This window comes from Modicisalibacter xianhensis (genome assembly GCF_900113605.1).
Taxonomy (GTDB): domain Bacteria; phylum Pseudomonadota; class Gammaproteobacteria; order Pseudomonadales; family Halomonadaceae; genus Modicisalibacter; species Modicisalibacter xianhensis.
Window position 1 is genome coordinate 171,264 of the sequence record NZ_FOPY01000007.1, and the last position, 56,769, is coordinate 228,032.

Annotated in this window: 53 protein-coding genes (2 of these 53 running past the window's edge); 34 read left to right on the forward strand and 19 right to left on the reverse strand. The window is 62.3% G+C overall.

All coding sequences use genetic code 11. The features are described 5' to 3' along the window. On the reverse strand, positions 1–1,666 hold the 5' portion of the coding sequence (locus BM194_RS10140; RefSeq protein ID WP_092846329.1) for a tetratricopeptide repeat protein. The gene continues 47 nt to the left of window position 1, outside the view; the window shows 1,666 of its 1,713 coding nt (coding positions 1–1,666); the start codon lies at positions 1,664–1,666; its stop codon lies beyond the left edge, outside the window. A gap of 239 nt (positions 1,667–1,905) precedes the next feature. On the opposite strand from BM194_RS10140, the gene hemA reads away from it, so the two are divergent. The 14 genes from hemA (at position 1,906) to BM194_RS10210 (ending at position 17,040) form a co-directional block, all read left to right on the forward strand. Next, positions 1,906–3,180 carry a glutamyl-tRNA reductase gene (gene hemA, locus BM194_RS10145; RefSeq protein ID WP_092846331.1) on the forward strand — a complete coding sequence of 425 codons (1,275 nt, stop codon included), beginning with the start codon at positions 1,906–1,908 and terminating at the stop codon, positions 3,178–3,180. Positions 3,181–3,188: 8 nt separating this feature from the next. Next, the gene (gene prfA, locus BM194_RS10150; RefSeq protein WP_092846333.1) at positions 3,189–4,274 is read left to right on the forward strand and encodes a peptide chain release factor 1; all 1,086 of its coding nucleotides are present in this window, start codon (positions 3,189–3,191) and stop codon (positions 4,272–4,274) included. After that, entirely contained in the window at positions 4,274–5,113 is an 840-nt protein-coding gene (prmC, locus tag BM194_RS10155; protein WP_092846335.1) for a peptide chain release factor N(5)-glutamine methyltransferase, read from the forward strand. The genes prfA and prmC overlap by 1 nt, the downstream gene beginning before the upstream one ends. Before the next feature lie 179 nt (positions 5,114–5,292). Beyond that, complete coding sequence (locus tag BM194_RS10160) at positions 5,293–5,793, forward strand: Lrp/AsnC ligand binding domain-containing protein (RefSeq protein WP_092846337.1); 501 nt, start codon at positions 5,293–5,295, stop codon at positions 5,791–5,793. Positions 5,794–5,837: 44 nt separating this feature from the next. Further along, positions 5,838–6,608, forward strand: a complete 771-nt coding sequence (locus BM194_RS10165; protein WP_092846339.1) for a HesA/MoeB/ThiF family protein — start codon at positions 5,838–5,840, stop codon at positions 6,606–6,608. A 205-nt stretch (positions 6,609–6,813) separates the two neighbouring features. Next, a complete protein-coding gene (locus tag BM194_RS10170; RefSeq protein WP_092846341.1) occupies positions 6,814–8,106 on the forward strand; it encodes an NAD(P)/FAD-dependent oxidoreductase in 1,293 nt (430 codons plus the stop codon). Between the two features lie 58 nt (positions 8,107–8,164). Beyond that, positions 8,165–9,304: an ABC transporter ATP-binding protein gene (locus BM194_RS10175; protein WP_243836110.1), complete on the forward strand. Its 1,140-nt coding sequence runs from the start codon at positions 8,165–8,167 to the stop codon at positions 9,302–9,304. Positions 9,305–9,314: 10 nt separating this feature from the next. Further along, positions 9,315–10,232 (forward strand): ABC transporter permease, encoded by a 918-nt coding sequence (locus tag BM194_RS10180; protein ID WP_092846345.1) that lies wholly within the window; start codon positions 9,315–9,317, stop codon positions 10,230–10,232. Further along, on the forward strand, positions 10,229–11,026 hold the full coding sequence (locus tag BM194_RS10185) for an ABC transporter permease (RefSeq protein ID WP_092846347.1): 798 nt from the start codon (positions 10,229–10,231) through the stop codon (positions 11,024–11,026). Before BM194_RS10180 ends, BM194_RS10185 begins: the two co-directional genes overlap by 4 nt. Before the next feature lie 45 nt (positions 11,027–11,071). Beyond that, positions 11,072–12,136, forward strand: coding sequence for an ABC transporter substrate-binding protein (locus BM194_RS10190; RefSeq protein ID WP_092846349.1), 1,065 nt, complete (start codon positions 11,072–11,074; stop codon positions 12,134–12,136). 132 nt (positions 12,137–12,268) lie between these two features. Beyond that, the gene (locus tag BM194_RS10195) at positions 12,269–13,630 is read left to right on the forward strand and encodes a glutamine synthetase family protein (RefSeq protein WP_092846351.1); all 1,362 of its coding nucleotides are present in this window, start codon (positions 12,269–12,271) and stop codon (positions 13,628–13,630) included. A 39-nt stretch (positions 13,631–13,669) separates the two neighbouring features. Further along, the gene (locus BM194_RS10200) at positions 13,670–14,743 is read left to right on the forward strand and encodes a polyamine ABC transporter substrate-binding protein (protein WP_092846353.1); all 1,074 of its coding nucleotides are present in this window, start codon (positions 13,670–13,672) and stop codon (positions 14,741–14,743) included. Positions 14,744–14,915: 172 nt separating this feature from the next. Next, entirely contained in the window at positions 14,916–16,205 is a 1,290-nt protein-coding gene (locus tag BM194_RS10205; protein WP_092846355.1) for an NAD(P)/FAD-dependent oxidoreductase, read from the forward strand. 268 nt (positions 16,206–16,473) lie between these two features. Next, entirely contained in the window at positions 16,474–17,040 is a 567-nt protein-coding gene (locus BM194_RS10210) for a glycine zipper 2TM domain-containing protein (protein ID WP_092846357.1), read from the forward strand. A 61-nt stretch (positions 17,041–17,101) separates the two neighbouring features. Here the strand turns inward: BM194_RS10210 and BM194_RS10215 are convergent, their stop codons facing one another. Then, positions 17,102–18,583, reverse strand: coding sequence for a Na+/H+ antiporter NhaC family protein (locus BM194_RS10215; RefSeq protein ID WP_092846359.1), 1,482 nt, complete (start codon positions 18,581–18,583; stop codon positions 17,102–17,104). 231 nt (positions 18,584–18,814) lie between these two features. After that, the gene (locus BM194_RS10220; protein WP_092846361.1) at positions 18,815–20,194 is read right to left on the reverse strand and encodes a glutamine synthetase family protein; all 1,380 of its coding nucleotides are present in this window, start codon (positions 20,192–20,194) and stop codon (positions 18,815–18,817) included. A gap of 254 nt (positions 20,195–20,448) precedes the next feature. Here BM194_RS10220 and BM194_RS10225 point away from each other — a divergent pair, with 254 nt between their 5' ends. The 4 genes from BM194_RS10225 (at position 20,449) to BM194_RS10240 (ending at position 26,006) form a co-directional block, all read left to right on the forward strand. Further along, positions 20,449–21,189: a gamma-glutamyl-gamma-aminobutyrate hydrolase family protein gene (locus BM194_RS10225; protein WP_092846363.1), complete on the forward strand. Its 741-nt coding sequence runs from the start codon at positions 20,449–20,451 to the stop codon at positions 21,187–21,189. Positions 21,190–21,213: 24 nt separating this feature from the next. Further along, positions 21,214–22,626: an aspartate aminotransferase family protein gene (locus BM194_RS10230; protein WP_092846365.1), complete on the forward strand. Its 1,413-nt coding sequence runs from the start codon at positions 21,214–21,216 to the stop codon at positions 22,624–22,626. Continuing rightward, the gene (locus BM194_RS10235; RefSeq protein WP_092846367.1) at positions 22,623–24,122 is read left to right on the forward strand and encodes an aldehyde dehydrogenase; all 1,500 of its coding nucleotides are present in this window, start codon (positions 22,623–22,625) and stop codon (positions 24,120–24,122) included. Before BM194_RS10230 ends, BM194_RS10235 begins: the two co-directional genes overlap by 4 nt. Before the next feature lie 156 nt (positions 24,123–24,278). Next, a complete protein-coding gene (locus BM194_RS10240; protein WP_092846369.1) occupies positions 24,279–26,006 on the forward strand; it encodes an endo-1,4-beta-xylanase in 1,728 nt (575 codons plus the stop codon). Positions 26,007–26,010: 4 nt separating this feature from the next. On the opposite strand, the gene BM194_RS10245 is transcribed toward BM194_RS10240, so the two are convergent. From BM194_RS10245 to gatC, 4 genes are all read right to left on the reverse strand, one after another. Beyond that, positions 26,011–26,562: a cupin domain-containing protein gene (locus BM194_RS10245; protein ID WP_092846371.1), complete on the reverse strand. Its 552-nt coding sequence runs from the start codon at positions 26,560–26,562 to the stop codon at positions 26,011–26,013. Positions 26,563–26,629: 67 nt separating this feature from the next. Beyond that, positions 26,630–28,081, reverse strand: a complete 1,452-nt coding sequence (gene gatB / locus BM194_RS10250) for an Asp-tRNA(Asn)/Glu-tRNA(Gln) amidotransferase subunit GatB (RefSeq protein ID WP_092846373.1) — start codon at positions 28,079–28,081, stop codon at positions 26,630–26,632. After that, positions 28,081–29,541 (reverse strand): Asp-tRNA(Asn)/Glu-tRNA(Gln) amidotransferase subunit GatA, encoded by a 1,461-nt coding sequence (gene gatA, locus BM194_RS10255; protein ID WP_092846375.1) that lies wholly within the window; start codon positions 29,539–29,541, stop codon positions 28,081–28,083. Before gatA ends, gatB begins: the two co-directional genes overlap by 1 nt. Before the next feature lie 50 nt (positions 29,542–29,591). Further along, positions 29,592–29,879 (reverse strand): Asp-tRNA(Asn)/Glu-tRNA(Gln) amidotransferase subunit GatC, encoded by a 288-nt coding sequence (gene gatC, locus BM194_RS10260; RefSeq protein ID WP_092846377.1) that lies wholly within the window; start codon positions 29,877–29,879, stop codon positions 29,592–29,594. 387 nt (positions 29,880–30,266) lie between these two features. Here gatC and BM194_RS10265 point away from each other — a divergent pair, with 387 nt between their 5' ends. From BM194_RS10265 to tldD, 7 genes are all read left to right on the forward strand, one after another. After that, positions 30,267–31,304 (forward strand): rod shape-determining protein, encoded by a 1,038-nt coding sequence (locus BM194_RS10265; protein ID WP_092846379.1) that lies wholly within the window; start codon positions 30,267–30,269, stop codon positions 31,302–31,304. A 68-nt stretch (positions 31,305–31,372) separates the two neighbouring features. Then, positions 31,373–32,278 (forward strand): rod shape-determining protein MreC, encoded by a 906-nt coding sequence (gene mreC, locus BM194_RS10270; protein ID WP_279586971.1) that lies wholly within the window; start codon positions 31,373–31,375, stop codon positions 32,276–32,278. Beyond that, positions 32,278–32,766 carry a rod shape-determining protein MreD gene (gene mreD / locus BM194_RS10275; RefSeq protein WP_092846383.1) on the forward strand — a complete coding sequence of 163 codons (489 nt, stop codon included), beginning with the start codon at positions 32,278–32,280 and terminating at the stop codon, positions 32,764–32,766. Before mreC ends, mreD begins: the two co-directional genes overlap by 1 nt. A gap of 54 nt (positions 32,767–32,820) precedes the next feature. Next, positions 32,821–33,420, forward strand: coding sequence for a Maf family protein (locus BM194_RS10280; protein WP_092846385.1), 600 nt, complete (start codon positions 32,821–32,823; stop codon positions 33,418–33,420). 72 nt (positions 33,421–33,492) lie between these two features. Then, entirely contained in the window at positions 33,493–34,956 is a 1,464-nt protein-coding gene (gene rng / locus BM194_RS10285; RefSeq protein WP_092846387.1) for a ribonuclease G, read from the forward strand. Positions 34,957–34,990: 34 nt separating this feature from the next. Further along, a complete protein-coding gene (locus BM194_RS10290; RefSeq protein WP_092846389.1) occupies positions 34,991–38,848 on the forward strand; it encodes a YhdP family protein in 3,858 nt (1,285 codons plus the stop codon). Continuing rightward, a complete protein-coding gene (tldD, locus tag BM194_RS10295; RefSeq protein ID WP_092846391.1) occupies positions 38,845–40,299 on the forward strand; it encodes a metalloprotease TldD in 1,455 nt (484 codons plus the stop codon). Before BM194_RS10290 ends, tldD begins: the two co-directional genes overlap by 4 nt. A gap of 200 nt (positions 40,300–40,499) precedes the next feature. Here tldD and yjgA read toward each other — a convergent pair whose 3' ends face one another. After that, on the reverse strand, positions 40,500–41,003 hold the full coding sequence (gene yjgA / locus BM194_RS10300; RefSeq protein ID WP_092846393.1) for a ribosome biogenesis factor YjgA: 504 nt from the start codon (positions 41,001–41,003) through the stop codon (positions 40,500–40,502). A gap of 66 nt (positions 41,004–41,069) precedes the next feature. On the opposite strand from yjgA, the gene pmbA reads away from it, so the two are divergent. Then, positions 41,070–42,410, forward strand: coding sequence for a metalloprotease PmbA (gene pmbA / locus BM194_RS10305; RefSeq protein ID WP_092846395.1), 1,341 nt, complete (start codon positions 41,070–41,072; stop codon positions 42,408–42,410). Between the two features lie 90 nt (positions 42,411–42,500). Here pmbA and mgtE read toward each other — a convergent pair whose 3' ends face one another. From mgtE to BM194_RS10360, 11 genes are all read right to left on the reverse strand, one after another. Continuing rightward, a complete protein-coding gene (gene mgtE, locus BM194_RS10310; protein ID WP_092846397.1) occupies positions 42,501–43,856 on the reverse strand; it encodes a magnesium transporter in 1,356 nt (451 codons plus the stop codon). Positions 43,857–43,980: 124 nt separating this feature from the next. Further along, complete coding sequence (locus BM194_RS10315; RefSeq protein ID WP_092846399.1) at positions 43,981–44,250, reverse strand: HPr family phosphocarrier protein; 270 nt, start codon at positions 44,248–44,250, stop codon at positions 43,981–43,983. Further along, positions 44,237–45,130: an RNase adapter RapZ gene (gene rapZ, locus BM194_RS10320; protein ID WP_092846401.1), complete on the reverse strand. Its 894-nt coding sequence runs from the start codon at positions 45,128–45,130 to the stop codon at positions 44,237–44,239. The genes BM194_RS10315 and rapZ overlap by 14 nt, the downstream gene beginning before the upstream one ends. A gap of 61 nt (positions 45,131–45,191) precedes the next feature. After that, positions 45,192–45,683: a PTS IIA-like nitrogen regulatory protein PtsN gene (gene ptsN, locus BM194_RS10325; protein ID WP_092846403.1), complete on the reverse strand. Its 492-nt coding sequence runs from the start codon at positions 45,681–45,683 to the stop codon at positions 45,192–45,194. Positions 45,684–45,690: 7 nt separating this feature from the next. Then, positions 45,691–45,999, reverse strand: a complete 309-nt coding sequence (gene hpf, locus BM194_RS10330) for a ribosome hibernation-promoting factor, HPF/YfiA family (RefSeq protein WP_092846405.1) — start codon at positions 45,997–45,999, stop codon at positions 45,691–45,693. A 142-nt stretch (positions 46,000–46,141) separates the two neighbouring features. After that, positions 46,142–47,557: an RNA polymerase factor sigma-54 gene (locus tag BM194_RS10335; RefSeq protein ID WP_092846407.1), complete on the reverse strand. Its 1,416-nt coding sequence runs from the start codon at positions 47,555–47,557 to the stop codon at positions 46,142–46,144. A gap of 164 nt (positions 47,558–47,721) precedes the next feature. Beyond that, complete coding sequence (gene lptB / locus BM194_RS10340) at positions 47,722–48,447, reverse strand: LPS export ABC transporter ATP-binding protein (RefSeq protein ID WP_092846409.1); 726 nt, start codon at positions 48,445–48,447, stop codon at positions 47,722–47,724. A 20-nt stretch (positions 48,448–48,467) separates the two neighbouring features. Beyond that, positions 48,468–49,001, reverse strand: coding sequence for a lipopolysaccharide transport periplasmic protein LptA (lptA, locus tag BM194_RS10345; protein ID WP_092846411.1), 534 nt, complete (start codon positions 48,999–49,001; stop codon positions 48,468–48,470). Then, complete coding sequence (gene lptC, locus BM194_RS10350; protein ID WP_092846413.1) at positions 48,998–49,585, reverse strand: LPS export ABC transporter periplasmic protein LptC; 588 nt, start codon at positions 49,583–49,585, stop codon at positions 48,998–49,000. The genes lptA and lptC overlap by 4 nt, the downstream gene beginning before the upstream one ends. 2 nt (positions 49,586–49,587) lie before the next feature. Beyond that, positions 49,588–50,145: a KdsC family phosphatase gene (locus BM194_RS10355; protein WP_092846415.1), complete on the reverse strand. Its 558-nt coding sequence runs from the start codon at positions 50,143–50,145 to the stop codon at positions 49,588–49,590. A 157-nt stretch (positions 50,146–50,302) separates the two neighbouring features. Further along, positions 50,303–51,283 carry a KpsF/GutQ family sugar-phosphate isomerase gene (locus tag BM194_RS10360; protein WP_092846417.1) on the reverse strand — a complete coding sequence of 327 codons (981 nt, stop codon included), beginning with the start codon at positions 51,281–51,283 and terminating at the stop codon, positions 50,303–50,305. Between the two features lie 213 nt (positions 51,284–51,496). On the opposite strand from BM194_RS10360, the gene BM194_RS10365 reads away from it, so the two are divergent. From BM194_RS10365 to hisG, 8 genes are all read left to right on the forward strand, one after another. Beyond that, on the forward strand, positions 51,497–52,309 hold the full coding sequence (locus tag BM194_RS10365; RefSeq protein WP_092846419.1) for an ATP-binding cassette domain-containing protein: 813 nt from the start codon (positions 51,497–51,499) through the stop codon (positions 52,307–52,309). Continuing rightward, positions 52,306–53,094, forward strand: a complete 789-nt coding sequence (mlaE, locus tag BM194_RS10370) for a lipid asymmetry maintenance ABC transporter permease subunit MlaE (protein WP_092846421.1) — start codon at positions 52,306–52,308, stop codon at positions 53,092–53,094. Before BM194_RS10365 ends, mlaE begins: the two co-directional genes overlap by 4 nt. Continuing rightward, positions 53,091–53,555, forward strand: coding sequence for an outer membrane lipid asymmetry maintenance protein MlaD (gene mlaD, locus BM194_RS10375; protein ID WP_092846423.1), 465 nt, complete (start codon positions 53,091–53,093; stop codon positions 53,553–53,555). Before mlaE ends, mlaD begins: the two co-directional genes overlap by 4 nt. Before the next feature lie 28 nt (positions 53,556–53,583). Then, a complete protein-coding gene (locus tag BM194_RS10380; RefSeq protein WP_092846425.1) occupies positions 53,584–54,237 on the forward strand; it encodes an MlaC/ttg2D family ABC transporter substrate-binding protein in 654 nt (217 codons plus the stop codon). Next, positions 54,234–54,572, forward strand: a complete 339-nt coding sequence (locus BM194_RS10385; RefSeq protein WP_092846427.1) for an STAS domain-containing protein — start codon at positions 54,234–54,236, stop codon at positions 54,570–54,572. Before BM194_RS10380 ends, BM194_RS10385 begins: the two co-directional genes overlap by 4 nt. Positions 54,573–54,695: 123 nt before the next feature. Next, positions 54,696–54,950 carry a BolA family protein gene (locus tag BM194_RS10390; RefSeq protein ID WP_092846429.1) on the forward strand — a complete coding sequence of 85 codons (255 nt, stop codon included), beginning with the start codon at positions 54,696–54,698 and terminating at the stop codon, positions 54,948–54,950. Positions 54,951–54,963: 13 nt separating this feature from the next. Then, a complete protein-coding gene (gene murA / locus BM194_RS10395; RefSeq protein ID WP_092846431.1) occupies positions 54,964–56,226 on the forward strand; it encodes a UDP-N-acetylglucosamine 1-carboxyvinyltransferase in 1,263 nt (420 codons plus the stop codon). 46 nt (positions 56,227–56,272) lie between these two features. Then, a protein-coding gene (hisG, locus tag BM194_RS10400) for an ATP phosphoribosyltransferase (protein ID WP_092846433.1) crosses the window boundary here: on the forward strand, positions 56,273–56,769 show its 5' portion. It continues 160 nt past the right edge of the window; only the first 497 of its 657 coding nucleotides appear in the window; its start codon is at positions 56,273–56,275; its stop codon lies off the right edge, out of view.

Here is a 56,769-nt window from a genome sequence, read left to right on the forward strand (position 1 = left end):
GATGGTCTGTCTGGCGCTGCATGGCCTCGGCAATCACGCGACGGGCTGCCTCTCGTTGCTCCATGCGCCAGAGAACCTCGGCAAGATGAGCGGCGATTTCCTGGTCCGGCTGACCCTGGTAGGCCTGGCGCAGCAGGGGCAGGGCGCGCTGGTCGTCACCGAGTTTGTGGTAGGCCCAGCCAAGGCTGTCGAGAATAGCCGGGCTGTCCGGCTCCAGCGCGTAGGCGCGCTGAATGAGCGCCACGCCTTCTTCGAGCCGTTCGGTCACGTCGACCAGCGTGTAGCCCAGTGCATTGAGAGCCATGGCGTTGTCGGGCTCGAGTTCGATGACATGCTGCAGGTCTTGCTCCATGGCGGCGATATCGCCTCGATCGTAATGACGCATGGCGCGCACGAGACGTAGCTGGGTATCGTCAGGGTGCGCCCGTAGCTGACGGTCGAGCAACTGCAGGGCGGCATCCTCCAGGCCCAGCTCGTCCAGCAGGTCGACTTCCAGCGCAGTCAATTGCGTGCGCATGGCGGGGTGGCGCAAGCGCTCGATGCGCAGGAAGTCGCGTGCATCGAGCAGCCGGTCGGCGTCGATCAGTGCGCGTGCGGCATGCAGGCGAGCCTCGAGGAAGCCGTCACCGGAAGGGACCTGGCGATAATAAAGAAGGGCGTTGTCGACTTCGCCTTCGCGCTGGGCAATATTGCCGAGCAGGATGTACGCCAGCGCGGGCGGAGCATCGCCATCGATCAGTGGTAGCACCAGGCGGCGTGCCGGGGCGGGATAGCCTTCGTCCAGATAGAGCTGGGCCAGGGCAAGACGCAGATCGGTAGCATTGGGGTGTTTATCCACGAGGGCGTCGATGCGCGCTTCCGCTGCATCGACATTGCCAAGTCGCAACTGGGACTGGGCCAGCAGCAACGCGAAGCGACTGTCCTCGGGAGAAATTTCCAGTCCACGCCGGGCGGCCTCTCGAGCCTCGCCCAGGCGGCCCGATTCCAGGGCCAGCCGGGCACGGGTCAGCCACAGGGCCGGCAGGTCGGGAGAGACGGTTTCCAAGGTATCCAGGCGACTGGCCGCCAGGCGGGGCTCCCCGGCCGCCGCTTCCAGCAGAGCCGTGGCCAGCAGGGCATCGCCCTGGCGAGGGTGAGCGTCTAGAAAGCGGCGCAAGGGAGCAAGCAGCGGGTCAATGGGAACACCGGCCTCCATGGCGGCTTCGGCAAAGCCTGCCAGCTCGCCCTGGCCACCCTGTTCGGCCAGCGCCAAGCGTTGCTCGAGGCTGGCCTGCCAGTCGCCGCGCTCCATGGCAATGGCCGCCAGTAATCGTGCCGGCGCTTCGGCATCGGGAGACAGCGCCTGCCAGCGCTGTGCGGCGTCGGCGAAAAGCTGGGGGTCGTTGCTGTAGCGCGCAGCAAGCACGGCGCGTTCGGCAAGCTCGGGGGCGTCGTAGCGCTCGGCGCTGTCGAGATAGCCCCGGGTGGCGCGCGCGAAATCGCCACGCTGGCCGGCAAGCTCGGCAGTCAGCAGGGTGGCGAGGCCCTGAGCATCGAGGCCGCGCTGGACGGGCGGTGCCGAGGCCATGGGGTCGGCGATGATGGTTTGTGAAGGACCGGTAGCGGGGCCCTGGCAACCGGTAAGCAGGGCAACGGCCAGGGCCGTCATAACCAAGCGTGCGCGCATGCCATCCTCGTTCGAGCTGAGAGCACCTGCCGGTCATCCCTGCCGGCATGTTTGCCGTTCAGCATACCGGCTTGCTTCCCTGCGGCAAAGCGGCGTGCGGTGCATGCCCATGCCTTCGACTGGTGTGGTAAACTGTGCCGCCCGAATCCCCATGGCGTGTTGCGCATGCGTTGCGCCACGCGCTAGCCGGGTTATCTTACGCCGCACGGACTCCACGGCCCGATGTTGACGATGCTCCAATGACGCTTCTCGCCCTGGGAATCAACCACAAGACCGCTGCTGTCGAGGTGCGCGAACAGGTCGCGTTCACCCCCAGCCAGCTCGAGTCGGCACTCACGGAACTCAAGCACCTGCCCAGCGTGCGCGAGGCGGCCGTGCTATCGACCTGCAATCGGACCGAGCTGTACTGCGTGACCGAGCCGGATGGCGAGAAGACGATTCTCGACTGGCTTGGGCGGTTTCATGGTCTGGCCGTCGAGCAGCTCACGCAGTGCGCCTATCACTATCTGGACGAGGCGGCTGCCAAGCATCTCATGCGGGTCGCGTCGGGCCTGGATTCGATGGTGCTCGGCGAGCCGCAGATCCTTGGCCAGATCAAGGACGCCTATCAGCAGGCACGCAGCCTCAAGGGGCTGGGCGGGGAGCTGGAGCGCCTGTTCCAGCACACCTTCGCGGTCGCCAAGCAGGTGCGTACCGAGACCGGTATCGGCGAAAACCCGGTCTCCGTGGCCTACGCCGCGGTCAGCCTGGCAAGCCGTATCTTTGCGAATTTCTCGCGCTCGCGGGCGCTGCTCATCGGTGCCGGTGAAACCATCGAACTGGTGGCTCGCCACCTGCGCGAGGCGGGTATCCAGGAACTGATCGTGGCCAATCGCACCATGGAGCGGGCGGAGCGACTGGCGGGCGACGTCGGTGGCAAGGCCATTACCCTCGGCGATATTCCGAAAGCTCTGGAGCGTGCCGACATCGTCATCGCCTCGACCGCCTCGCCGTTGCCGATCCTGGGCAAGGGGATGGTCGAGCGGGCGCTCAAGGTACGCCGTCATCGGCCCATGTTCATGGTCGACATCGCCGTGCCCCGGGATATCGAGCCTCAGGTCGGCAATCTCGACGATGTCTTCCTCTATACCGTCGACGACCTGCAGGAAGTGATCGAGGAAAACCGGCGGCATCGGCAGGTGGCGGCCAACCAGGCCGAAGAACTGATCGCGCTGGGCGTGGAGCACTGGCAGCACGAGCGCCGGGTGCGGGGTGCCGGCGACCTCATCCGCCGCTATCGCGAGCAGGGCGAGGCGCTGCGCAAGGCGTCCGAAGAACAGGCGATCGCTCAACTGGCGCGTGGCGAGGATCCCGAGAAAGTCATCCGCCGGCTGACCCAGCAGCTAACCAACAAGCTGCTGCATGGCCCGACCCTGCGGCTTCGCGAGGCATCTGGTGCCGAGCGTCACGATATCATCCAGGCGGCCGAGAGCCTGCTGCTCGATCCGGCTGCGCCGTCTCAGGACTCCAAATAGGACACTGAATGAAAGCGTCATTGCGTCAACGTCTGGAAAGCCTGCAGGAGCGCTTCGAGGAGCTTGCTGCCCTGCTGGCCGAGCCCGAGGTGATCTCCGATCAGTCACGCTTTCGCGACTACTCGCGGGAGTATGCCGAACTCGACGAACTCGTCGAGGCCTGGCGGGCCTATCGTGCCACCGAGGGTGACATCGAGGCGGCAGAGCAGATGTGCGATGACAGCGATGCCGACATGCGCGAGATGGCCGAGGCGGAGCTACATGAAGGGCGTGAGCGCCTCGAGACGCTGGAGGAACGGCTCAAGAAGCTGCTCGTTCCCAAGGATCCAGATGATCACCGTAACGTGTTCCTCGAGGTGCGTGCCGGCACCGGCGGTGATGAGGCCTCACTGTTCGCGGGCGATTTGTTCCGCATGTATTCGCGCTATGCCGAAAAGCTGGGCTGGAAGGTCGAGGTGGTCAGTGCCAGCCACGGCGAGCAGGGCGGCTACAAGGAAATCATCGCGCGGGTACGCGGCGAGGGCGTCTATGCGCGGCTCAAGTTCGAGTCCGGTGCTCATCGTGTGCAGCGTGTGCCGGCCACCGAGTCGCAGGGGCGCATCCATACATCCGCCTGTACCGTGGCCGTGATGCCGGAAGTCGACGAGGTCGGCGACATCGACATCAACCCCAGCGACCTGCGGGTCGATACCTTCCGCTCCAGCGGGGCGGGCGGTCAGCACGTCAATACCACCGACTCGGCGATTCGCATCACGCACTTGCCGACCGGCGTAGTCGTCGAGTGCCAGGAGGAGCGTAGCCAGCACAAGAACCGCGCCAAGGCGATGTCGCTGCTGGCGGCTCGCCTGAAGCAGTCTGCCGTCGACAGCCAGCGCCAGCAGCAGGCCGACACACGTCGCTCGCTGGTCGGCTCGGGCGATCGCAGCGAGCGCATCCGTACCTACAACTTCCCTCAGGGAAGGCTGACCGATCACCGTATCAACCTGACGCTCTACAAGCTTGGTGAAGTGATGGGTGGGGAACTGGACGAGGTAGTCGAGCCACTGATCAACGAATACCAGGCCGAGCGGCTGGCCGCCCTTCAGGAAAGCTGATGCGCATCGATCACCTGCTGGTCGAGGCCACGCAGCGGCTAGCCCGGGCGGGGTCTTCGTCTCCCCGGCTGGATGCCGAGATATTGCTCGGTCATGCGCTGGCACAGAGCCGCACCTGGCTTTACACGTGGAGCGATCGCGAAGTCGAAGACCTCGACCGTCAGTGCTTCGAGTCACTGCTGGTCATGCGCGAGGCCGGGCAGCCGGTAGCCTACCTGATCGGCGAGCGTGAATTCTGGGGACTTCCCTTGCAGGTTGCCAGGTCGACCCTGATACCACGTCCCGATACCGAAAGCCTGGTCGAGGCGGCGTTGGACAAGGCCACGGCGGAGCAAGGCCGTATGCTCGATCTGGGCACCGGGACAGGGGCGATTGCCCTGGCATTTGCCAGCGAGCGCCCGGGGTGGCAGGTCGTGGGTGTCGACCGGGTGCCCGACGCGGTAAGGCTGGCACGTCGCAATGGGGAGCGCTTGGGGCTTGCCAATGCCTCGTTCGTGGAAAGTGACTGGTTTGCCGCACTCGAGGGCGAGCGCTTCGACCTGGTGGTTTCCAATCCGCCTTACCTGGCGCCCGACGATCCTCACCTCGCGCAAGGCGACGTACGGTTCGAACCTGCTTCGGCGCTGATTGCCGATGATCAGGGCCTGGCCGATCTTCATTACCTGTGCCTGACCGCCAGGGAGCACCTTTTGCCGCACGGCTGGCTGGCGCTGGAGCATGGCATGACCCAGGATGGCGCCGTTCGTGACGTGCTGCAGCGGGCCGCTTACCGTGACGTGCAGACGCGCCTGGACCTGGGCGGTCGTCCTCGCGTTACCTTGGCCTGCATGATGCCATGACGGCAGCGTGGAAAGGCCTGGCTGGAGTCCGGTCGAGCGAATGTGGTAATACTAAAGCCACAATTGAAAAACTTGCTGTTACCTTGTGTTGAATCGCGTTTGCGGCACCACTTGTCGCTGGATCAGGCGTGATTCGCAGAGGATCATGCTGTCACCGCTCGGCCGGGAACACTATTATAATGAAAGCCAAGACTCGATCGCTGGACCGTATCGATCTCAAGATTCTGCGCTGCCTGCAGGACAATGCCCGCATCTCCTATGTAGACCTGGCCTCCCAGGTTGGTTTATCCACCACGCCTTGCCTGGAGCGCGTCAAGCGCCTGGAGCGGGCCGGCATCATCCGCGGTTACAAGGCCGTGCTCGATCCCACGGCGCTCAAGGCCAACCTGCTGGTGTTCGTCGAGATCAGTCTCGAAACCCAGTCGCCGGCCGTGTTCGACGAGTTCCGGCGTGCCGTGGCCAAGCTGCCCCAGATTCAGGAATGCCATCTGGTGTCGGGGCAGTTCGATTACATTCTCAAATGCCGTATTCCCGAGATGTCCGCTTACCGTCAGTTGTTGGGCGATGTCGTCCTGACCCTGCCGGGCGTCAAGGAGTCGAAGAGCTACGTGGTGATGGAAGAAGTCAAGGAAGAGTTTTCACTGCATGTCCCGGATATCGACGAGTTCGACGACAAGTGACGTCGCGGCGCGCCAAGCTGGGGATGCCATGGTAAAGGAAGGTTATGAACGACGATGCCCTGCTGCGCTATAGCCGGCAGATCATGCTCGACCAGATCGATATCGATGGACAGGAGCGCTTGCTGGCCAGTCATGCACTGATCATTGGCGCCGGTGGGCTGGGGTCGCCGGTGGCGCTCTATCTGGCGGCGGCCGGGGTGGGGCGGCTGACTCTGGTCGATGACGATGTCGTCGAGCTCTCCAACCTGCAGCGCCAGATCGCCCACGGCCAGGCTGACCTGGGGCGGTTCAAGGCCGAGTCCGCCGCCGAGTCATCGCGGGCGCTCAACCCGGATTGCCGAGTAACGGCACGGGTCGAACGCCTTGGCGCCGAGGCATTGGCGGCAGCGATGCAGGATGCCGATGTGGTCATCGATTGCACCGATCGTTTCTCCAGCCGTTACGCAATCAACCGAGCGAGCCTGGCAACCGGGACTCCCTTGGTATCGGGAGCGGCGATACGCTTCTCGGGGCAACTGGCCATTTTCGATCCACGTGATGAAGCCAGCCCGTGCTATGCCTGTCTCTATCCACCGGACGAGCGGGGCGAGCAGGCCGATGACGAGTTACGCTGTGCCGAGAACGGTGTCGTGGCGCCCCTGGTAGGGGTGATCGGTACGTTTCAGGCACTCGAGGCACTCAAGCTGCTGGCTGGCGCTGGTCAGCCGCATCGGGGTCTTTCGACATTCGACGGGTTGAGTGGCGAGTGGCGACGGTTCAATGTGCCTCGCGATCCTGCCTGCCCGGTCTGTTCCGCCATACGCCCCTCACCCTGAATGCCGCTTTGGTGAGCGCCGGTCATCCGATTGGCGCTTCCTTCCTTTCCTCGCATCACTACCGTTTTTGTTGTTATTGAATACTTGACAAGACGTGCCGGTTTGGTGTCAGACTTAGGGCATAAACCGTGGCTTGTCTCGTTGCCGTGGTGAAAGAATTCAACAATAAACTTGACCGTGAACGGTCCTCGATCGGGAAACCTGCATGACAGTCGCTGCCCAACTGCGCCGTCCCTCCTCATACTACAACGCCAGTGTCGCGGTCAGCCTCGAGCCGACGCCGCCGTTGTCCGGTGACGTACAGGCCGATGTCTGCGTGGTTGGCGGTGGCGTCACTGGCTGCTCGGCGGCGCTGCACCTGGCCGAACGGGGGTATCGGGTGGTGCTGCTGGAGGCGGGTGAGGTCGGTTTCGGCGCCTCGGGGCGCAGTGGCGGTCAGATTCTGCCCGGCCTGGGGACTGGGCTCGACGTTGTCGAGAAAGCCCTTGGCCGGGAGCGCACCCGCGATATCTGGGAGATGAGTCGTGAGTCGGTACGTCTGACCGCGGAACTGATTCGACGGTACGAGATTCCCTGCGACCTGGCCTGGGGCTACCTGCATGCGGCGGTCAAGCCACGTCACGTCAAAGAGTTGCGGGCGTTCCAGGACGAGATGGCCCGCAACTACGATTATCCCTCCCTGAGCTTTCTCCAGGGCGAGTCGCTGCGCGAGCATGTCGCGACCGATGCCTATCCGGCGGCACTCCATGATGCCGAGGGTGGACACCTGCATCCGCTCAATTACACGCTGGGGCTGGCGTTGGCGGCACAGCGTGCCGGGGTGACCATTTACGAGCACAGTGCGGTCGAGCATGTCGAACGTGGCCGGCCTGCCCGAGTCTCGACGGCGCACGGTTGGGTCAATGCGGAGTTCGTGGTCATGGCGACCAACGCCTACGTGGGTGGTCTCGTGCCTGAGCTTCGGGGCCGTATCATGCGCGCCGCCAACTATATCGTGGCAACGGCACCACTGAGCGAGGCGCAGGCCGCCCAGGTGCTACCCCGCAACGACGCCCTGTCCGATGCCAACTTCGTGCTCGACTATTACCGGCTCTCCGCTGACCGACGACTCATCTACGGTGGCGAAGTGAGCTACAACGGTCATGAGCCGCGTGCGCTGAAAGCGCGCATGGATGCCAAGATCGCCCATCTGTTTCCGGCCCTGCGCGGCGTTGCCATCGATTACCGGTGGGGAGGGGATGTCGCCATCACGTTGAATCGTGCACCGGATTTTGGCCGTCTGGATACCAATATCTTCTATGCCCAGGGGTATTCCGGTCATGGGATGTCCCTGGCCGGTCTGGCCGGCAAGCTGCTCAGTGATGCCATTGCCGGGCAGGCCGAACGTTTTGATGTGTTTGCTGCCATGCCGCACCGGTTGTTCCCGGGCGGCCGGTGGTTGCGCACGCCGCTGTTGGTGCTGGCAACGAATTTCTATAAATTACGCGACCGGTTGTAACCGCGACGGCACCGACTTCCGACACACCACGACAACACAAGAACGGGAGAATCGTGCGATGACTAACCCCATGCCGGCCCCCGAGGTCGAACATTCCGACCCGTTGGACGACACACGCGAGAAGGACGAATCAATGCCCCGAGAGGCCTCGTCAATCGAATTGAAGGGCCTGCGCAAGCAGTTTGGCAAGGACACGGTCGCACTGGATGGTGTCGACCTGACCATCGACGCGGGGGAGTTCTTTACCCTGCTGGGTCCGTCGGGATGCGGCAAGACGACATTGTTGAGAATACTTGCCGGGCTCGAGGAGCCTGATGCCGGCAAGTTATTGATCGGGGGCAAGGATGTCACCGATATCCCGCCCCACCGCCGTAGCGTCAATACCGTTTTCCAGTCCTACGCACTGTTTCCCCACCTGTCGGTACGCGACAATCTTGCCTTTGGCCTACGCATGCGGGGTGAGTCGTCGGCCGAGCGCGAACGCAAGGTGGCTCAGGTCGCGGATTTCATTCAACTGGGGTCGCTGGTGGAGCGGCGTGTCGACCAATTGTCAGGCGGGCAGCGCCAGCGTATCGCCCTGGCCCGGGCCCTGGTCTGCGAGCCCAACGTGCTGCTGCTGGACGAGCCGTTATCGGCACTGGACGCCGGTCTGCGAGGCCAGCTTCAGGTAGAGCTGCAGCGCATCCAAAAACGTCTCGGCATGACCTTCGTCTTCGTGACCCATGACCAGGACGAGGCCATGGTAATGTCGGACCGAATCGCAGTGCTCGATAGCGGTATCATCCAGCAGGTGGGTACGCCCAGCGAAGTCTACGAACATCCGGTCAATGCCTTCGTCGCGCGTTTCATGGGCCATGACAACCTGTTCGCCATTCAGCGCAGTGCCGACAACTGGGTGGATACGGAACTGGGGCGTCTGCAACTCGATCCTGCGCAACAGCGATCCGAACAGCAGGGCTGGTTGCTCATCCGCCCTGAAACGCTGGAACTTGGGGGTGAGGTACCTGCGGGCTACAACCGGCTCGAGGGGACCGTTAAGGAGCGCCTCTACCGTGGCAGCCGTATCGAATATCGCTTGGAAGTCAATGGCGTGACGCTGATGGCAGTAGCCAGCAACGTGGGGCAACGGCTGCATGCAGTCGGCGATCGGGTCACGGTCAGTTTCTGTCCTGAAGATCTGGTTCGGGTCGCTGCCTAGGAGATCACGCATGGCTGAGATAAGTATCGCGTTACGTGGTCGTGCCGTGGTCAGCGAGACGCGCCATTTGCTGTTCAGTGTGATGCCCGGTGCGGTATGGATCATCGTGTTCCTGGTGCTGCCCAGCGTCTACCTGATGGCCGTGGCCTTCATGACCAACGGACCCTATGGCCAGCCGCAGATGCCCCTGTCCCTGGAATCCTTCCGTCAGTTGGCGGGCTTTGGTTTCCTGGGCTGGAGCCCCGGCAATCTTTATACCTTGCTGCGCTCGCTGTGGCAGACATTGCTTTCCACCGTGCTGGTGGTGATCGTGGCCTATCCAATTGCCTACTACATCACCACCTGTCGCGAGAAATGGCGGCCGATCATGTTGCTGGCGGTGGTAGTGCCGTCATGGACCAACCAGGTCATCCGCACCTTCGGCTGGATGAACCTGCTGGCCCCGGGCACACCGCTGTCCGACGCCGCCCAGGCGCTGGGGCTGATCGCGCCCAACATGGGGCTCTACCCGTCCAACTTCGCGGTCACGCTGGGGCTGGTCTACAACTTCCTGCCATTCATGGTGTTACCGTTATATGCCGCCTTCGAGAAGCTCGATACAGCACAGGTCCAGGCCGCCCAGGATCTTTACGCCGCTCCGCTGCGAGCCTTCTGGCATGCGGTGTTTCCACAGACCTTGCCGGGTCTGTTGGCGGGCACGGTACTGGTAGCGATCCCAGCGTTCGGCATGTATGTCATTCCTGAGTTGCTGGGCGGGGGCAAGGGCATGATGCTCGGCAACCTGGTGGCCAACCAGTTCGCGGGCAGCGCCAATTGGCCGCTGGGTGCCGCGGGGGCAATCCTGATGCTGATTGCCACCTTTGCCGGCTTGTTCGCCATGCGCCGCATCGGCAAGCGCCTGGGCGGTGGTGAGGAGGTCGTGATATGAGAAAGCGTACACTGCAGCGAGGCTTGACCACGTTCTGGTGGGCAACGATCTTCTTTCTTTACCTGCCGCTCGTGGTGGTGATGCTGTTCTCGTTCAATGCGTCCAACAGTGCCGCCAATTTTACCGGCTTCTCGTTGCGCTGGTATACGCGACTGCTGGGCAACGAGCAGATCATTTCTGCGTTCTGGAACAGTCTGGTGCTGGCCAGCGTGTCCTCGGTGGTGGCTCTGGCAATCGGTAGTTTGATCGGCTATGGCATGTACCGTCACCGCCATCGCAAGCTGGGCTGGTTGATCGTGCTGATCTATCTGCCGATCGTGCTGCCGGATATCGTCTTCGGTATCTCGGAGATGGCATTCTTCGTGTCGATTCATCGTTATACCGGCCTGTTCCAGCCTGGACTGGGCACGATGATCATTGCCCATGTGACGTTCCAGATTCCATTTGTGGCACTGATCGTCTACTCGCGCCTGGTGGGGCTCGATGCCACCTTGTTCGAGGCGGCCAAGGACTTGTATGCCACTCCATTCAAGCGTGCCGTGCATTTCTTGATGCCGACCCTCAAGCCGGCGCTGATTTCGGCGTTCTTCCTGTCGTTCACGCTGTCGATCGATGACTTCGTGATCAGCTTCTTCACGGCGGGACCGGAAAGCGCCACCTTGCCTATCTACATCTGGGGTGCGATCAAGAAAGGGGTCTCGCCCGAAATCAACGCCATCGCCACGTTGATGATCGGCGCCGTGGCTATCGCCGCCGTGTTCAGTTTGATGTTCAATCGACAGGGGCGCCATTGAGGCGCCCTTATTCCTGAAAGAAAGGGACCGAAGGAGAGCGTTACGATGAAAACAATCACCACGCGAATCGCTGCCGCACTCGGTGGCCTGGTACTGGCCGGTGGGGTGCATGCCGAAGAGGGCAAGCTGTACCTGTTCAACTGGACCGAGTACATGGACCCGGAAATCATCGAGGCATTCGAACAGAAATACGACGTCGAGGTCGTGCAGAACTATTTCAATTCGTTGCCTGAAATGCTGGCCAAACTGAACGCTGGCGGTGTGTCGCAGTATGACATCATCGTGCCGTCGAACTACTATGTGCCGCGCCTTATCGAGACGGGACTGGTTCAGCCTCTCGATCACTCCAAGCTGGCGAACCTGGACAACCTCAAGAAGCAGTTCCGCGATCCTTCCTTCGATCCCGACAACAAGTACAGCGCGGCCTATCAGTGGGGCACTACCGGCATCATCTACAATGGCGAGACGTTTCCCGACGGTCCCAAAAGCTGGTCGCTGCTGTTCGATCCCAAGGTCAATGCCAGTTACCCATTCGCGTTGATGGGCGATGGTCAGGTCAGTATCGGTGCTGCCTGTGCCTATCTCGGTCACGGCTACGATTGCACCAGTGTCGATGCCTGGAAGGAAGCCGCCAAGCTGCTCATCGACACCAAGGGGCGTGACACCTTCAGTGGGTTCGTGGATGGTACGCCGGCCCTGCAACAGTTGGCGCGCGGCGTGACCCACGCCAGCCTGAGCTATAACGGGGATTACCTCTATTTCAAGGAAGAAGACCCCGAAGCCTTCAAGAACATCAAGTTCATGATTCCCGATGAAGGCACGGAAATGTGGGTGGATTCGATGATGATTCCTGCCGAGGCGCCCAATCCCGACCTGGCGCACAAGTTCATCGATTTCATTCTCGATGCCGAGATCGGGGCACAGTTGTCCAACTACAACTACTACTCCAGCCCCAACGCCGCTGCCGAACCCTACCTGGACGAGGTGCTGACCAAGCCGCCGGTGCAGCCCACCGAGGAAGACATGGCGCGTCTGAAGTTCACGCCCAGTCTCAAGGGGCAGGACCTGCAAACCTTCAACCAGCTGTGGAACGAAGTGCAGGCGCGTTGATCGCCCGGCGGGCCGGGAGCCGGCCCGCCTTGGCGTGAATGGGGCTAGCGGCTATCGTCGGGCACGCCTCCCTACGTGCCTGCGACAATGCAATCACGGTGGCCGCGCGATAAGCCTTCAAGGAAAAAAGGTATGAGTAACAGCACAAGCCATGAATTGAGCGATTGGTTCAAGCGCCATGGCATTACCGAAGTGGAATGCCTGGTCTCCGACCTGACCGGCATTCTCAAGGGCAAGATCATGCCCGCCAGCAAGTACCTCAACGGTGGGCGACCGCGACTGCCGGACTCGATCTTCATACAGACGGTCACCGGGGGCTATCCCGACGACGAGGACATCCGGTTCTGGAACCCGGCCGAGCTGGACATGCAGCTCATTCCCGACCCGAATGCGGTCTACCTGGTGCCTTGGGCAGAAGATCCCACCGCCCAGATCATCCATGATTGCTATTACCTGACCGGCGAGCCAGTCGAGCTGTCGCCGCGCAGTGTCCTCAAGCGGATACTCGAGCTCTACAGGGCGCGTGGCTGGAAGCCGGTCGTTGCGCCCGAGGTCGAATTCTACCTGGTCAAGACCAATACGGATTCCGACTACCCGCTGGAGCCCCCCATTGGCCGTACCGGACGCCAGGAAAGCAGCCGTCAGTCATTTTCCATCGATGCCGTCAACGAGTTCGACCCGTTGTTCGAGGAAATGTATGACTACTGCGAAGCCATGGATCTGGATATCGATACCCTGATCCATGAGGAGGGGGCCGGCCAGATGGAGGTCAACTTCCAGCATGGCGACCCGCTGATGCTGGCCGACCAGGTAGTGATGTTCAAGCGTACGCTACGAGAGACTGCGCTGCGTCATGGCATGTATGCGACCTTCATGGCCAAGCCGATGGCCAACGAGCCGGGTAGTTCGATGCATATCCACCAGAGCCTGGTCGATGACAGCGGCACGAACCTGTTCGCGGGTGAGGATGGTCAGGCCAGCCGGCTGTTCCACCATTACATTGGCGGACTGCAACAGTACCTGCCGGCAGCGATGCCGTTCTTTGCACCCAACGTGAACTCCTATCGCCGCCTGATGCGCAGCGAAACCAGTGGCTCGGCACCGGTGAATACGGAGTGGGGGTATGACAACCGGACGGTTGGACTGCGCGTACCGGTAGGTGCACCTGAAGCGACACGCGTCGAGAATCGCCTGGGCGGCGCCGATGCCAACCCCTATCTGGCGATGGCTGCCTCGTTGGCCTGCGGCTATCTGGGCATGATCAGTCAGCTCGATCCGCGTCCGCCCATGGTTGGCTCGGCCTGGTCGGCCGGCAACAAGTTACCTGACGATATCGGCCCGGCCCTGGATGCGCTACGCGAATGCCCGGCCTTGGCTGACCTGCTCGGCGAGCGCTTCACCAACAGCTATCTGGCAGTCAAGCGAGCCGAGCATACCGCTTACTTCCGGGTGATCAGCTCCTGGGAGCGAGAGCACCTGTTGCTGAGGGTATAAGCGAGTTTTTCTACCACTGACCAAAACAAGGAAACGTTCATGTCCCACCGCCCTCTCGTTGCGATTGTCGGGTTGTCCTTGTCGGTATTGGCCCTGCCGGCTGCTGCCCAGCAGCAACAACTCAATCTGTTCAACTGGTCGGATTACATGGATCCGGCGTTGATCGAAGCGTTCGAGGCCGAAACCGGCATCGATGTAGTGCTGAACTACTACAACTCGAATGCCGAGATGTTCTCCAAGCTCACCGCTGGGGGAGATGCTCAGTACGATGTCATCGTGCCTTCGGGGTACTTCATGCCACGTCTGATTGGGGCGGGGCTGGTACAGCCGCTGGCAGACGAGGGGGCATCCCTGGCAGGGCGCGAGGCAATCATGGAGGAGTTTCAGACCCCTGCTTACGATCCGGAAGGCCGCTACACGGTACCTTACCTGTGGGGCATGACGGGCATCGCCTACAACACCGAGACATGGCCGGATCCCGAGCCGAGCTGGGGTCTGCTCTACGATCCCGAGACCAATCAGGACCAGCCCTTCGCGCTGCTGAAGGGGGATGCCCAGTTCACCTTCGGTACGGCCTGCGCCTACCTGGGGCACGGTTTCGACTGTGTGGGCAAGGACCCCTGGATCGAGGCGGCCAAGCTGGTCAGCGAAACGCGCAAGCGTGACAACTTCGTGGGTTTTGTCGATGCCACGGCGACCATCGAGCAATTGGCGCGAGGCACCATTCAGGCGGGCGTGGCCTATAATGGCGACCTGGCCAACAAGCTGGCCGAATCGCCCGAAACCTATGGCAAGATCGGTTTCTTCATTCCCGAAGAAGGCTCCCAGCGTTGGGTCGACGTGATGGCAATTCCTGCCCGGGCGCCGCACCCCGAGGCAGCGCGAGCCTTTGTCGAATATATGCTGCGCCCCGAGGTGGCAGCGCAACTGGCCAACTACAACCGCTATACCACCCCTAACGAGGCCGCCTTGCCGCTGGTCGACCCCGCCCTGCGCGAGCCGCCGGTGATGCCCGACGCACAGACGCGCCAGCGCCTGGTCTCCACTCCGTCGGTCAGCGGCGATACCCTGCAACTGCTTCAGCAACTCTGGAACGAAGCTCTGAGCCGTTGACTTGTGGGTAGACTCTCGCAACGGCCGGGCATTGCCCGGCCGTTGCATTTCGAACTGGTCACATGGCTTTTAAGTGTTGCAAATAAAGTACCGTGTTTCTTGATTGGCATGGATCAAGTCGCGTAGTATCGAGTCTTGTTGTTGAATAAAATAAACATCTTTGGAGATAGACATGTCCAAGCCAGGCACCGCGCATGTCGCGTCCTATTACGCCGCTTCTGCCAACCCAAGCCCTGAGCGTCCCGCGCTGCAAGGCGAAGTCCAATGCGATGTCTGCGTGGTCGGCGCCGGGTTCACGGGGATGTCCGCGGCGTTGCACCTGGCAGAAAAAGGGCACCGCGTCGTGGTACTGGAAGCGGCTCGTATCGGTTTTGGGGCCTCTGGCCGCAATGGCGGCCAGATCGTCAATAGCTACAGCCGCGACATGGATGTGATCGAGTCCCGCTATGGCAGCGAGACAGCACGCGCATTGGGTGACATGGCGTTCGAGGGCAACCGTATCATTCGTGAGCGAATTGCCCGCTACGATATCGCCTGTGACCTCAAGGAAGGCAACCTGTTTGCCGCCTGCAATACCAAGCAGATGAAGGCGCTGAGCGAGCACAAGGCGCTGTGGGAACGTTTCGGCAACGACCAGCTCGAGCTGCTCGAAGGGCAAGCCTACCGCCGCGAGATCGGCAGCGAACGGTACGTCGGCGCGTTGCTCGATCATTCCGGCGGGCATCTTCATCCGCTCAACCTGGTGCTGGGCCAGGCGGCTGCCCTGGAATCGCTCGGTGGCAGGATCTATGAACAGACGCCGGTCACCTCGATCGAGCATGGCGAGCCGGTCCGCCTGCATACACCCGAGGGCTGGGTCGTGGCCGACCGCGTGGTGCTGGCCGGCAATGCCTACATGAAAGGGCTCATGCCGCAACTGGAGGGCAAGTCGATGCCTGCCAGTACGCAGGTCGTGACTACCGAGCCGCTGGATGCAGCCACGGCAAAGGATATCCTGCCGACCGACCGGGCTGTGGAAGACTGCAATTACCTGCTCGACTACTATCGCCTGTCCGGGGATCGACGGCTCATCTATGGTGGCGGGGTCAGCTATGGCGGTCAGGATCCGAACAGCATCGAGGGCGTGATTCGTCCCAAGCTGGAAACCACCTTTCCCCAGCTCAAGGGCGTCAAGATCGACTATGCATGGAGCGGGACCTTCCTGTTGACACTCAACCGCTTGCCGCAATTCGGGCGTATCAATGCCAATGTCTACTATGCCCAGGGCTATTCGGGCCATGGCGTGACCTGCTCGCATCTGGCCGGTCGCTTGATCGCCGAAGTGCTGGATGGACAGAGCGAGCGTTTCGATGCTTTCGCTGGCTTGCCGCATTTGCCGTTCCCGGGCGGGCGGACGTTAAGCGTGCCTCTTACCACGCTTGGGGCCTGGTATTACCGTGTGCGAGACGCGTTGGGAGTCTAGCCGCTCGTTACCGTATCCGTGAGTAACGGCGCTTTCGTCACCCTGCGCAATTGCGCAAAGAATATGGAAACGCTGTTTCGTAACTTTTCTTTGCGTGTTGCCTGCCGCATAGTTTCATTGTCTCACACGCCCGCGTTCCGCTTGAGCCGGCGGTACGCACTCACACATCGCCCGGAGCGTCCATGTCCGAGACATGGCGCCCCGCAGCTGCACCTTACAGCTGTGTCCTGACCATGACGTCAGTCAGCAAGAAGAACAGGAGGCGAACATGAGCAAGTCCATCATCATCGGTAGTACCCTCTCAGTGCTGGGCCTGGGCGGCCTGGCCTTCGGTGCCTATCAGATCCAGAACGTTGACCAAGGGGTGCAGTACGCCGATATCACCCATGTCGAGCGTATTACGCAAACTGTCGAAACGCCACGTGAAGTCTGTGAAGACGTGGCCGTGACACGACAGCGCCCGGTACAGGACACCAACCGTATTGCCGGCACCGCCATCGGGGCCATTGTCGGCGGTGTGCTGGGTAATCAGGTCGGGGGTGGTAGTGGCAAGAAGATTGCCACTGCGGCCGGTGCCGTGGCGGGGGGCTTCGCGGGTCGTGAAGTGCAGGGGAGGATGCAGCAAGGCGACACCTACACCGCGACCGAACAACGTTGCCACACGGTCACCGATTCCCAGGAAAAACTCCTCGGTTATGATGTCGAGTACCGTGTCGATGGCGAGGCTTACCGGATTCGGCTCGATGAGGCGCCGGAAAGCAATCGTGTACCATTGCTGAATGGTCAGCCTCAGTGGCATGTCGATGCGGGGCAGGCGGCTGCGCCTCAGGGCTGAGAGGCCATTTCCCTCAAGAAGGGCTCCTCTGAACGGGGAGCCCTTTTCGTTGCAACGTCGATCAGGCGAGCGTGAAGCCCAGGATCAGGAAGAGTCCTGTCGCCACGATGGCGCCCAGCACGGCATAAGGGATCTGGGTCAGCCCGTGCTGCATCGGCAGGCAGCCGCTGCCCTGGGAAGACAGTACCGAAGAGTCCGAGAAGAAGCAGGCATGACTGCCGAAGCTGGATGCCGACAACAGGGCCCCGACGACCAGCGGCATGGAAGCATCCATATGCTGCGCAATCGGGATCACGATGGGAATCGAGATGACGAATACGCCCCATGACGAACCGGTCGCGAACACCACGACGGCCATCGAGACGAACACGATGGCGGGGAGCAGGGCCACCGACAGATAAGGGGTCAGGGTATCGATCATGAACTCGGTCATGCCCAGTTGCTCGTTGATGTCGCGCAGCACGAACCCGGCAGCGACGATGGCGAGCGGCAGCATCATGGTACGAAAGCCGTCCATGATCGAGTCCATCAAGGCATCAAAGGTGCTCAGGCGCTGGATCAGGAAGAGGGCCAGGGTAAACAGGGTAGCGACAATCGTGCCCATCAGCAGGTCGATGTCATAGTAGGCGCTGGCGCCGATCAGTACCGCCATGGGGGCCAGGAAATTGAACAGGCCCAGCCAGGGATTGCCGCGCGGTGCCGAGTCGTCCTCGAGTGGTTCGTCAGGGGCGTCGTCGGGAATGGGCTGACCGGCGCGGGCGCGTTGCTCGGCCGCCTTCATGGGGCCGAAGTCGGGAACCAGGCCGGTAGCCACCAGCAGGACCAGGGCCAGTGCCACCCAGCCGTAGAGCATGTACGGGATGGACTGAATGTACAGCCACATGCCGTTTCCCTCGGTGGCGCCGTTGGTTTCCAGCAGTTCGGCAAAGTACACCGCCCACGTCGATACCGGGACCAGGATGCATACAGGGGCAGCGGTGGAATCGACGATATAGGCCAGCTTTTCGCGTGACACGTTGAACCGATCGGTGAGCCGCTTCATCGAAGAGGAAATGGCCAGGGCGTTCAGGTAGTCGTCGATGAAAATCAGCATGCCAAGCACCGAAGTCCACAGCAGCGATTGCCGGCGGCTCTTGACCAGGCGCTGCATGAAATGACTGAAGCTCAGTGTGCAGCCTGCCTTTTCCAGCATGCCGATGAAGCCACCCATCAAGCCGACCACGAGGATCAACCAGGCGATGGTCTCGTCCATCATCACGTTGAGCGAGATGTCGGCGAGTTCACCGATGTAATTGTCGGGCTGCAGCATGAACAGGCCGGCCAGGGCGCCTACGATCAATGCCTCGAGCGTGCGATGGGTAACGAGAGCGACCAGCAACACCAGTGCGGAGGGCATCAGGCTCATCCATCCGTAGGCTGCGCCCGGCTCATGCAGGTAGGTCAACCAGCCGACAAAGATAGCAATGGCTGGCGTCAACGTCAGTGCACGGCCACGGCCGCGCTGATTCGGCAGGGCGGGTGCGAAAGGGTGGGTGGAATTCATGCCTCACCTCCCGGTTGCCTGCAACCGCGCGTGGATAGGTGGGGGTGGCGATATGAGGTTGTGCTTGTCATTGATATCTCCCTCAAAATGAATGAAAGGAATGCCTCGCTGCCCGAATCCGGGCTGCAGAAAGCCATGCCGCCAGGCATGGCTGGCAGCCAGGTAACGTTTAGGTTCAATGGATGCGCCGGGGCCGCTTCATGCCCCGGTACAGCGGGCTGTCAGGCCCGGTCAGACATGGCGCAGGTACCAGTCGTATTCCAGGGTGCTGACGGTGCGCATGGCCTCGGCCCGCTCGGCGAGCCGGTTGGCGTGATAGACATGATGGAAGTCCCGCCCCAGTCGCTCGGCCATCACATCGCTTGCCGCGAACAGGTCGAGCGCCTGTAGCCAGCTGTTGGTCAGGCTTGGTGCGAGCTGCTCGTAGGCATTGCCCTCGATGGGCTCGGGTGGATTCAACTCGTTGTCGAGCCCATGCAGGACAGAGGCGAGCAGCGTGGCCAGCAGCAGGTAGGGGTTGGCGTCGGCACCGGCGACACGATGCTCGATACGCCGTGCCGCATTGGGCCCCGATGGGATGCGCACGGCGACTGAGCGGTTATCGTAGCCCCAGGAAGGTGCCATCGGCACGTACAGGCCGGGCTGAAAGCGACGGTAGGAGTTGAGGTTCGGCGCGAATATCGCCATCGAGGCCGGCATCAGCTCCAGCATGCCGGCAATGGCCTGGCGAAGTTGTGGCGTGCCGAGCGGATTCTCATCGTCACTGGCGAAGATGTTGCGTCCTGTGTCGTCGACGAGACTGATATGCACATGGGCGCCGCTACCGGCTTCATCGCCGTAGGGCTTGGCCATGAACGTGGCCTCGAAGCCGTGGTTGAGTGCCACGCCCTTGATCAGCCGCTTGAGCAGGACTGCGCTGTCCCCGGCGCGTAGGGCATCGTTGCAGTGGATCAGGTTGATCTCGAACTGCCCCGGAGCGCATTCCTTGAGTGCGGTATCCAGCGGCAGGTCCTGTTCCACTGCTGCCTGGTGAATTTCCTCGAGGAAATCGGCGTATTCATCCAGCTCGTTGATCGAGTAGAGCTGGCTCTGGGTCGCACGTTCGCCAGTACCAGGCGAGCAAGGGGGTTGTGCCAGTCCAAGATCGTCACGACGACGGTCGACGAGGTAAAACTCCAGTTCCAGTGCGACTACCGGCGTCAGACCCTTGGCCTTGAGCCCATCGAGAACCTTGCGCAACACCTGGCGCGGGTCGGCAAAGAACGGCTGGCCGTCGGTTTCTTCCATCGTCATCAACAGCTGTGCCTGGCGTCCTTCGCGCAACCATGGGGTCGGCTTGAGCGATCCGGCAATCGGACGGCATACACGGTCGCCATCGCCTGTGGCCAGCCCCAGGCCGGTCTCTTCGATGGTATTGCCATTGATATCCAGGGCGAACAGCGATGCGGGCAGGTTGATGCCGTTGCGGTAGGCCTTGATCAGGTTGTCCCTGGGGATACGCTTGCCCCGCAGTACGCCATTGAGGTCGCTGATCAGCAGATCGAAGCTTTCGATATCGGGATGCTGTTCGAGAAAGGCCCTGGCTTCGGTCTGGGCGGTTGCGGACGTCATGAGGTGAACCCTTTGTGCTGATGTTTGTTGTCCATGAATGCCATCTTTCCGTCGGTCGGGTTTGTTGTCAAATTTTTTACGCCATGGCTTTAGTCGAAAATAACCGCTGGGTCCCGCTGGAGTGGCTGATAATATCGCAAAGGTTCTAGTTGAAGAGCGGAAGGGAAATTTTTTCAGGCTGCCTTGGCAAGTGTTTTTAAGCACGTTATGTTGAGAATAATAGAACACTGACAACCTGCTTGAGGAGAAGGCACATGTCGCAGCGGCCCTTGGTGGGCGTCATCGCCTGCCGTCGCCAGATCGAGGGACATCCGGCCCACATGGTCACCGACAAGTATCTTGACGCTCTGCGCGCCTATGGACTGTCTCCGGTGCTGATCCCGGTATGGGAGGATGAGGTCGACCTGGCCTTGCTCGATCACATCGATGGCCTGCTGTTGACCGGCAGTTACACCAATGTGGATCCAGGTCGCTACGGGATGGCGCGAGCGCCGGAAAACACGCGCGATGACAGGGACCGGGACGCAGCCGCTCTGACATTGATACCTGCGACGCTCGAACGTGGCCTGCCGTTGTTCGCGATCTGTCGTGGTTTCCAGGAAATCAATGTGGCTTTTGGCGGCACGCTGCATCAGGCGGTGCAGAACGTTCCGGGGCTGCTCGATCATCGCGAGCCCGAAGGTGACCGGGCCGTTCAATACGCACCTTCCCATGACCTGATCATCGAGCCGGGCGGCATCCTCGCCGGGTTGTACGACCAACCTGCGGCGCGCGTCAACTCATTGCATCAACAAGGTATCGACCGGCTGGGAGAGGGGCTGCGTGTCGAGGCACGAGCGCCGGATGGCCTGGTCGAAGCGGTATCGGTGGACAGCGTCGAGCCCTTTGCCGTGGCAGTGCAATGGCATCCCGAGTGGCAGCCTCGCGAGCATCCGCTTTACGACGCCTTGTTCCGAGGTTTCGCCAAGGCCTGCCAAGCCCATGCATCGCACTGAAGCGCATCAACAGGAGAAACAACAATGAACCGGCCACTGACCGGCGAACTTCAGGCACTGGATCGTGCCCACCATTTGCATCCGTTCACCGATTTCAAGGCGCTCGGCGAAGAGGGCAGCCGCATCATCACCCATGCCGAGGGTGTCTATATACACGACAGTGAAGGTCGACGGATTCTCGACGGCATGGCTGGCCTGTGGTGTGTCAACCTGGGCTACGGTCGTCAGGAACTTGTCGACGCGGCGACCGAGCAGATGCGTCAGTTGCCGTACTACAACAACTTTTTCAAGACGACCCATGAACCCGCGGTTCGCCTGGCAGAGAAGCTTTGCCAGCTGGCGCCTGACTCTATCAACCGGGTGTTCTTCACCGGGTCGGGATCGGAAGCCAACGATACCGTGTTGCGCATGGTGAGGCGCTATTGGGCGCTCAAGGACAAGCCGCACAGGCAGATCGTGATTGCGCGCGAGAATGCCTATCATGGTTCTACCGTCGCAGGCATGAGTCTTGGCGGCATGGCGCCAATGCATGCCCAGGGTGGGCCCTGCGTACCGGGTATCGAGCATATCCGCCAGCCCTATTGGTTTGGGGAGGGGCGGTTCGGCGAAGGCCGCGGCCAGTCACCGGAGACGTTTGGCCAGGCTTGCGCTCAGGCGCTCGAGGACAAGATACGCGAGCTTGGCGAAGACAATGTGGCCGCGTTCATCGCCGAGCCGGTGCAGGGGGCCGGCGGAGCGATCATTCCCCCTGAGAGCTACTGGCCGGCTATCAAGGCGGTACTGGCCAAGTACGATATTCTGCTGGTCATCGACGAGGTGATCTGTGGCTTCGGCCGGCTGGGTGAATGGTTCGGTAGCCAGCACTACGCGCTCGAGCCCGACCTGATGCCCATCGCCAAGGGGCTGTCGTCGGGCTACCTGCCGATTGGCGGCGTGCTGGTAGGAGATCGGGTCGCCGAGACGCTGGTCGAGGAAGGCGGCGAGTTCTTCCACGGTTTCACCTACTCCGGGCACCCGACATGCGCTGCCGTGGCGCTGAAGAACCTCGAACTCATGGAACAGGAGGGCGTCGTCGCTCGTGTGCGCGACGAGCTGGGCCCCTACCTGGCCAGGCGCTGGGCCGAACTTGGCGATCACCCGCTGGTTGGCGAGGCACGCAGCCTGGGGTTGATCGGCGCGCTGGAACTGGTCGCCGACAAATCGAGCGGAGAGCGTTTCGACAAGGCGCTCGCCGCCGGCAACCTATGTCGCGACCTGAGCTTCGAGAAGGGTCTGGTCATGCGCTCGGTGGGCGATACCATGATCATCTCGCCGCCGCTGGTCATCACTCGTGAGCAGATCGACGAGCTGGTGGCACTGGCGCGTCAGGCACTCGACGACACGGCGCGTCGCCTGGGCAAACCCATCGATTCACCTTGCAACGGAGACAAACAATGACAGCCTCCATGACTCATGCCGACTGGCAGCGACTGGCCGGCGAACTGACCCATGAGACCCGCGCCTTTATTGGCCAGCGCTTCGTCGAGGCCGCCAGCGGCGAGCGCTTCGCCGTGGTCAATCCGGCCACCGGCGAAACGCTGGCCGAGGTGGCCAGCTGCGACGCCGCCGATGTCGAGCTCGCCGTGCGCCATGCCCGCGAGGCTTACAACCGGGGCGACTGGTCGCGCCTGGCGCCGGGCAAGCGCAAGCAGGCCATGCTGCGCCTGGCCGAGCTGATGGAGACTCACAAGCATGAGTTGGCGCTGCTCGATACCCTGGACATGGGTAAGCCGATCATGAGTTCGCTGGGTGACATGGCGGGGGCGATCGGCTGCATTCGCTACAATGCCGAGACCATCGACAAGGTCTATGGCGAGGTGGCGCCCACCGGCGAAGATAGCCTCGGGCTGGTGCTGCGCGAGCCGCTGGGTGTGGTGGGCTCGATCGTGCCGTGGAACTTCCCGATGATGATGACTGCCTGGAAGATCGGCCCGGCGCTGGCAGCCGGCAACAGTGTGATTCTCAAGCCATCCGAGAAATCGCCGCTGTCCGCGCTGCGTCTGGCCCAACTGGCTCTGGAAGCGGGACTGCCCGATGGAGTATTTCAGGTCGTGCCTGGTTTCGGCCATACCGCGGGCAAGGCGCTGGCCTTGTCGATGGACGTCGATTGCCTGTCGTTCACCGGCTCCACTGGCGTCGGCAAACAGCTCATGCAGTACGCCGGCCAGTCCAACCTCAAGCGTGTCTATCTGGAATGCGGTGGAAAGAGCCCCAACCTGGTATTTGCCGATTGCAAGGATCTCGATGCCGTGGCACGCAATGCTGCCGAAGCGATCTTTCACAATCAGGGCGAGGTGTGCATTGCCGGTTCACGGCTACTGGTCGAGAACAGCGTGCGAGATGAGTTCGTCGAGCGTGTGCTGGCCCATGCCGAGACCATGCAGCCCGGCGATCCGCTGGACCCGGCCAGTTTCATGGGCGCGATCGTCGACGAGGTACAGCACAAGCGCATCCTCGACTACATCTGTCAAGGCGTCGAGGAGGGCGCACGCCTGCGCACCGGTGGGCAGGCAGTCAACCCGGTGGCCGGCGGCTATTATGTGGCCCCGACAGTGTTCGACGGCGTGACGCCGCAGATGGCCATCGGTCGCGAGGAAATCTTCGGGCCGGTGCTGTCGGTGTTCGGCTTCGACAGTGAAGAAGAGGCCGTTGCGCTGGCCAATGACAGCGAGTACGGACTGGCGGCAGGCCTGTGGAGCCAGGACATCGACCGTATCATGCGCGTATCTCGGCGCCTGCACTCCGGACAGGTCTTCGTCAACAACTGGGCGGGTGGCGACATGACGGTACCTTTCGGTGGCGTGAAGCAGTCGGGCAATGGCCGCGACAAGTCGCATCACTCACTTGAGGAGTATTCAGAACTCAAGACGGTGTGGATGTCACTTTCCCCCTGAAGGCCAGGACTTGTGAGAGATAGAGAGTGAAGTGACTCATCATCGGCGGTCCCGTCAGTCAGCCTGGCGGGGCCGTTTTTTGAATGACACATTTCAGGCGTTGCAATCCCTGCAAATTGGCTAACATCGAGATGCCCTACCAATCTCGAGGCCACCATGCTGCTCGACACGTTGCGTCGTCTGTCTCTGCGCCTGACCGGAGTCATAGCCATTGCCGGTGCAGGCTTGTTTCCTTCGTTCCCGCTCGCTGCTGAAAGTGCAAAAACGGACTGGCGTACTTCCCTTGAACTGCTCGAGTACGATTGGTCCCACCTGGCCGGGGCCGAGGTGACCGCAGCGGGTGTCCGAATCGAGGGCTTGGGGCGAGCCATCATCCCGCCGGCGGATGCCGCTGACGAGCCAGTCACCCCCAACCCGCCCATTAACCTGCGCGGGCCCATATTGCAGGTCAAAGGGGAATTCTATCTGGGCGCGCATTTGCGTTTCGAGGGAGCGCCTGGTGGCTACGTGACTTTTTATGGCGATTTACCGCTCGTGCAGGATGAATGGCGCCAGGACGGAAAGTCGGTCACGCTGGGTGTAACTGACCAACAGTTGATCGTCGAGATACAAAACGGGATCGGTGATTATCGGCGCCAGGAATATCCTTTCAGCCCGGCGGAAGAAGCCACGCTCGAATTGGCTCGTGTCGCGGGGGGCTTCGTCATAATGGCCGATGGCGAGGTGGTGGGGGACATCGACGATCCTGGGATTTTCTCCTCGGGCGAGGTCGTGTTCGGGGCGCATGCCGACGTGGGACGAGCCTTCGTGTTAACCCGGCTTATTGCCGCGCCGATGATGCCGGGCTCAAGAGTGAGCGTCATTGATCCTGAGCTTCCCAGCGTTGAGCCGGACCCCGTCGGGCTGCGTCGCCTCGCCGAAAGCCATGCCCCTCATCTGGCTATAGGCACCGCCGTGTCGGCAATTCCGCTGCTGAGCGATGCGAGCTATGCCCGCATATTGGCGCAGAACTTCAATATGCTCACGCCGGAAAACGCCATGAAGTTTCAGGCTATCCATCCCCAGCCGGATCGCTATGCGTTTGCCGATGCGGATGCCATCGTCGAGTTTGCCGAGCGCAATAATATGGCCGTGCACGGGCACACTCTTGTATGGGGCGAGGCATTGCCGCGCTGGGTAACCGAGACGGCGTTCACGGATGCCCAGGTTCAGCGGCTCCTGGCCGATCATATCGCTACCGTAGTCGGGCGCTACAAGGGACGAATTGCCTCCTGGGACGTGATCAACGAACCGCTGCAGCCGTTCGCTCCCGAGCTACGTACCGGTTCGCCCTGGTACCGGGCCATGGGCGAGGACTATATAGCCTTTGCGCTGCGCGAGGCCCATCGGGCCGATCCTGTGGCAAGGCTATATATTAACGAGTTCGCTTGCGAGGAGCGCAATGCCAAGTCCGATGGGCTGTACCGGCTGGCCAAGCGCTTGCTGGAGAGGGGGGTTCCCCTGCATGGCATCGGTTTCCAGATGCATGAAGATATGACAGAGGAATATCAGCCGGTGAACGCCGAGGCCTTTCGCGACAACGTCCAGCGCTTCATCGACCTGGGGCTAGAGGTGCGCATTTCCGAGATGGACGTCAACCTGCATGAGGAGGACTCGCCTGAACGGCAAGTGGCGCAGGCCGAGTACTATCGTTCCCTGCTCGAGCTGGCCGTCGACCAGCCAGCCTTCAGTGCGTTTTCAACGTGGGGATTTACCGACCGCTACTCGTCGCTGCAGGATTGGTGGGAACCCAAGGGCTTCGGCAACGGTCTTCTCTTCGACCCTCAAATGCGTCCCAAGCCGGCCTACGACGCGCTTCGCCAGGCACTGGTGCGGCATCGCTAAGCGATCAGAAGGACTTGGCCGGCGTACAGCATGACACCAGCTTGCAGGCCACCTTGCCGGGGTTACGAAAGCGGTGGGGGACGTTGGTGTTGAAGTAGTAGGCTTCGCCGGGGCCGAGGATGCGACTGTCGGCGCCGATGGTGATCTCGATTTCCCCTTCCAGGATCACTCCGGCTTCCTCGCCGCGGTGGGCGATCATCTCGCGTCCGGTGTCGGCGCCTGCGGCATAGGTCTCGATGATGAATGACAAGGCGCGTGTCTCGCGGGTGGCGCCGACCAGTTGGTAGATCACGTCGCCACTGCCAATGTCGGGCAATTCGTCGGCGCGATAGAACACCTGGTTGCGGTTCTCCAGGTCCATGGTGAAGAAGTCGCCGACGCTGATGGGGATGGCGTCGAGTATCTTCTTCAATGAGCTGACCGAGGGGCTGACCTTGTTCTGCTCGATCAGTGACAAGCTGGAGTGGGTGACCCCGCAACGCTTGGCCAGCTCACGCTGGGAAATGCCGCGCAGGGTGCGCAGGGCGCGCAGGCGTGGGCCAACATCATCGGACATTCGCGAATCCTCGAGACCTGAAAAGTAGATCGTGCAAAGGGCCCGGGAGAATCCCGGGCCCATCGGGTCATGACTGGTCGAGTTTCTGCTTGAGCAGGGCGTTGACCTGTTGCGGATTGGCAGTGCCGCGCGAGGCCTTCATCACCTGTCCCACGAAATAGCCGATCATCTTGCCGCGCTTGGCTTCATCGGCCTCGACATACTGGGCGACCTGAACCGGACTGTCGGCAATGACCTGATCGATCATGGCCTCGATGGCGCCAGTATCGGTCACCTGCTTGAGCCCCTTGGCCTCGATGACCTCGTCGGCAGTCTCGCCTTCGCCGTTCCACAGGGCCATGAATACCTGCTTGGCGGCCTTGCCGTTGATGGTCTCGTCGATGACGCGACGGATCAGACCGCCAAGCTGGGTGGCACTGATCGGACTGTCGGCGATGTCCAGGTTTTCTCGGTTGAGCTGGCCGGCCAGTTCGCCCTGAACCCAGTTGGCGGCCAGCTTGGCATCGCCGCAACTGTCCTTGACCGCCTCGAAATACTCGGCCATGGGGCGGGTCGACGAGAGCACGCTGGCGTCGTAAGCCGACAGGCCAAGCTCGCTCTCGAAACGGGCGCGCTTCTCCGAAGGCAGTTCCGGCAGGCTGTCGCGCAGGTGGTCGACGTAGGCCTGGTCGAGCACTACCGGCAGCAGGTCGGGGCAGGGGAAGTAACGGTAGTCGTTGGCTTCCTCCTTGGTGCGCATGCTGCGCGTCTCGTCGGCTTCGGGGTCGTACAAGCGGGTTTCCTGGACGACCTTGCCACCCTCCTCGATCAACTCGACCTGACGCTCGATTTCGTAGGCGATGGCCTTCTCGACGAAACGGAACGAGTTGACGTTCTTGATCTCGGCTCGGGTGCCCAGCGTCTCCTGCCCCTTGGGGCGCACCGAGACGTTGACGTCGCAGCGCATCGAGCCTTCGGCCATGTTGCCGTCGGAGATGCCCAGGTAAGTGACGATGGAATGCAGGGCCTTGATGTAGGCGACCGCTTCCTTGGCCGAGCGCATGTCCGGCTCGGAGACGATCTCCAGCAGCGGCGTGCCCGCTCGGTTGAGGTCGATGCCGGTCATGCCGTGGAAGTCCTCGTGCAGAGACTTGCCGGCATCTTCCTCGAGATGTGCGTGGTGTACCCGAACGCGCTTGGTGCTGCCGTCCTCGAGGGAGATCTCGACCTCACCGGGGCCCACGATGGGGTGATACATCTGGCTGGTCTGGTAGCCCTTGGGCAGGTCGGGATAGAAGTAGTTCTTGCGATCGAAGATCGAGGTCTCGGGAATCTCGGCATTGATGCCCAGGCCGAATTGCACCGCCATGGCCACGGCGGCCTCGTTGAGCACCGGCAACACACCCGGCAGGCCCAGGTCGACGGCACAGGCCTGGGTGTTGGGCTCGGCACCGAAGGCCGTGGAGGCCCCCGAGAAGATCTTCGACTGGGTGGCGAGCTGGACGTGGACTTCCAGCCCGATCACGGCTTCCCACTGCATTATGCGTTCTCCTTGCCGAAGGCGGGCTGGCGGCGATGCCAGTCGGTCGCCTGCTGGAACTGATGGGCGACGTTGAGCAGCTGCTGCTCGGCAAAGTGCGGGCCGAGGATCTGCAGGCCGACGGGTCGGCCGCTGGCGAAACCGGCCGGTACACTGATACCTGGAATGCCGGCGAGGTTGATGGCGATGGTGTAGATGTCCTGCAGGTACATCGACACCGGATCCTTCTTGGCGCCCAGGTCGAAGGCCGGCGTCGGCGAGGCCGGGCCCATCAGCACGTCGACGTCCTCGAAGGCATCAAGGAAATCCTGGCGGATCAAGCGCCGAACCTGCTGGGCCTTCTTGTAGTAGGCATCGAAGAACCCTTCCGAGAGGGTGTGGGTGCCGATCAGGATGCGTCGCTTGACCTCATCGCCGAAGCCCTCGGCGCGGGTGCGCTTGTAGAGATCCTCGAGATCGGCGGGGTTTTCGCAGCGATGACCGAAACGCACGCCGTCGTAGCGCGACAGGTTCGAGGAGGCTTCGGCCGGGGCGATGACGTAATAGGCAGGAATCGCCAGATCGGTGTGCGGCAGGCTGACCTCACGAACCGAGGCGCCCAGCGATTCGTAGACCTTGATGGCGTCGCGCACGGCGGCTTCCACCTCGGGGGCAAGACCATCGCCGAAATATTCCTTGGGCAGACCAATCTTTAGCCCGGACAGCGATGCCTCGAGTTCGGCACGGTAATCCGGGACGCCGCGTGCCACGCTGGTGGAGTCGCGCAGGTCGTGGCCGGCGATGGTGCCGAGCAGCAGGGCGCAGTCCTCGGCGCTACGCGCCATGGGGCCGGCCTGGTCGAGGCTCGAGGCATAAGCGACCATACCGTAGCGCGATACCCGGCCATAGGTCGGCTTGAGGCCGGTGATACCGCAGAAGGCCGCCGGCTGGCGGATCGAGCCGCCAGTGTCGGTGCCCAGGGCGGCAGGTACCAGGCCAGCAGCGACGGCGGCAGCACTGCCGCCGGAACTGCCACCGGGCACGGCGGTCAGGTCCCAGGGGTTCTTCACCGGGCCATAATGGCTGTTCTCGTTGGACGAGCCCATGGCGAACTCGTCCATGTTGGTCTTGCCGAGGCTGATGGTGCCGGCCGCGGCGAGTTTTTCGACCACGGTGGCGTCATAGGGCGAGACGAAGTTATCGAGCATCTTCGAACCGCAGCTGGTGCGCACGCCTCGGGTACAGAAAATGTCCTTGAGTGCCAGTGGCAGGCCGGCCAGGGGGCCCGCTTCGCCCTTGGCGCGTGCGGCATCGGCGGCATCAGCCGCCTGCAGGGCCTGTTCGGCGGTCACGGTGATAAAGCTGTTGAGTTCACCGTCGAGACGCTCGATACGTGCCAGCAGCGACTCGGTGAGTTCCCGGCTCGAGAACTCACCAGCGGCCAAGGCCGTGGCAAGCTCCGTCAATGTCTTGTCATGCATGGGCGATGATGCTCCTGAAATACGTGGCCAGCGATGCGTCGCTCGAGCGTTTATTCGACAACCCGGGGAACCAGATAGAGACCGTTCTCGACAGCCGGCGCGCAATGCTGGAAATGTTCACGCTGGTTGGGTTCGGTGACTTCGTCGGCGCGCAGGCGCTGGGTGGCATCCAGCGGGTGAGCCAGCGGCGCGATGCCCTGGGTATCGACGGCCTGCAGGCGGTCCACCATGTCCAGAATGCGACTCAGGTCGTCCACGTAACGTTCGGCCTCATCGTCGTTCAGGCCCAGGCGAGCAAGATGGGCGGCACGCCGCACGTCTTCGGGTTCAAGCGCCATAGCGTCAACTTCCTATAATGTGCGTCAACAGTCGGAGTCGCCTAACGCATCCATACGAGCGCGGACGAGGCGGATGCCGATGACTCGATCGGCGATACGCGGAAAAAAACGCGTTTTGTCGTGTTGCAGATGGTTTGAAGGCTCATCGGATTGCGTATGATGAGGGGCTCTTCTCTGCGTCGCACGTCTTCAGCGTCGCCTCGCTCGTTCATATCGTTCAGCGACTCCGGAGGAGGCAGGGCGGCCAGTGTGGCATCGCCCGAAATAAATAGGTGCAAAAGGTATCATAACTTGTCGCTGACGGGCATCTTGCTTGCCGCGTCTTTCCCGCGATGATACCGTTTGCCTCCGCACAGGGTTCCGGTCTGGACTAGGTGAAAGACTTCCATGTTTAAACGTTTGAGGGGGCTGTTCTCCAGCGATCTGTCGATCGACCTGGGTACTGCCAACACACTGATCTACGTACGCGGTCGCGGTATCGTCCTGGACGAGCCCTCGGTAGTGGCCATCCGACAGTCGGGCAACATGCGCTCCGTTGCAGCGGTGGGGCTCGATGCCAAGCGCATGCTGGGCCGCACACCGGGCAACATCACCGCGATCCGGCCGATGAAGGATGGCGTGATCGCCGACTTCACCGTCACCGAGCAGATGTTGCAGCACTTCATTCGCAAGGTTCACCAGAGCACCTTCCTGACCCCGAGCCCGCGCGTGCTGGTGTGCGTTCCCTGCATGTCGACCCAGGTCGAGCGGCGCGCCATCAAGGAGTCCGCCGAAGGGGCCGGTGCACGCGAAGTGTTCCTGATCGAAGAGCCGATGGCCGCTGCCATCGGGGCTGGCCTGCCGGTCGAGGAGGCGCAAGGATCGATGGTCGTCGATGTCGGTGGCGGCACGTCCGAGATCGCCATCATTTCGCTCAACGGCGTGGTCTATTCCGAGTCCATTCGCGTCGGCGGCGATCGCTTCGACGAGGCCATCATCGCTTATGTGCGCCGCCACTACGGCAGCCTGATCGGCGAAGCCACCGCCGAACGCATCAAGGAAGAGATCGGTTGTGCCTATCCTGGTGGCGAACTGCGCGAGATCGACGTGCGCGGGCGCAACCTGGCCGAGGGCATCCCGCGCAGCTTTACCCTCAACTCCCACGAAATACTCGATGCCCTGCAGGATCCGCTTGCCTCGATCGTTGCCGCGGTCAAGAGTGCTCTGGAACAGTCTCCCCCCGAACTGGCCTCGGACATCGCCGAGCGTGGCCTGGTGCTGACCGGTGGCGGTGCCCTGCTGCGTGATCTCGACAAGCTGATCGCCGAGGAAACCGGCCTGCCGGTCATCGTTGCCGAGGACCCGCTCACTTGCGTCGCACGCGGTGGAGGCAAGGCCCTCGAGATGATCGACCAGCACACCTTCGAACTGCTTTCCAGCGACTGATTCGACCGTAGCCGCGATGCAGGCCAACCCGCCTGTGTCGCGTCTGTCGGCCTGCAGGGGGAAGGCCTATCAAACCGCTGTTTTCGCATGGGCCCGTGCCTGGCTATCGCATGCTGTTGTGCGCCATCGTCGCATTTGCGCTGATGTTCGCCGAGCAGCGCATGCCGCGCATGGCGGATTTCCGTGCTCATCTCTCGACGCTGGTAGCGCCGGTGCAGTGGGTCGTCAGCCTACCCAGCGAGGGCCTCACCTGGGGAGCATTGGTCCTTTCCGACCAGCGCAAACTCATTGAAGAGAACCAGCATCTGCGGGAACAACTGCTGATGCTGTCGCATCGTGTGCAGCGCATGGCCAGCCTGACGGCGGAAAACGTGCGGCTGCGGGAGCTGCTCGATGCGGCGCGGCGTAACGATATGCCCTACATGACCGCCGAGTTGCTGTCGCTGGACTCCGACCCTTTCACCTACCAGATGGTCATCGATCGGGGACGCACCGACGGCGTATATACCGGCCAGCCGGTCATGGACGCTTCCGGCCTGATCGGGCAGGTGACCTCGGTGTCTGCCTATACCAGCCGGGTGCTGATGCTGGCCGATGCCAGTCATGCCGTGCCGGTGAAGATCAATCGCAACGGCCTGCGCTTCATCGTCCAGGGCTCGGGGCGCTACGATTCCCTGGATGTGCTGCATGTGCCGGATACTGCCGACATCCGCCAAGGCGACCTGCTGGTCACTTCCGGCCTGGCGGGACGTTTTCCCGAAGGCTATCCGGTCGCTCGCGTTGTCGAGGTCGTTCACGATCCCGGCGAGCCCTTTGCCCAGGTGAGGGCCGAGCCGGTGTCGCAGCCCGAGCGCTCCCGTCATTTCCTGCTGTTGTTCCCGCCGCCCCCGGTCGAAGTGTCCGAGCAGTCGCTGGATGCTGCCATCCGGCTCGGCGACGCGATCAATGCGGCCCGTGGCGAGGAGGACGAGTGATGGCGGTACACACCTTTCGCGGCCTGTTGATGATCTGGTCGAGCCTGCTGCTGGCCCTGTGTCTGCAGGTCATGCCGCTGCCCGATGCCTGGTTGGTCTGGCGTCCTGACTGGCTGGGGATGATTCTGGTCTACTGGTGTGTGGTCTCGCCTCAGCGGGTCGGGGTGTTCTACGGCTTTGCCCTGGGACTGCTGCTGGACCTGATCGAGGGCTCTCCGCTAGGCCAGAATGCCCTGGTGTTCTCGTTGCTGGCCTACCTGTCCCTGCTGCTGTACCAGCGCATGCGCGCCTATGCCCTGGTACAGCAAGCCGTGATGGTCTTCATCCTGTTGGGCATCGTGCAACTCGTCGAACAGTGGCTGCGCACCATCTTCGGTCCGTTTTCCATCAATCTGGCGTTTCTGCTGTCGGCGCTGATCGGCGCCGTCCTGTGGCCCTGGTTCTTCACGCTACTACAGGCCGCACGACGCCGGCTGAACGTCATCTAGCCCTGCTTGACCATCAGTCCCAGGCAGGGTGCAGCGACTAACAAGGAGCGTGTCGTGTCCTCTCCACTGCTACGCCTGGCGTCGGCATCGCCGCGTCGTCGTGAGTTGCTGGCTTCGATCGGCTTCGATGTCGCCCACGATATCGAAGTCGTGCCGGTCGACATCGATGAAACACCGCTTGAGAACGAGCCGCCCGAGGCTTATGTCCTGCGCCTGGCACGTGCCAAGGCGGCGGCAGGAAGCCAGGGAACCCAACTGCCGACGCTCGGGTCGGATACCGCAGTGGTCGTGGACAGCCGCATCCTCGGCAAGCCGGCCGGGCGCGAGCATGCTCGCGAGATGCTGACCCTGCTGTCCGGGCGTAGCCATGAGGTCATGACGGCCGTTGCGATTCAGGGGCCTCAAGGCATGCTGGCGACCTGCGTCACTACCCGTGTATTCATGCGCTCAATCGACGAGCAGGAAATGGCGGCCTACTGGGCCAGCGGCGAACCCGCCGACAAGGCAGGTGGCTATGCTATCCAGGGGCGAGCCGCGATCTTCATCGAGAGAGTCGAGGGCAGTCATTCGTCCGTGGTCGGTCTGCCGCTGTTCGAGACGGCCGAACTGCTGGTGCGCCAGGGCGTGCCGTTGTGGCGTCAGGGCGCGTCGTGATCGCGACCCTGCCTGTGTCATAATCCAGATATGCCCTGGCGGCTCACCCCAGCGAAGCGATAAGGAACCTGCATGAGCGGCGAAGTACTGATCAATCTCACGCCAATGGAAACCCGCGTAGCCGTCGTCGAGAATGGGGTCCTGCAGGAAGCCTTCATCGAACGCAGCCGGCGCCGGGGCATTGTCGGCAACATCTACAAGGGCAAGGTGGCGCGCGTCTTGCCGGGCATGCAGGCCGCGTTCATCGACATCGGTCTCGAGCGTGCGGCGTTCATCCATGCTCATGAAGTGATGCCGCCCAACACGCCCTCCGATGAGCAGGTTTCCATCAGCCAACTGCTGCATGAGGGCCAGCCGCTGGTGGTTCAGGTCACCAAGGATCCGATTGGCTCCAAGGGGGCAAGGCTGACCACGCACCTATCGGTGCCCTCGCGCTATCTGGTCTACATGCCCGATTCGGGCCATACCGGGGTCTCGCAGCGCATCGAGGACGACGGCGAGCGTGAGCGGCTCCGCCTGTTGGTCGAGGAATGCCTGGCCGAGATCGACCAGGAAGTGGCCGGTGGCTTCATCATCCGCACGGCGGCCGAGGGCGTGGGCAGGGAGGAACTGCTCACCGACATGCAGTTCTTGGTCAGGCTGTGGCGCAAGGTGGGGGAGCGCAAGCTAAATGCACCGGCCCCCAGCCGTATCTACGACGACCTGCCACTGTTCATACGCACCCTGCGCGATGTCATGCGCGATGATATCGAGAAGGTACGCATCGATTCCCGCGAGAACTACCACAAGCTGGTGGAGTTTGCCCAGGAATTCATGCCCGGGGTGTCCGAGCGGATCGAGTACTACCCCGGCGAGCGTCCAATCTTCGACCTGTTCAGTGTCGAGGACGAGATACACAAGGCGCTGGGACGCAAGGTGCAACTCAAGTCGGGCGGCTATCTGGTGATCGACCAGACCGAGGCGATGACCACCATCGACGTGAATACCGGGGGCTACGTCGGCCATCGCAACCTCGAGGAAACCATTTTCAAGACCAACCTCGAGGCGGCGACGGCGATCGCCCGGCAGCTTCGTCTGCGCAATCTCGGCGGGATCATCATCATCGACTTCATCGACATGGAAGACCCGGAGCATCAGCGCCAGGTCCTGCGCGTACTGGAGAAGGCCCTCGAGCGCGACCATGCCAAGAACAAGCTGACCGGCGTGACGGAGCTCGGCCTGGTCCAACTGACACGCAAGCGGACCCGGGAAAGCCTCGAACAGACCCTGTGCGAGCCATGTCCGACCTGCCAGGGGCGCGGCACCCTGAAGACGCCCGAGACGATCTGCTACGAAATCTTCCGTGAGATCCTTCGCGAGGAGCGGGCCTACAGTCCTGAAACCTACATGGTGCTGGCCTCGCAGGCGGTGGTCGACCGTCTTCTCGACGAGGAGTCCGCCGCCGTGGCCGATCTGGAGATATTCATCGGCAAGACGATTCGCTTCCAGGTCGAGTCGCATTACTCCCAGGAGCAATACGACATCGTCCTGATGTGAACCCGCTCGCCATGGATCGGAGGCAGTAATTCACATGGCCACGTCGCGTATCCTGCTGCGTTGGGTGCTGACCCTGCTGGCCATTGGTCTGGCGACTGTCGCATTGCTGCTGGGTGGTGTTCGGGTAGCCATGCACCAGACCGATGGCCTGCGTGACGAGCTGAGCGCGTGGCTGACCAGTCAATTCGGCGCGAGCATGCAACTGGGCCGGTTGAATACCGCCATGCACGGGCTCGACCCGTCGCTGACACTCAATGACCTGCAGCTGATCTCGCATGCCGGCGTCGATCCCTATCCGCTGCTCGATATCGAGCGGGCGGGTTTGCGTCTCGATGTCATCGACTCGCTGCGTACCGGTTACCCCGTGCTGGCCAATGCACGCATCGACGACGCGACGCTCCACCTCTACCAGGATAGCCAGGGCCGCTGGGGCTGGCCCGCACCAGCCGAATTGCCGACCGAGATCGTTCCCGACACTGGCTTTGCGATTGCCGATATCGACCGCATCACCGGACTGCTGCTGCGTCAGCAGCTGCAAGCAGCGAACCTCAAGGTGGTATTGCACGGCCTCGATGACACCGTGACGTTGTCCTCGCCACGCATCGTGATGGCAGGCAGTAGCCAGAGGGCCCATCTGGAAGGGCAGGTCTTGCTGGACGATGGCACTACCACACAGGCCTTGGAAGTCGTGCTGGAAATGCCACCGGAAGAGCCAGGGCCAGAGGGTTACCAGGCATTACTGCAAGTCAATGCCGACCTGGATGCCTTGTCGCGCCTGGGACGCCTGGTTGCCAGGCCCACCCCGCTCGATTTTGCAGCCATGCAGGGGGCGGCCAGGCTATGGGGGTTCTGGCGTGACGGGCGTCTCCAGGATGTACGTGCCGAACTGGACATTGCCGAGCTCGGTATTGATGGTCGTGACGAGACATCGTCGCTGCAAGGCCTTGGTGCGCAGGCCCAATGGCTGCGTGGTGAAGACGACAATTGGCAGGCCTGGGGCACGACGATGGCGGCCAATGCCGAACCGACGGATATCGGGCCGGTGCCGAGGCATTTTTACGCCAAAGGCAACGATGAGGCGTGGTCACTGCAGACCACGCCCTTCGAGATCGCCGAATTGGCAGCATGGGGGCGACGATTGACAGATTCGCCGGCGTTGACCAAGGCCATCGACGGCCTGGAGCCGGCTGGCCGGGTGGCGGGATTCTCGGTGGGTTGGCGACAAGGACAATGGCGGTCGCAAGCCCTTCTCAGGGATGCTTCGGTCTCCTCCTGGCAGGGGGCGCCGGGAGGCGGCCCGCTCGATGCCTGGGTGGAAATGACGGGGTTGAGCGGGCAGCTCACGTTCACCGGGGCATCCGGCACGGCGCTGGTCTTTCCCGAGACCTTCGATGAGCCGCTGTTGGTCGATGGCATTGCCGGTAAGGTGAGCTGGGCACACGATGACGGCAGATGGCAAGTCGTCGGAGACAACCTCAAGGCCATGTGGCGTGGGGCGAATATCAGCGGCGGCTTCGGGCTGGTGACTTCCGGAAAGACACCCGGCGAATTCGAACTTCGCCTGGACATGGCCAATATCGATGCCATCGACGCACCGCTCATGGCCTGGTTGCCTGCCAAGGTGCTCGATCCCGAGCTGCGCGAGTGGCTGGGCCAAGGCATTGCCGGTCGCGTCCCGCAGGGCAGCCTCTACGTCCAGCAACCGCTCGACGGCTCAGGCGGGACGAAGACCGATGACGCCGAGAACGAGGATTTCGAAGGCAAGCTGCGCCTGACATTACAGGTAGAAGACGGACGTTTGCCCTTTGACCCCCAGTGGCCGGCCCTGGAAAACGTTAGCGGAACACTGACGGTCAATGACGAGACCCTGCATGCCGATGTCGCTCATGCCGAAGTGAGTGGACTGGTCAGCGAGGGGGCCAAGGTAGCATTGCAGGACGAACTGTTGCGCGTCGAGGGGCCGGTGAGCGGGTCGAGTCAGGCGCTGCTCGATTTCCTGGCAGCCAGCCCGATCGAAGGCATGGACGCGTTTTCTACATGGCGCAGCGAAGGCCAGGTCGAAGGGCAACTGGCTCTCTCGGTGCCGATGGTCGAAGGTGAGGAGATCGAGAACAGCGAGGCGCTCGAGATCGATGTAACGGCGGCCATCGATGCGCCGAGCCTGACGTTGCCGCAGTCCGGACTGACCTTGGGCAGCATCAACGGTCGCCTGCATTATCGTCACGCGGGCAACGAGGATACGCTGACCGGTGAGCTTGGTGCCCGGGCCTTCGATGGGCCGATGCTGGCGCGCTTCGACGTAGGGGGAGAGGGCGTGGCCATTGAGGGGCGGGCGCTGGCACGTGGCCTGCTGGCCTGGGCGGGTGTGCCGGCGCTGGATAATCTGCTGGCCGGCTATTTCCCCTACAGCGCAAAATTGGATCTGCAGGGCGAGCAGCCTCGCCTGACGCTCGACAGCGATCTTGAAGGGCTGGCCATCCTGTTGCCGGCGCCGTTCGGCAAGCAACTCGACGAACGGGTGCCATTGCATGTCGAAGCGATCCCGGGCGAGCTCGTGCGCGTGGACGTGGCCGACCGGCTCAGGGCGCGATGGCGCACCCGTGTCGGGCAGGCCGCGCAGGGACAGGTCTGGCTGGAGCGCTGGCCAGCCTCGCCGGATTGGCCGAGGGGGCCTGGCTGGGAGGTCGTATGGCGCTCGTCGGGGCTGCCGCTGACACGATGGAAGGACGCCTTGGCAAGCGTGTCGTTACCCGAGACGACAGAAACCTCGCCACCAGCCACTTCGGCCTTGCGCCGGATGGTGATCGACACCGGTTGCCTGCGCTGGGAGCAGCGCTGCCTGGGAACGCTGAATGCCTCGCTGGCTCCCGTAGGTGATGGGTGGCGTATCGATCTGGCCGGCAGCCTGGCGCAAGGATCGGCACAATATCATCCACAACGCTCCCGGCCGCTGGACATCGCACTGTCGAGCCTATCCCTGGATGCGCTGTTGCCCGAAGCGCCCGCGCCGGAAGCCACCGGATTGCTCGATCAGATCGCAACGCCCCCCGAGCCCGTCGCGTTGCCGCCGGCGCTGGCCCGCCTGCCGGCTGGACAGGTACGTATCGATACGCTCATTCATGAGGGGCGTCGACTGGGGCCGCTCACGGCCAGTTGGGATGCGACACCCCAGCGGTTGAGCCTCAAGCCGCTGTCGTTGACCTTGGGCCAGGTGGTCGCCGAAGGCGAAGTGATATGGGAAAGCTCTGGGACTGGCGCCAGCCTGACCCGTTCGCGGATTGCCCTGACAGGGGGGGATCTCGGTACGATGATCGAGGCATTGGGGCAGCCGGTACCCTTGCGCAGTGCCTCGACCCAGGTCCAGACTCAACTGGCATGGCCCGGTGCACCGTGGCAGTTCGCCCTGGAGCGTTCGCGCGGGAGTATCGAGGCGCAGCTCGAGGATGGCCGTTTTTTGACCTTGGAGTCGCCATCCGCACGGCTGATCGGCTTGCTCAACGTGGATAACCTGCTGCGTCGGCTACGCTTGGATTTTTCCGACGTGACTGGCCAGGGCACCGCATTCGACAGCGTGACCGGAAATGCGACACTGTATGATGGTCGTCTGGAAACACGGGGGCCCGTTGAAATCGATGGCCCATCCACCCAATTTACTCTGGAAGGCAGCGTCGATCTCGCTGCACGGCGGCTCGACCTGTTGCTAGGCATTACCGTACCGGTCAGCCAGAACCTGCCGTTGGCCGCTGTTCTCGTCGGTGCCCCTTATGTCGGTGGCGCGCTGTTCCTGGCCGACAAGGTATTTGGTGGCTGGATCGACAAGGTCACACGAATTCACTATCGCGTGCAGGGTCCTTGGACCTCGCCGCAGATCACACTGGAAAATGCCGAATGACGCAATTGACCCAATCTCCGCTGGACGAGGCCATCGCCACGCTGCTGGCACCGGGAGGCCTGGATGCCGAGGCGCTCGAACCTGGGTTGAGCCATGCGCTGGGCCCGGGTATCGATTATGCGGATCTCTATTTCCAGCGCAGCTGGCATGAAAGCTGGGTACTCGAGGACGGTGAGGTCAAGGATGCCAGCTACAACATCGATGGGGGTGTCGGTGTAAGAGCGCTATCCGGTGAGAAGACCGGCTTTGCCTATTCCAACCAGATCACGGCCGAGGCGCTTGCCGAAACCGGCAAGACGGCATCGGGCATTGCGCGCAGCGGATCGTGTCTGGATCGCAAGCCGGTCACGGTGAGTTCGGCTCCGCTGCGCTATACGGGTATCGACCCGCTGTCGGGCCTGACCGCCGAGGACAAGATTGCCATGCTCAAGCTGGCCGATCGCGTGGCACGTGCCGCCGACCCCTCGGTCAGCCAGGTCAGTGCCTCGCTGACCGGCGAACACGAGGTCGTGATGGTCCGCGCCAGCGACGGTACGCTGGCGGCGGATATCCGACCACTGGTGCGCCTCAACGTCAGCGTGATCGCGGCCAAGAACGGGCGCAGAGAGCGGGGCAGTGCCGGAGGCGGTGGCCGCTATGCCATGTCGCGTCTGCGTGACGAGAATGCCGCCGAGCGTTATGCCAAGGAGGCGGTACGTCAGGCGCTGGTCAACTTGGAGGCGGTCGATGCGCCTGCCGGTCAGATGCCGGTCGTGCTGGGCTCCGGCTGGCCAGGCATCCTGCTTCACGAGGCGGTCGGCCATGGCCTCGAGGGCGATTTCAACCGCAAGGGCAGTTCGGCGTTTGCCGGCCGCATGGGGCAGCGGGTGGCCGCGCCCGGTGTCACCGTGGTCGACGATGCCACGCTGGACGATCGTCGCGGCTCGATGACCGTTGATGACGAGGGTACCCCGGGCGCATACACGCCGCTGATCGAGGACGGCATTCTCGTCGGCTACATGCAGGACAAGTTGAACGCACGGCTGATGGGCATGGCGCCGACCGGCAACGCCCGTCGCGAGTCCTATGCCCACCTGCCGATGCCGCGCATGACCAATACCTACATGCTCGCCGGACAGGACGATCCCGAGGACATCATCAAGAGCGTGAAACGCGGCATCTATGCGGTCAGCTTCGGCGGTGGTCAGGTCGATATCACCTCCGGCAAGTTCGTGTTCTCGGCCAGTGAAGCCTACCTGATCGAGGACGGCCGCATTACCACACCGGTCAAGGGCGCCACATTGATTGGCAATGGGCCGGAGGCCATGGGCCGGGTGTCGATGATCGGGCACGATATGGCGCTGGATACCGGTATCGGCGTATGCGGCAAGGAGGGCCAGGGCGTGCCGGTGGGAGTCGGTCAGCCGACGTTGAAGTTGGACGAGATTACGGTCGGCGGCACTCAGTCTTGAACGAAGGTGCCGATGCTTGCCCATACTGTTTTGAAAATCGACTCGGCATGCTCATTTACGCGCTTATAAACTCCGCTGCCTCGTCGATTTTCGCTTTGCCTGGGCCTCGCTCGATGACGTTCCCAAGCGTCTTTCACAGTTGGCAGTCCGTTCCTGCTCGTGCGTCTGCCCGGCGCCGGGGTCGTCACGGGACGATCGACTTATATACTTGCCGTGTCGCGGATCAGCTTGAACAGCTTGCGGGCATTGGTCGGTGGCTTGCCGCGCTGGCGCTCGCTGCGGGCGTTGCGAATCAGCTGGCGCAGGGCCTGGCGGTCGACGTCGGGATAGTCGGCAATGAAGGGTTCGAGGGCCTCGTCGTCATCGATCAGGCAGTCGCGCCATTTCTCGAGGCGGTGGAAGGCGTGATCGCGACGCAGCTTCTCCTGCTCGAATTCGTCGAAGACGGCGCGTATGCCCTCGATGTCCTCGCGGCGCATGACCTTGCCAACGTACTGCATGTGGCGACGACGCCCCTCATGGGAGCGGATGCGTGAGGTTTCCTCGACGGCGGCGAGCATGTCCTCGGAAAGAGGCAGGCGTGCGCGCTGAGCGTCGGGCAACGCAATGATCTTTTCACCCAGCGCTTGCAGGGCTTGCATTTCCTGCTTGCGTTGGGTCTTGCTCGGGCGACCTTCTTGGTCGTCGGGTACATCGAATGACATGCCATTACCATCAGCATTGGGAGGTTGGCGCAGTATAACAGCCAGCCTCGCAACAAGGAGACCAACATGACTCAGGCTTTCGATGCCGCTGCTCAACAGGCATTGCTGGAGTCGCGTGTCGCTGCCGCACTGGAGCAGGCACGTAAGCTGGGCGCCGACGCCTGTGAAGTCGGAGCCAGCGTCGATCAGGGAACGGGTGTCAACGTGCGCCTGGGCGAAGTGGAAACGGTCGAGCTGTCACGCGACCAGGGGTTTGCCGTGACGGTATATGTCGGTAAGCGCAAGGGCAGTGCCTCGTCATCGGATGCCGGCGAGGACTCGATCCGCGCTGCAGTGGAAAAGGCCATGGCGATTGCCCGTTACACGGGCGAGGATCCGGCTTCGGGACTGGCCGATGCCGAGCTGATGGCCACCGAGTTTCCGGATCTGAAGGTGCATCACCCCTGGCACCTGAGTACCGACGAAGCCATCGAGCTGGCACTGGCCTGCGAGGCCGCCGGACGCGCCGTGCCTGGTATCACCAACTCCGACGGGGCAGGATTGAGTTCCGGCGAAGGCGTCCGTGTCTATGGCAACAGCCATGGCTTCCTGGCCGGACTGAAGGGAAGCCGGCATTCGCTGTCGTGCATGTTGATCGCGGGCGACGAGCAGGGCATGCAGCGCGACTATGACTACAGTAGCGTGCGCGACCCCGCGCTGCTCGCCTCGCCCGAGTCGATCGGTAAGAGTGCGGCCGAGCGTACCCTGCGTCGCCTAGGCGCTCGGCGTCCCGCGACCGGACGGCTGCCGGTGATGTTCGCGCCCGAACTGGCTGCAGGTCTGGTCGGGCATTTTCTCAATGCCATCGCCGGCGGCGCGCTCTATCGCGAGGCTTCCTTCCTGTGCGACAGCCTTGGTAAGCCGCTGTTTCCCGACTGGTTCACGTTGATGGAGAGACCCCGCGAAGTCGGTGCCATGGCCAGTGCGCCCTTCGATAATGACGGGGTTTATACTCGCGATAACGTATATATCGATAGTGGGCGTATCGCCAGCTACATGCTATCCGCCTACAGTGCGCGTCGCCTGGGCATGACGAGTACGGGGAATGCCGGAGGCGCACGCAACGTGCGCATCGAGGCGCCGCTCGAATCGCAGCAACACCTGCTTGCCCGCATGGATCGCGGCGTACTGGTGACTGAACTGATGGGGCAGGGCGTCAATGGCGTGACCGGTGATTACTCCCGGGGTGCCGCGGGTTTCTGGGTCGAGAACGGCGAGATCCAGTATCCGGTCGAGGAGTTCACGATTGCCGGTAACCTCAACGACATGTTCGCCAACCTCGCGGGACTGGGAGATGATGTCGACACGCGCGGCAGCGTACATACCGGCAGCTGGTTGATCGATGGCATGACCGTGGCCGGTGGCTGATCGGACCAAGAGCGGGCCACCATGAGCACCTGCGTTGTATCGAGGCTCATGGTGGCTTTAGCGGGTTAGCCATGCAGGCGCATGCGCTATCTAGAGATAGAGCAGTGTTGCCAGTCCCAAAAAGGCCATGAAGCCAATCACGTCGGTGACGGTGGTCAGTATGACGCTGCCGGAGAGCGCTGGATCGATCTTGAGCTTCTTGAGGGCAACCGGCAGGAGCGTGCCGCACAGTGACGCGATCAACAGGTTGATGACGATCGCCGCCGCGATGATCCCACCCAAGGCGATGTCCTTGAACCACAGTACGGCAATGCCGGCCACCACGGCAGCCCATAACACCCCGTTCAGCGCCCCCACGATCAGTTCGCGGTTGAGCAGCCAGCGCAGGTTTGAGCCCGAGACATGGCCCAGGGCAATCCCGCGGATCAGTACCGTCAGTGCCTGGGAGCCGGCAATACCGCCCATGCTGGCAACGATCGGCATCAGTACCGCCAGGGCGGTGACCTGCTGAATGGTGCCTTCGAACATGCCGATCACGGCAGCCGCCATGAAGGCCGTGATCAGATTGATGCCCAGCCACACGGCACGCCGCCGGCTCGTCCGCCAGGCCGGGGCGAAAGTATCCTCTTCCTCGTCGAGACCGGCGAGGCTCATCATGCGATGCTCCGCTCCCTCACGGATCACGTCGACGACATCATCGATGGTAATGCGGCCCAACAAGTGACCGTCCGTACCGACGACTGGTGCCGAAATCAGGTCGAACTTCTCGAACAGGCTCGCCACGTCTGTCTCGTGCAGCATCGCGGTAATGGTCACCATGTCGGTATCCATCACTTCGCGTACCAGCATTGACGGGTCGGAAACCAGCAGGCGATTGATTGGCAGGCCGCCGATCAGTTTATCGCTGCGCGTCACGACCAGCAGCGTGTCGGTGGCCTCGGGCAGGCGTTCGTGGCGACGGAGATAGCGCAACACGACGTCCAGTGTGATATCCGGACGAATCGTCAGCGCATCCGTGTTCATCAGGCCGCCCGCCGTGTCCTCGGGGTAGGAGAGGACCGTTTCCAGGCGCTGGCGCTCCTGGGCCTCCATCGAGGCGAGGACTTCCTGAATGACGGTATTCGGCAATCGTTGCAGCAGGTCGGCCAGATCGTCGACATCCAGCCCCTCGGTGGCCGAGACGACCTGCTGGGCATCCATGCGGTAGAGAAATTCGGTCTGGACATCTTCACCGAGATACTGCAGTACATCGCCCTGCAGTTCGGGATCGATCAACTCCCAGAGGACATTTCTCTCCTTGGGCGGCGAAGACTCGAGCAGATGGGCGACATCGACTGGAGCGAGACCGCGGTTGAGCATGCGCCGGGCAGGCTCCAGCGCTCCGCTTTCCAATGCCTCGTTGAGCCTGGCCAGTTTGGGCTGCAGCTTTTCCGGATTCTTGCTCATGCCCTCGGCGTCCTCTGTCGACCCGCAGATGACGCGTATTCTACCATGGTCGAAACGCTTGACGAGGAAAAACGAACAGCGTTCGCTAAACGCTAAGCCAGTAGTAGCGTGCCGTTCGTAAAACTTAGATGTCTTCCTGGAAACGCGCCTCGAACAGGGCTTCAAGGGCATTCAGTGCGGCATCGGCTTCGGGGCCCTCGGCCTGCAGGCTCAGTACGCTGCCGCAGGGCGCGGCCAGCATCAAGAGTGCCATGATATTGGCGGCATCGGCCTCGCGTCCCTGATGATTGACGATGACCTTGGCATCGAAAGGCTGGCAGCACTGCACCAGCTTGGTGGCAGCGCGGGCATGCAGCCCCCGCTTGTTGATGAGGGTCAGCTCACGCTGGGGCATCGACGTCGTCCTCCACGGCGGTGTGGATGCCCAGTTCGCGATGGCGCAGACGAACCCGGTAGGTTGACGAGAAATGACGTGCCAGGCGCTCGGCAAGGTAGACCGAGCGATGCTGCCCGCCAGTACAGCCGATCGCTATTGTCAGGTAACTGCGGTTACTGGCCAGGTAGGCGGGAAGCCAGCGTTCGAGCCAGTCGCGGATGTCATTGGCGAGTGCCGTCACATCGGGGTAATCCTCGAGGAATTCAATGATCTCGGGGTCGCGGCCGTTGAACTTGCGCAGTCGAGGATCCCAGTAGGGGTTGGGCAGGCAGCGTGCGTCGAAGACCGTATCGGCATCCAGCGGCACACCGCGCTTGAAGCCGAAGGACTCGAACGTCAGCATAAGTTGGCCGTTGGTATAGTGTGCGACCTGTTCGGCGATGCGTCCGCGCAGGTCGTGAACCGACAACTGGGAGGTGTCGATGACCAGGTCGGCGATGTCGTGGATACGGGACAGCGCGGTCTCCTCGGACTCGATGGCCTCCGCCAACGTCATTTCGCTGTCGCGGGTCAATGGGTGGCGTCGTCGGGTGGCCGAGTAGCGCTCGAGCAGGACCTTGACGTCTGCCGTGAGATACACCACCTGACACTGAATGCCTCGGGCGCGTATGACCTCGAGCAGGGACGGAAAACGCTTGAGAGCCGCCGGCAGATTGCGAGCGTCGATACTTACCGCGATGCTGGTGCGCTTGGCCTCGTCCTGTTGCAGTTCGTCGATCAGGGCATCGAGCAGCATGGCCGGCAGATTGTCGATGGCGTAGAACCCCAGATCCTCGAGCGCCTGGAGGGCGATCGATTTCCCCGAGCCCGAACGACCACTGATGATGACGAGCTGCATGTGCGCGGTTTACTCCTGGTAAGGTCGCGAGAGAATGGCTGTAACGAGGCAAGCGCCGAACTCAGTGGGCTTGATCGTCCTGAGTGTCAGGCCCGAGGCGCTGGATGGCCTGGGTGAGTATGTCGTAAAGCTGACGCTGACTCTCGCTGCGGCGTAACTGCGCCCGGGTGTCGGCATCGTTCATGACGCTTGCGACCTGAGCCAGCAAGGCCAGGTGTGTCTCATCCGCGGCTTCGGGGACGAGTAGCACGAACACCAGGTCCACGGGTTCGCCATCGACGGCATCGAAGTCGATGGGCTCCTGCAGCTTGAGAAAGCCGGCGACGGGCGCCTTGCAGTGCGGATCCCTGGCATGAGGAATGGCGACACCATTGCCGATGCCGGTGCTGCCCAGCCTTTCGCGTCCGATCAGACGGCTGAAGACTTCCTGGCTGTCCAGACTAGGCGTGTTCTGGGCGATAAAGGTGCTGAAGAATTCCAGCACCCGTTTCTTGCTTCCCCCGGGCACCGCATAGAGGATGCGCTCGGGGGGCAGGATAGATTCCAGATTCATGGGAAAGTCAGCGAGCAGCGGCGCCTTGGGCGCGCGCTTGAGCTTTTTCCTTGTGTTTCACGAGTTGGCGGTCGAGCTTGTCGGCCAGCGCGTCGATGGCGGCATACATGTCGCCATCCTGGGCCACGGCGTGCAAGTCGGCACCGGCGGCATGCAGCGTGCAGGCAGCCGCCTGGCGCTCCTTTTCGATGGAGAGCGTTACCTGGACGTTGGTGATGTTGTCATAGTGACGCTCCAAGCGGGCAAGCTTTTCGTTCACGTAGTCACGCAATGCATCGGTCAGTTCGACGTGATGACCTGTGATGTTGACTTGCATGTGACGCTCCTGTTCCAGCGGATGGCATCTCGATTGTAACCCTTTTTGAAGCGTAGCAAACCCCCGGTAAAACACGCGACACGGATGAAATCACTAAGCCGAGAAGGCGCGCACGCCCCCGTGTGCGGCTGGGAGGGCGCGGTCAGGCCAAACGCTTGCGTTCGCTGGAGGAGGGGATGCCGAGGGCTTCGCGGTATTTTGCCACAGTACGGCGTGCGACCTTGATGCCGTCGGCCGCGAGCAAGTCGACCAGCTTGCTGTCGGAGAGTGGCTTGCGTGGCGGTTCCTCGCCGATGAGCTTTTTCAGCTTGGCACGGATTGCCGTGCTGGAGTGCGCATCACCTTCGCCGCCACCAACCTGGCTCGAGAAGAAATACTTCAACTCGAATACGCCGCGCGGTGTGTGGATGAACTTCTGCGTGGTGACCCGTGAGATGGTCGACTCGTGCATATCCACCACCTGGGCGATGTCAGCCAGGATCAGTGGTTTCATGGCTTCCTCGCCGCGCTCGAGAAAGTCGAACTGGCGTGCCATGATTTCCCGCCCGACCTTGAGCAGGGTGTCGTTGCGGCTGGATAGACTCTTGATCAGCCAGCGTGCCTCCTGCAGATGCTGCTTCATGAAGGTATTGTCATCGCTCTTGTCGGCGCGACGGATCAACGCGGCATAGTCCGGCTGGATACGCAGGCGAGGCATGGCTTCCGGGTTCAGTTCGATGCGCCAGCCGTCACGGGTGTGGCGGGCCAGCAGGTCGGGGATGACATAGTCGCTGCTGCTGTCATCGAAAGCCTGGCCAGGGCGCGGGTCGAGTGCCCGGATCAGGCCAATGACCGTATCCAGTTGCTCGTCGTCGAGACGCAGGCGTCGCTTGAGTAACTTGCGGTCATTGGCGGCCAAGGCCTCAAGGAACTGGCGGACCAGTCGCTTGGCCTGGGGCAGTAGCGGTGTATCGTCGGGCAACGCGCCGAGCTGAAGCATCAGGCATTCCCGCAGGTTGCGTGCGCAGACCCCGGTGGGGTCGAACTGCTGAAGCTGGATGAGTACCTGTTCGACATCGCTGGTCTTCAGGCTTTCCAGCCCCTGGTCACGCAGCCCTTCGGTCAGGGTGTCGAGATCGACATCGAGATAGCCGGAAGGCGTGACGGCATCGATCAGGCTTTCGGCGATGAGCCGGCTGCGTTCGGGCAGGTCGGTCATGTTCAACTGCCACAGCAGGTGTCCTTGTAGGCTGATGCCCGCAGCATTGCGCTCGAAATCGGGGCCTTCATCGCTGCCACCGCCGCTACTGGCGACATCCTGATAGGTATCCGACCAGTCACTGTCAACGGCCAGTTCATCGGGGATTTCGCTGGCCCAGTCATCCTCTGCCGGCTCGCTGACCGCCGTTTCGCCGAAGGCTTCCTCGAGCTCCAGCATGGGGTTGGATTCCAGGGCCTGCTGGATCTCCTGGCGCAAGTCGAGCGTCGACAGTTGCAGCAGCTGGATCGCTTGCTGCAACTGAGGCGTCATGGTCAGCTGGGTGCCGACGCGAAGCTGCAACGTGGGTTTCATTGCCATAGTCGGAACGGATTCAATGAAAGGGGAGTGCCCGACACGGTATCCCTGGCAGCGTCAGCTTGCAAGGGTAAAAGCAATATCCGTGCCACGTGACCAGGCTCCACCTCCGGGCACGGGCTTGGCCGGCTTGCCGGGCGCAAGCGGGGGAGCGCGAAAATGATGGCTTAGAGGCGGAACTCATCGCCCAGGTAGACCTGGCGCACCTTCTGGCTGGCCAGGATGGCCTCGGTATTGCCTTCGGCTATGATTTGGCCGTCACCGACGATATAGGCGTTGTCGCAGATATCCAATGTCTCGCGAACGTTGTGGTCGGTGATCAGTATGCCGATGCCCCGGGCGCGCAGTTGGCGAATGATGCCCTTGATCTCGCCCACCGAAATGGGGTCGACGCCGGCGAACGGTTCATCGAGCAGAATGAATGCCGGATCGGTGGCCAGTGAGCGGGCGATCTCGACACGTCGCCGCTCACCCCCCGAGAGGCTCATGCCGAGGTTGTCGCGAATATGCGTGACGTGGAATTCCTCGAGCAGGCGATCGAGTTGCGCGTGGCGCTGTGCCTTGTCGAGATCCTTGCGTGTCTCGAGAATCGCCAGGATGTTATCGGCTACCGATAGCTTGCGAAAGATCGACGCTTCCTGCGGCAGGTAACCGATTCCGGCACGCGCGCGTAGGTGCATGGCCGAGTGCGTGAGGTCCTGGTCGTCGATATGCACACTGCCGGCATCGGCGCGCACCAGTCCGACAATCATGTAGAAGGAAGTCGTCTTGCCGGCGCCGTTGGGGCCGAGTAGGCCCACGATGCTGCCCTGGCCGATGGAAAGGCTGATGTCCTTGACCACGCGCCGGTTCTTGTAGCTCTTGGCCAGGTGACTGGCTGACAAGGTTTTCATCGGTTCGCGACTCCTGTCCGTCACTGGGAGCGTTGCGGTGTCAGCGTCATGCGCACCCGTTCGCGCTCGCCGCCGCCGGTCTCGGAGCGGGCCTGTACCTGACGCCGATCCAGGAAGTACTCCACGTAGGCACCACGGAAGGTATCGCCGCCCTGATGCAGTTCGGCCTGGTCGATGAGTTCCACGCGGCGCTGGTCGGCATGGTAGATGACAGTGCGACCCCAGCCTCGAACGATGGGGTCGTCAGGCGCAGGTTTCTGTTCGAGGTAGGCGCGTTCGGTCTCGCCGATGGCAGTGACCAGCGAGACTTCCCCTTGAGCATTGCGTTCGATCTCGACCCGGTCGGCTGTCAGCTTCATGCTCCCCTGCTGCATCTCGACATCGCCTATGTAGACGGCAGTGCCGGCGCGATTGTCGAGCTCGAGACGATCCGCGGCGATTTCGATCGGGGCGCTGGCATCGCTCTCGAGGGCGAGGGCTGCCGGGCTGACGGCACCCAGCAGGGCCAGGCCAATTCCGGCAAGAGCCGCTCTGGTAAAGAATGAAGGCGTCATGATCCTTGCTCCTCGTCTATCGGGGGGTGGATGCCTCGCACGTTATCGGTCAGTCGCATGCGGCCTTCGTCGATCCAGGCATCGAAGCGTTCACCACGTACCCGTTGTTCGTGCTGGCGCAACAGCGCTTCGCTCTCGCTCCAGGCATGGCTGGTGGCATTGTCGTAGACAAGCGTCTCGGTATCGAGTCGCCAGCCTTCCTCGGGGGCCTCCAGCTGGGCATCGCCACGCAGGGTCAGTGGGTTGCCACCCGCGCCGAGCGTGCCCGTCTTGCCACGTGCGAACCAGATCCGGCCTTCCTCATCGAATATCCGGATGCGCGGGGTTTCGGCGCGTGTCACATCGTCCTCCGGAGTATGCACGAGGCGCGGGGTCTCCAGGCGCTGGTAGGCGCGTCCCTGAGCATCGAAACGCGTCATGCGCGACCCTTCCAGATAGAAGTCCGGCTCGCCAGCCTCGTCATGCGGTACCGGCCCCGGCAACGTGACGTCACGTTGCTCGATGATGGCTAGCACACCGCCGAGGGCAAGCAGCAAGAGAACCAGCCATACTCTGGCGGGTGGTTTGCGCAGGCGCCATGCCATGGTCAGTCTTGCCCGTACAGGAAAGTGTCGAGCACGGAGGCCCAGTGTCCCTGCATCTGCAGCAGGCCATCGCAAATTTCGCGAACCGCGCCATCGCCGCCGCGACGTGCGGTGACCCAGGCAGCGTACTCCCGTATGTAGGCAGGGGCGTTGGGAACGCTGATGCCTAGCCCGGCCTGACGCAGGGAGGGCAGGTCGGGCAGGTCATCCCCGCAATAGGCGACCTCGGAAAAGTCGATACCCAATTGTGGCAGCAAGCCTTTCAGTACCTCGAGCTTGTCGTCCCGGCCCTGAAAGACATGCTCGATGCCCAGCGCGGCGGCTCGCTGGCTGACCATGGGAGATTCTCGCCCGGTGATGATGGCGACCCTGACGCCGGCGCGCTGCAGCAACTTGATGCCCAGTCCATCCTGGGTGCTGAATGCCTTCGTTTCCTGGCCGTCGGCCTGGAAGTAGAGCTGGCCGTCGGTCATGACCCCGTCAACATCCAGCACCAGCAGACGAATATGACGCGCCCGCTCGATCAGACCGGGGCTGTTGAGACGTGGGTCGAGTACCATGGCTTACTCTCCTTGGTTGACTATCCGTGATGGCTTGACGAGCGTGGCAGTCACCTGCACCACTGACAAACTGCATGAAGGCGCAAAGTGTACCTGTTGTCGGCGTGGATTGTGAGGTGGGGCACCCGGCTTGTCGGCGGGCGAGTCCGGCAGTGCCTCAAATGACGCCGCTGGAAAGCAGGTCGTGCATGTGCAGTGCACCGATCGGTCGGTCATCGTCATCGACCACGGCCAGGGCAGTGATCCGGTTGTCCTCCATGATCTTGACCGCTTCGGCAGCCAGCATGCCGGGGCGTACCCGCTTGCCACCACGGGTCATCACATCGTCGACTCGCAGAGGGCGCAAGTCGCCGTGCTGGTCCAGGGTGCGACGCAGGTCGCCGTCGGTATAGACGCCCACCAGCCGGTTGGCTCCGTCCACCACACAGGTGAATCCCAATCCCTGACGGGTGATTTCCAGCAGGGCATCGCGCAACGGGCTGCCGAGGGGAACGCTGGGCAGGCGGTCACCGCCATGCATGAGATCCTCGACCTTGAGCAGCAGACGGCGCCCCAGGCTGCCGCCGGGGTGCGACAGGGCAAACTCCTCGGCAGTGAAACCGCGTGCTTCGAGCAGGGCCACGGCCAAGGCGTCGCCCAACGCCAGTGCAGCCGTCGTCGATGACGTTGGAGCGAGATCGAGCGGACAGGCTTCGCGTTCCACGCCGGCATCGAGGTGCGCTTCGGCGTGCCTTGCCAGGGTCGATCCCGGACGTCCCGTCATACTGACCAGCGGCGTGCCCATGCGCTTGAGCAGGGGCAGGAGGGCCGTGACTTCACTGGTCTCGCCCGAGTTGGATAGCGCCAGCACGACATCCTTGGGGGTGATCATGCCGAGATCGCCGTGACTGGCTTCGCCGGGATGTACGAAAAACGCCGGCGTTCCCGTGCTGGCCAGGGTCGCGGCGATCTTGCGGGCGATATGCCCCGATTTGCCCATGCCGGTGACCACGACACGTCCCTGGCACGTCAGGATCAACTGGCAGGCACGGTCGAAGTCGTCGGAGAGCTTGGCGGCGAGTGCGGCGACGGCCTGCTGTTCCAGGTCCAGGGTGCGTCGGGCACTGGCACGGAAAGCGAAGTCGGCGTTGGCTGTCATGACGAGAGTGTTGTCCCTTTGATCTTGAGGCTCAAGTGAAACGCGGGTGATCGTTATGGCGCATGGCTCTGAACGCCTGTGTGCCTGGCCTCGTTGAGGCGCCATTAAACGCATTGCGCGAGGCGCATGCAAGCCGCAACCGCATGCCATTGTGGCGATGGCCGGTCGAGTTAGGATACGATGTTCGATAATTTTTCGTGACGGATCCTGTGCATGACTGATGCGATGCTCGTCGAACTGGAAGGCGTGCGCTTTTCCCGAGGCGAGAAGGAAATATTCCGGGGGGTCGACCTGCAGGTGCCACGTGGCAAGATCACGGCCATCATGGGGCCGAGTGGTACCGGCAAGACCACGCTGCTCAAGCTGATGGGGGGACAGTTGACTCCCGATTCGGGCTGCGTGCGCATTGCTGGGCAGAATGTGCATCGCCTGTCTCGTCGCGACCTGTTCCGGTTGCGCCGGCGCATGGGCATGCTGTTCCAGAGTGGTGCGCTGTTTTCCGATCTCGATGTGTTCGAGAACGTGGCCTTTCCCCTGCGTGTGCACACCGACCTGCCCGAGGCGATGATTCGTGACGTGGTACTGATGAAGCTCGAGGCGGTTGGCCTGCGCGGTGCACGGGGGCTGATGCCCTCCGAACTGTCGGGCGGCATGTTGCGGCGGGTCGCGCTGGCACGAGCCGTGGCGCTCGACCCCGAACTGATTCTTTACGACGAGCCGTTCGTCGGTCAGGACCCCATTTCGATGGGCGTGTTGGTGCAATTGATCCGCAAGGTCAATCAGGCGTTAGGCTTGACCGCGGTCGTGGTCTCTCACGATATCAAGGAGACGCTATCGATTGCCGACTATGTCTATGTGATTTCCGACGGCCAGGTCATGGCCCACGGCACACCCGCGTCTCTCGATGTCGACCGTGATCCCCGCGTCAGTCAGTTCATCCATGGCGAGCCGGATGGACCGGTGCCCTTCCATTACCCTGCGCCGGACTACTTCAGCGATATCCTGGCCGAGGGGATGCGTTCATGAATCTGGGGCATCGTATCACCGCATTGGGGCGGGGCACGCTTGACCTGCTCGAATCCCTGGGGCGGGCTGGCATCTTCCTGCTGCAATCCAGCATTAGCATTCCTTCCCGCGAGGGCTGGCATCTCTGGTTGCGTCAGATGCACTTCGTGGGTGTGATGTCGCTGGCGATCATTCTCGTTTCCGGTGTGTTCATCGGCATGGTATTGAGCCTGCAGGGTTATACCATTCTGGTGGACTTCGGGGCCGAGGAGGCGCTTGGGCAGATGGTCGCCCTGTCACTGTTGCGAGAGTTGTCGCCAGTGGTAGCGGCACTGCTGTTCGCAGGGCGGGCGGGTTCGGCCCTCACGGCCGAGATCGGCCTGATGAAGGCCACCGAGCAGTTGACCAGTATGGAGATGATCGGGGTCGATCCGCTGCGCCGCGTGGTGGCGCCCAGGCTATGGGCGGGTTTCGTGTCGTTGCCTCTGCTGACGGTAGGGTTCAGCGTCGTGGGCATCTGGGGAGGTTACCTGGTTGGCGTGGAATGGCTGGGTGTCTTCGAAGGCGCCTACTGGAGCGGCATGCAGAGTAGCGTCGGTTTCCTCGATGATGTCGGCAACGGCCTGATCAAGAGCCTGGTGTTCGCCCTGGTCGTGACATGGATTGCCGTCTTCCAGGGCTACGATCTGATTCCCACGTCCGAAGGCATTTCACGCGCAACCACTCGCACGGTGGTGTATTCCTCGCTGGCCGTACTTGGTCTGGATTTCGTGCTGACGACGCTGATGTTTGGAGAGCTAGGATGAAGCGCAGCAAGATGATGGAGTTTGGGGTCGGTCTGTTCATGCTGGCTGGCATCCTGGGGCTGGTGTTTCTCGGGCTGCGTGTCAGCGGGTTGGGCAATGGCGTGGGCGGCGAGACCTTCACCCTGTATGCCGACTTTGCCAATATCGGCGGGTTGAAACCACGCTCGAAAGTCACGTTGGCCGGGGTGAGAGTCGGCCAGGTGGCGAATGTCGAACTGGATCAGGAATGGTTCGAGGCGCGCGTCACTTTGGAACTGGATGCCGACCTCGAGGGCCAGTTGCCCCGTGACACCACGGCAGCCATTCTGACCTCGGGCTTGCTCGGTGAACAGTATATCGGCCTGTCGGTGGGGGGCGACCCGGAGACCCTGGCCGGTGGCGACACGATTCGCGATACCCAGCAGGCATTGGTGCTGGAGGAACTGATTCAACAATTCGTTTCCAACATGGTCAGAGAGTGAAGCGTCTCTACCTTTTTCAGGAGTACCTATGAACGAATGGACTACCGTGGCGAAGCGCTACTCGGCACTGTTGCTGGCCCTTTGCCTGGCACTGTTTGCCACTCAGGCACTGGCTCAGGCCCCCGACCAGCTGATCCGCAACAGCGTCAACCAGTTGATGGGGCAGATCGAGGGCCGCAAGGACTACTTTGCCCAGCATCCCGAGGAGCTCAAGCGGCTGGTCGACGAGAGCCTCGAGGATATCGCGGACTTCCGCTACATTGGGGCCAGCGTGATGGGGCGCTACTTCCGTAACGCCACCCCCGAGCAGCGCTCAAGGTTTGCCGAGGTGTTCCGTCAGACCCTGATCGATACCTACGCCAAGGGGTTGGTCACGTTCGACTACCGTGACCTGCGCGTGCTGGATGGTGCCGGGTCGCGCTATGAAGACCAGGCCAGCGTGGACATGGAAGTCGTCGGCACCAACGGCGAGGTCTATCCGGTCAGCTATAGCCTGCGTCAGAACGATGACGGCCAATGGAAAGTGGTCAATGTCATCGTCAATGGCATCAATCTCGGGCTGACATTCCGCAACCAGTTCGACCAGGCGATGCGCGAGAACAATCGCGATTACGACCAGGTCATCAATGGCTGGGCCCCCGAGGTCGGCACCGAGGAGCTCGAGCAGGGCCGCGGGGCATGACCAGCCTGCTGCAGGGAGCAGGCCGGCTCGAAGTGAACGGGAACGTGCTGGTCGCCAGTGGCGAGGCCGGCTTCGATGTGGCGGCCGACCTGGCGGAAAAAGGCTGCGAGTGGCTCGTCCAGCAGCCTTCCGGCAGTGATGTCGGTTTCGACCTGAGTGGCATTGACCAGGCCAGCAGTGCCGCATTGAGCGTGATGCTGGAATGGTTGCGCTGCGCGCGTCGACAGGATCTGGTGGTGAGCCACATACGCCTGTCTTCTCCGTTGTCTCGCCTTACCGCCATGGCCGGGCTTGATCGCCTGCTGCCCGAGGAGCGTGCCGAGACCGCCCATTAAGGGATCGGCATCGCCTTCGTCCACACTTTTCATTACCATGGGCGCATCGTGATCCATTCACGGGCGCGTCTCGCCTCATGGCGGAGGCGCGTGCCGGACCATCAACAGGAGTCACCGCAACCCATGCAACCCAATGACGTCAAGGCGCTGCTCGAATCCCGTATCGAGGGCTGCGATTTTTACATTCAGGGCGAGGGCTGCAACTTCCAGGTCGTCGCCGTCGGCGATGTCTTCGAAAGCCTTGGCCCCGTCAAGCGCCAGCAGTTGATCTATGGTGCGCTGTCCGAGGAAATCGCCAGCGGCGCACTGCATGCCATCAGCATCAAGACCTATACCCCGGCGCAGTGGCAGCAGGCGCCCGAGAATACCCAGGCCTGAGCACGACGCATTCATGGACAAGTTGATCATCACCGGCAACGGCCCCCTCGATGGCGAGGTGTGGGCCAGTGGGGCCAAGAACTCCGCCTTGCCGATCCTGGCCGCGACGCTGCTGGCCGATGAGCCCGTCACTATCGGTAACCTGCCGCATCTTCAGGACATCACCACGACGCTGGAACTGCTCGGCCGCATGGGCGTCGAGCCGGTCATGGGCGAGAAAATGACCATCCAGCTCGACGGCTCCAAGGTCAGCGATTGTCACGCACCCTATGATCTGGTCAAGAAGATGCGGGCCTCGATCCTGGTGCTGGGTCCCTTGCTGGCGCATTTCGGCAAGGCCGATGTCTCGTTGCCCGGCGGCTGCGCCATCGGCACGCGTCCGGTCGACCTGCATATCCGAGGGCTCGAGGCGATGGGCGCGGACATCCGGGTCGAAGGCGGTTATATTCGGGCTCGCGTCGATGGCCGCCTCAAGGGCGCTACCATCATCTTCGATACGGTGACCGTGACCGGTACCGAAAACCTCCTGATGGCGGCGACCCTGGCCGAAGGTACCAGCGTGCTCGAGAACGCGGCGCGTGAACCCGAAGTCGTCGACCTTGCCGAGTGCCTGATTGCCATGGGTGCCAGGATTCGCGGCCATGGTACCGATACCATCATAGTCGAGGGCGTGAAGCGGCTGCATGGCTGCTACTACGACGTCATGCCCGATCGTATCGAGACCGGCACGTTCCTGGTGGCTGCAGCAGCCACTGGCGGGCGTGTGCGGGTGCGCAACACGCGCGCCGACATTCTCGAGGCTGTGTTGGCCAAGCTACAGGAGGCCGGAGCGTACGTCACGGCCGGCGAGGGTTGGGTCGAGCTCGACATGAAAGGGCGCCGTCCCAAGGCCGTGAACGTGCGTACTGCCCCCTATCCAGCCTTTCCCACCGATATGCAGGCACAGTTCGTTGCCCTGAATGCGGTGGCCGAGGGCACCGGGCGCGTCGTCGAAACGATCTTTGAAAATCGTTTCATGCACGTCCAGGAACTCAAGCGTATGGGCGCCGATATTGCGCTCGAGGGCAATACCGCCGTGGTCACGGGTGTCAAGCGCCTGTCCGGCGCTCCGGTGATGGCGACCGATCTGCGCGCGTCGGCAAGCCTGGTGGTCGCCGCCATGGTGGCCGAAGGGGACACCATGGTCGATCGTATCTATCACATCGATCGTGGTTACGAGTGTATCGAGGAAAAGCTCCAGCTACTGGGGGCGCGCATTCGCCGCGTGCCGGGCTGAGGCCAGCCGATGCCGCCATCCTGTGAGTGACAAGTAGCGACCGATTATGAGCAAGCAATTGATTCTGGCCCTCTCCAAGGGGCGCATTCTGAAGGAAACCTTGCCGCTGCTGGCGGATGCCGGCATCGAGCCAGCCGAGGACCTGGGCAAGAGTCGCAAGCTCCTGTTCGATACCAACCTCGAAGACGTCAAATTGGTCGTAATCCGAGCCGTCGATGTGCCCACCTACGTGCAGCTGGGGGCCGCCGACCTCGGTATTGCCGGCAAGGACGTATTGCTCGAGCACGGTGCCGAAGGGTTGTATGAGCCCCTTGATCTTGAAATCGCCAAGTGCCGTCTGATGACGGCCGGTGTCACGGGAGCAAAGCCAGCGCATGCACGGCGTCGCGTGGCGACCAAGTTCGTCAACGTGGCGCGTCGCTACTATGCCGAGCAGGGTATCCAGGCGGAGGTCATCAAGCTGTATGGCGCCATGGAACTCGCGCCGCTGATGAACCTGGCCGACGAAATCGTCGATATTGTCGATACCGGCAATACCCTGCG

What these genes read in the sequence shown, in the direction of transcription:
- hemA (WP_092846331.1), top strand. Translation starts at nt 1,906, where the DNA reads ATGACGCTTCTCGCCCTGGGAATCAACCACAAGACCGCTGCTGTCGAG.
- prfA (WP_092846333.1), top strand. Translation starts at nt 3,189, where the DNA reads ATGAAAGCGTCATTGCGTCAACGTCTGGAAAGCCTGCAGGAGCGCTTC.
- prmC (WP_092846335.1), top strand. Translation starts at nt 4,274, where the DNA reads ATGCGCATCGATCACCTGCTGGTCGAGGCCACGCAGCGGCTAGCCCGG.
- BM194_RS10160 (WP_092846337.1), top strand. Translation starts at nt 5,293, where the DNA reads ATGAAAGCCAAGACTCGATCGCTGGACCGTATCGATCTCAAGATTCTG.
- BM194_RS10165 (WP_092846339.1), top strand. Translation starts at nt 5,838, where the DNA reads ATGAACGACGATGCCCTGCTGCGCTATAGCCGGCAGATCATGCTCGAC.
- BM194_RS10170 (WP_092846341.1), top strand. Translation starts at nt 6,814, where the DNA reads ATGACAGTCGCTGCCCAACTGCGCCGTCCCTCCTCATACTACAACGCC.
- BM194_RS10175 (WP_243836110.1), top strand. Translation starts at nt 8,165, where the DNA reads ATGACTAACCCCATGCCGGCCCCCGAGGTCGAACATTCCGACCCGTTG.
- BM194_RS10180 (WP_092846345.1), top strand. Translation starts at nt 9,315, where the DNA reads ATGGCTGAGATAAGTATCGCGTTACGTGGTCGTGCCGTGGTCAGCGAG.
- BM194_RS10185 (WP_092846347.1), top strand. Translation starts at nt 10,229, where the DNA reads ATGAGAAAGCGTACACTGCAGCGAGGCTTGACCACGTTCTGGTGGGCA.
- BM194_RS10190 (WP_092846349.1), top strand. Translation starts at nt 11,072, where the DNA reads ATGAAAACAATCACCACGCGAATCGCTGCCGCACTCGGTGGCCTGGTA.
- BM194_RS10195 (WP_092846351.1), top strand. Translation starts at nt 12,269, where the DNA reads ATGAGTAACAGCACAAGCCATGAATTGAGCGATTGGTTCAAGCGCCAT.
- BM194_RS10200 (WP_092846353.1), top strand. Translation starts at nt 13,670, where the DNA reads ATGTCCCACCGCCCTCTCGTTGCGATTGTCGGGTTGTCCTTGTCGGTA.
- BM194_RS10205 (WP_092846355.1), top strand. Translation starts at nt 14,916, where the DNA reads ATGTCCAAGCCAGGCACCGCGCATGTCGCGTCCTATTACGCCGCTTCT.
- BM194_RS10210 (WP_092846357.1), top strand. Translation starts at nt 16,474, where the DNA reads ATGAGCAAGTCCATCATCATCGGTAGTACCCTCTCAGTGCTGGGCCTG.
- BM194_RS10215 (WP_092846359.1), bottom strand. Translation starts at nt 18,583, where the DNA reads ATGAATTCCACCCACCCTTTCGCACCCGCCCTGCCGAATCAGCGCGGC.
- BM194_RS10220 (WP_092846361.1), bottom strand. Translation starts at nt 20,194, where the DNA reads ATGACGTCCGCAACCGCCCAGACCGAAGCCAGGGCCTTTCTCGAACAG.
- BM194_RS10225 (WP_092846363.1), top strand. Translation starts at nt 20,449, where the DNA reads ATGTCGCAGCGGCCCTTGGTGGGCGTCATCGCCTGCCGTCGCCAGATC.
- BM194_RS10230 (WP_092846365.1), top strand. Translation starts at nt 21,214, where the DNA reads ATGAACCGGCCACTGACCGGCGAACTTCAGGCACTGGATCGTGCCCAC.
- BM194_RS10235 (WP_092846367.1), top strand. Translation starts at nt 22,623, where the DNA reads ATGACAGCCTCCATGACTCATGCCGACTGGCAGCGACTGGCCGGCGAA.
- BM194_RS10240 (WP_092846369.1), top strand. Translation starts at nt 24,279, where the DNA reads ATGCTGCTCGACACGTTGCGTCGTCTGTCTCTGCGCCTGACCGGAGTC.
- BM194_RS10245 (WP_092846371.1), bottom strand. Translation starts at nt 26,562, where the DNA reads ATGTCCGATGATGTTGGCCCACGCCTGCGCGCCCTGCGCACCCTGCGC.
- gatB (WP_092846373.1), bottom strand. Translation starts at nt 28,081, where the DNA reads ATGCAGTGGGAAGCCGTGATCGGGCTGGAAGTCCACGTCCAGCTCGCC.
- gatA (WP_092846375.1), bottom strand. Translation starts at nt 29,541, where the DNA reads ATGCATGACAAGACATTGACGGAGCTTGCCACGGCCTTGGCCGCTGGT.
- gatC (WP_092846377.1), bottom strand. Translation starts at nt 29,879, where the DNA reads ATGGCGCTTGAACCCGAAGACGTGCGGCGTGCCGCCCATCTTGCTCGC.
- BM194_RS10265 (WP_092846379.1), top strand. Translation starts at nt 30,267, where the DNA reads ATGTTTAAACGTTTGAGGGGGCTGTTCTCCAGCGATCTGTCGATCGAC.
- mreD (WP_092846383.1), top strand. Translation starts at nt 32,278, where the DNA reads ATGGCGGTACACACCTTTCGCGGCCTGTTGATGATCTGGTCGAGCCTG.
- rng (WP_092846387.1), top strand. Translation starts at nt 33,493, where the DNA reads ATGAGCGGCGAAGTACTGATCAATCTCACGCCAATGGAAACCCGCGTA.
- BM194_RS10290 (WP_092846389.1), top strand. Translation starts at nt 34,991, where the DNA reads ATGGCCACGTCGCGTATCCTGCTGCGTTGGGTGCTGACCCTGCTGGCC.
- tldD (WP_092846391.1), top strand. Translation starts at nt 38,845, where the DNA reads ATGACGCAATTGACCCAATCTCCGCTGGACGAGGCCATCGCCACGCTG.
- yjgA (WP_092846393.1), bottom strand. Translation starts at nt 41,003, where the DNA reads ATGTCATTCGATGTACCCGACGACCAAGAAGGTCGCCCGAGCAAGACC.
- pmbA (WP_092846395.1), top strand. Translation starts at nt 41,070, where the DNA reads ATGACTCAGGCTTTCGATGCCGCTGCTCAACAGGCATTGCTGGAGTCG.
- mgtE (WP_092846397.1), bottom strand. Translation starts at nt 43,856, where the DNA reads ATGAGCAAGAATCCGGAAAAGCTGCAGCCCAAACTGGCCAGGCTCAAC.
- BM194_RS10315 (WP_092846399.1), bottom strand. Translation starts at nt 44,250, where the DNA reads ATGCCCCAGCGTGAGCTGACCCTCATCAACAAGCGGGGGCTGCATGCC.
- rapZ (WP_092846401.1), bottom strand. Translation starts at nt 45,130, where the DNA reads ATGCAGCTCGTCATCATCAGTGGTCGTTCGGGCTCGGGGAAATCGATC.
- ptsN (WP_092846403.1), bottom strand. Translation starts at nt 45,683, where the DNA reads ATGAATCTGGAATCTATCCTGCCCCCCGAGCGCATCCTCTATGCGGTG.
- hpf (WP_092846405.1), bottom strand. Translation starts at nt 45,999, where the DNA reads ATGCAAGTCAACATCACAGGTCATCACGTCGAACTGACCGATGCATTG.
- BM194_RS10335 (WP_092846407.1), bottom strand. Translation starts at nt 47,557, where the DNA reads ATGGCAATGAAACCCACGTTGCAGCTTCGCGTCGGCACCCAGCTGACC.
- lptB (WP_092846409.1), bottom strand. Translation starts at nt 48,447, where the DNA reads ATGAAAACCTTGTCAGCCAGTCACCTGGCCAAGAGCTACAAGAACCGG.
- lptA (WP_092846411.1), bottom strand. Translation starts at nt 49,001, where the DNA reads ATGACGCCTTCATTCTTTACCAGAGCGGCTCTTGCCGGAATTGGCCTG.
- lptC (WP_092846413.1), bottom strand. Translation starts at nt 49,585, where the DNA reads ATGGCATGGCGCCTGCGCAAACCACCCGCCAGAGTATGGCTGGTTCTC.
- BM194_RS10355 (WP_092846415.1), bottom strand. Translation starts at nt 50,145, where the DNA reads ATGGTACTCGACCCACGTCTCAACAGCCCCGGTCTGATCGAGCGGGCG.
- BM194_RS10360 (WP_092846417.1), bottom strand. Translation starts at nt 51,283, where the DNA reads ATGACAGCCAACGCCGACTTCGCTTTCCGTGCCAGTGCCCGACGCACC.
- BM194_RS10365 (WP_092846419.1), top strand. Translation starts at nt 51,497, where the DNA reads ATGACTGATGCGATGCTCGTCGAACTGGAAGGCGTGCGCTTTTCCCGA.
- mlaE (WP_092846421.1), top strand. Translation starts at nt 52,306, where the DNA reads ATGAATCTGGGGCATCGTATCACCGCATTGGGGCGGGGCACGCTTGAC.
- mlaD (WP_092846423.1), top strand. Translation starts at nt 53,091, where the DNA reads ATGAAGCGCAGCAAGATGATGGAGTTTGGGGTCGGTCTGTTCATGCTG.
- BM194_RS10380 (WP_092846425.1), top strand. Translation starts at nt 53,584, where the DNA reads ATGAACGAATGGACTACCGTGGCGAAGCGCTACTCGGCACTGTTGCTG.
- BM194_RS10385 (WP_092846427.1), top strand. Translation starts at nt 54,234, where the DNA reads ATGACCAGCCTGCTGCAGGGAGCAGGCCGGCTCGAAGTGAACGGGAAC.
- BM194_RS10390 (WP_092846429.1), top strand. Translation starts at nt 54,696, where the DNA reads ATGCAACCCAATGACGTCAAGGCGCTGCTCGAATCCCGTATCGAGGGC.
- murA (WP_092846431.1), top strand. Translation starts at nt 54,964, where the DNA reads ATGGACAAGTTGATCATCACCGGCAACGGCCCCCTCGATGGCGAGGTG.